General features: G+C 72.2%; 58 protein-coding genes (1 of these 58 cut by a window edge). 29 read left to right on the top strand and 29 right to left on the bottom strand.

The genetic code is table 11. From position 1 onward, the window contains the following. Positions 1-640, top strand: partial view of a radical SAM protein gene (locus tag AB0G74_RS21820; protein WP_361148708.1) — the 3' portion only. The gene continues 458 nt to the left of window position 1, outside the view; the window shows 640 of its 1,098 coding nt (coding positions 459-1,098); its start codon lies beyond the left edge, outside the window; the stop codon is at positions 638-640. Here the strand turns inward: AB0G74_RS21820 and AB0G74_RS21815 are convergent. From AB0G74_RS21815 to AB0G74_RS21805, 3 genes are read right to left on the bottom strand one after another with little or no spacing between them, the layout of a single operon-like run. Further along, positions 622-1,665, bottom strand: coding sequence for a galactokinase (locus AB0G74_RS21815; protein WP_361148706.1), 1,044 nt, complete (start codon positions 1,663-1,665; stop codon positions 622-624). The genes AB0G74_RS21820 and AB0G74_RS21815 overlap by 19 nt on opposite strands. Next, the gene (locus AB0G74_RS21810) at positions 1,662-2,201 is read right to left on the bottom strand and encodes an NUDIX domain-containing protein (protein ID WP_361148704.1); all 540 of its coding nucleotides are present in this window, start codon (positions 2,199-2,201) and stop codon (positions 1,662-1,664) included. Before AB0G74_RS21810 ends, AB0G74_RS21815 begins: the two co-directional genes overlap by 4 nt. Further along, positions 2,198-3,409 carry an NAD(P)-dependent oxidoreductase gene (locus AB0G74_RS21805; RefSeq protein ID WP_361148702.1) on the bottom strand — a complete coding sequence of 404 codons (1,212 nt, stop codon included), beginning with the start codon at positions 3,407-3,409 and terminating at the stop codon, positions 2,198-2,200. The genes AB0G74_RS21810 and AB0G74_RS21805 overlap by 4 nt, the downstream gene beginning before the upstream one ends. A gap of 320 nt (positions 3,410-3,729) precedes the next feature. Here AB0G74_RS21805 and AB0G74_RS21800 point away from each other — a divergent pair, with 320 nt between their 5' ends. Beyond that, positions 3,730-5,529, top strand: coding sequence for a hypothetical protein (locus AB0G74_RS21800; RefSeq protein WP_361148700.1), 1,800 nt, complete (start codon positions 3,730-3,732; stop codon positions 5,527-5,529). A gap of 311 nt (positions 5,530-5,840) precedes the next feature. On the opposite strand, the gene AB0G74_RS21795 is transcribed toward AB0G74_RS21800, so the two are convergent. Both AB0G74_RS21795 and AB0G74_RS21790 read right to left on the bottom strand, forming a co-directional pair. Next, a complete protein-coding gene (locus AB0G74_RS21795; RefSeq protein WP_361148698.1) occupies positions 5,841-6,755 on the bottom strand; it encodes an SCO1860 family LAETG-anchored protein in 915 nt (304 codons plus the stop codon). Between the two features lie 527 nt (positions 6,756-7,282). Further along, positions 7,283-8,371: an amidohydrolase family protein gene (locus AB0G74_RS21790; RefSeq protein ID WP_361148696.1), complete on the bottom strand. Its 1,089-nt coding sequence runs from the start codon at positions 8,369-8,371 to the stop codon at positions 7,283-7,285. A gap of 185 nt (positions 8,372-8,556) precedes the next feature. Here AB0G74_RS21790 and AB0G74_RS21785 point away from each other — a divergent pair, with 185 nt between their 5' ends. From AB0G74_RS21785 to thpD, 5 genes are all read left to right on the top strand, one after another. Then, the gene (locus AB0G74_RS21785; protein ID WP_361148694.1) at positions 8,557-9,666 is read left to right on the top strand and encodes an aminotransferase class V-fold PLP-dependent enzyme; all 1,110 of its coding nucleotides are present in this window, start codon (positions 8,557-8,559) and stop codon (positions 9,664-9,666) included. Positions 9,667-10,097: 431 nt separating this feature from the next. After that, positions 10,098-10,637: a diaminobutyrate acetyltransferase gene (gene ectA / locus AB0G74_RS21780; RefSeq protein WP_361148692.1), complete on the top strand. Its 540-nt coding sequence runs from the start codon at positions 10,098-10,100 to the stop codon at positions 10,635-10,637. 117 nt (positions 10,638-10,754) lie between these two features. After that, positions 10,755-12,029, top strand: coding sequence for a diaminobutyrate--2-oxoglutarate transaminase (gene ectB / locus AB0G74_RS21775; RefSeq protein ID WP_361148690.1), 1,275 nt, complete (start codon positions 10,755-10,757; stop codon positions 12,027-12,029). Positions 12,030-12,151: 122 nt separating this feature from the next. Then, complete coding sequence (locus AB0G74_RS21770; protein WP_361148688.1) at positions 12,152-12,550, top strand: ectoine synthase; 399 nt, start codon at positions 12,152-12,154, stop codon at positions 12,548-12,550. A gap of 3 nt (positions 12,551-12,553) precedes the next feature. Continuing rightward, positions 12,554-13,465, top strand: a complete 912-nt coding sequence (thpD, locus tag AB0G74_RS21765; RefSeq protein WP_361148685.1) for an ectoine hydroxylase — start codon at positions 12,554-12,556, stop codon at positions 13,463-13,465. A 194-nt stretch (positions 13,466-13,659) separates the two neighbouring features. Here the strand turns inward: thpD and AB0G74_RS21760 are convergent, their stop codons facing one another. Continuing rightward, positions 13,660-14,733: an alkene reductase gene (locus AB0G74_RS21760; protein ID WP_361148683.1), complete on the bottom strand. Its 1,074-nt coding sequence runs from the start codon at positions 14,731-14,733 to the stop codon at positions 13,660-13,662. Positions 14,734-15,179: 446 nt separating this feature from the next. On the opposite strand from AB0G74_RS21760, the gene AB0G74_RS21755 reads away from it, so the two are divergent. Next, entirely contained in the window at positions 15,180-15,629 is a 450-nt protein-coding gene (locus AB0G74_RS21755; protein WP_361148765.1) for a MarR family winged helix-turn-helix transcriptional regulator, read from the top strand. Positions 15,630-15,640: 11 nt separating this feature from the next. Here the strand turns inward: AB0G74_RS21755 and AB0G74_RS21750 are convergent, their stop codons facing one another. Together AB0G74_RS21750 and AB0G74_RS21745 are read right to left on the bottom strand one after the other, a co-directional pair. Then, positions 15,641-16,708 carry an aminotransferase class V-fold PLP-dependent enzyme gene (locus AB0G74_RS21750; protein ID WP_361148681.1) on the bottom strand — a complete coding sequence of 356 codons (1,068 nt, stop codon included), beginning with the start codon at positions 16,706-16,708 and terminating at the stop codon, positions 15,641-15,643. Between the two features lie 601 nt (positions 16,709-17,309). Continuing rightward, positions 17,310-17,963: a DsbA family oxidoreductase gene (locus AB0G74_RS21745; RefSeq protein ID WP_361148679.1), complete on the bottom strand. Its 654-nt coding sequence runs from the start codon at positions 17,961-17,963 to the stop codon at positions 17,310-17,312. Positions 17,964-18,204: 241 nt separating this feature from the next. On the opposite strand from AB0G74_RS21745, the gene AB0G74_RS21740 reads away from it, so the two are divergent. The 5 genes from AB0G74_RS21740 to AB0G74_RS21720 all read left to right on the top strand — a co-directional run bounded on the left by AB0G74_RS21740 (position 18,205) and on the right by AB0G74_RS21720 (position 24,552). Next, on the top strand, positions 18,205-19,473 hold the full coding sequence (locus AB0G74_RS21740; RefSeq protein WP_361148677.1) for a histidine kinase: 1,269 nt from the start codon (positions 18,205-18,207) through the stop codon (positions 19,471-19,473). A gap of 86 nt (positions 19,474-19,559) precedes the next feature. Beyond that, positions 19,560-20,219, top strand: coding sequence for a response regulator transcription factor (locus AB0G74_RS21735; protein ID WP_361148763.1), 660 nt, complete (start codon positions 19,560-19,562; stop codon positions 20,217-20,219). Positions 20,220-20,336: 117 nt separating this feature from the next. After that, entirely contained in the window at positions 20,337-21,782 is a 1,446-nt protein-coding gene (locus tag AB0G74_RS21730; RefSeq protein ID WP_361148675.1) for a penicillin-binding transpeptidase domain-containing protein, read from the top strand. Positions 21,783-21,973: 191 nt separating this feature from the next. Continuing rightward, positions 21,974-23,212, top strand: coding sequence for an MFS transporter (locus AB0G74_RS21725; protein ID WP_361148673.1), 1,239 nt, complete (start codon positions 21,974-21,976; stop codon positions 23,210-23,212). A 71-nt stretch (positions 23,213-23,283) separates the two neighbouring features. Next, positions 23,284-24,552 carry a TerD family protein gene (locus AB0G74_RS21720; protein ID WP_361148671.1) on the top strand — a complete coding sequence of 423 codons (1,269 nt, stop codon included), beginning with the start codon at positions 23,284-23,286 and terminating at the stop codon, positions 24,550-24,552. Between the two features lie 409 nt (positions 24,553-24,961). Here AB0G74_RS21720 and AB0G74_RS21715 read toward each other — a convergent pair whose 3' ends face one another. The 4 genes from AB0G74_RS21715 to AB0G74_RS21700 form a co-directional block, all read right to left on the bottom strand. Next, positions 24,962-25,201 carry a hypothetical protein gene (locus AB0G74_RS21715; protein ID WP_361148669.1) on the bottom strand — a complete coding sequence of 80 codons (240 nt, stop codon included), beginning with the start codon at positions 25,199-25,201 and terminating at the stop codon, positions 24,962-24,964. Further along, entirely contained in the window at positions 25,194-25,460 is a 267-nt protein-coding gene (locus AB0G74_RS21710; protein WP_361148667.1) for a hypothetical protein, read from the bottom strand. The genes AB0G74_RS21715 and AB0G74_RS21710 overlap by 8 nt, the downstream gene beginning before the upstream one ends. A gap of 232 nt (positions 25,461-25,692) precedes the next feature. Next, positions 25,693-26,421, bottom strand: a complete 729-nt coding sequence (locus AB0G74_RS21705; protein WP_361148665.1) for an NUDIX hydrolase — start codon at positions 26,419-26,421, stop codon at positions 25,693-25,695. Further along, positions 26,418-27,191 carry a TauD/TfdA family dioxygenase gene (locus AB0G74_RS21700; RefSeq protein WP_361148663.1) on the bottom strand — a complete coding sequence of 258 codons (774 nt, stop codon included), beginning with the start codon at positions 27,189-27,191 and terminating at the stop codon, positions 26,418-26,420. Before AB0G74_RS21700 ends, AB0G74_RS21705 begins: the two co-directional genes overlap by 4 nt. A gap of 163 nt (positions 27,192-27,354) precedes the next feature. Between AB0G74_RS21700 and AB0G74_RS21695 the strand changes: the two genes are divergently transcribed. From AB0G74_RS21695 to AB0G74_RS21685, 3 genes are read left to right on the top strand one after another with little or no spacing between them, the layout of a single operon-like run. Continuing rightward, a complete protein-coding gene (locus AB0G74_RS21695) occupies positions 27,355-27,783 on the top strand; it encodes an NUDIX hydrolase (protein ID WP_361148661.1) in 429 nt (142 codons plus the stop codon). A gap of 6 nt (positions 27,784-27,789) precedes the next feature. After that, positions 27,790-28,932, top strand: a complete 1,143-nt coding sequence (locus tag AB0G74_RS21690; RefSeq protein WP_361148659.1) for a helix-turn-helix domain-containing protein — start codon at positions 27,790-27,792, stop codon at positions 28,930-28,932. After that, on the top strand, positions 28,932-29,168 hold the full coding sequence (locus AB0G74_RS21685) for a hypothetical protein (RefSeq protein WP_361148657.1): 237 nt from the start codon (positions 28,932-28,934) through the stop codon (positions 29,166-29,168). Before AB0G74_RS21690 ends, AB0G74_RS21685 begins: the two co-directional genes overlap by 1 nt. A gap of 166 nt (positions 29,169-29,334) precedes the next feature. On the opposite strand, the gene AB0G74_RS21680 is transcribed toward AB0G74_RS21685, so the two are convergent. From AB0G74_RS21680 to AB0G74_RS21665, 4 genes are read right to left on the bottom strand one after another with little or no spacing between them, the layout of a single operon-like run. Then, entirely contained in the window at positions 29,335-29,523 is a 189-nt protein-coding gene (locus tag AB0G74_RS21680) for a hypothetical protein (protein WP_361148655.1), read from the bottom strand. A 2-nt stretch (positions 29,524-29,525) separates the two neighbouring features. Beyond that, on the bottom strand, positions 29,526-29,762 hold the full coding sequence (locus tag AB0G74_RS21675; protein ID WP_361148653.1) for a hypothetical protein: 237 nt from the start codon (positions 29,760-29,762) through the stop codon (positions 29,526-29,528). Continuing rightward, a complete protein-coding gene (locus tag AB0G74_RS21670; RefSeq protein WP_361148651.1) occupies positions 29,759-29,917 on the bottom strand; it encodes a hypothetical protein in 159 nt (52 codons plus the stop codon). Before AB0G74_RS21670 ends, AB0G74_RS21675 begins: the two co-directional genes overlap by 4 nt. Next, positions 29,914-30,660 carry an NUDIX hydrolase gene (locus AB0G74_RS21665; protein WP_361148649.1) on the bottom strand — a complete coding sequence of 249 codons (747 nt, stop codon included), beginning with the start codon at positions 30,658-30,660 and terminating at the stop codon, positions 29,914-29,916. Before AB0G74_RS21665 ends, AB0G74_RS21670 begins: the two co-directional genes overlap by 4 nt. A gap of 199 nt (positions 30,661-30,859) precedes the next feature. On the opposite strand from AB0G74_RS21665, the gene AB0G74_RS21660 reads away from it, so the two are divergent. From AB0G74_RS21660 to AB0G74_RS21625, 8 genes are all read left to right on the top strand, one after another. Further along, complete coding sequence (locus tag AB0G74_RS21660) at positions 30,860-32,125, top strand: XRE family transcriptional regulator (protein ID WP_361148647.1); 1,266 nt, start codon at positions 30,860-30,862, stop codon at positions 32,123-32,125. Next, positions 32,122-32,655 (top strand): GNAT family N-acetyltransferase, encoded by a 534-nt coding sequence (locus AB0G74_RS21655; RefSeq protein WP_361148645.1) that lies wholly within the window; start codon positions 32,122-32,124, stop codon positions 32,653-32,655. The genes AB0G74_RS21660 and AB0G74_RS21655 overlap by 4 nt, the downstream gene beginning before the upstream one ends. A gap of 15 nt (positions 32,656-32,670) precedes the next feature. After that, positions 32,671-33,156: a hypothetical protein gene (locus tag AB0G74_RS21650; RefSeq protein ID WP_361148643.1), complete on the top strand. Its 486-nt coding sequence runs from the start codon at positions 32,671-32,673 to the stop codon at positions 33,154-33,156. Between the two features lie 79 nt (positions 33,157-33,235). Beyond that, a complete protein-coding gene (locus AB0G74_RS21645; RefSeq protein ID WP_361148641.1) occupies positions 33,236-33,784 on the top strand; it encodes a GNAT family N-acetyltransferase in 549 nt (182 codons plus the stop codon). A 110-nt stretch (positions 33,785-33,894) separates the two neighbouring features. Next, complete coding sequence (locus AB0G74_RS21640) at positions 33,895-35,073, top strand: hypothetical protein (protein ID WP_361148639.1); 1,179 nt, start codon at positions 33,895-33,897, stop codon at positions 35,071-35,073. After that, positions 35,058-35,621 (top strand): GNAT family N-acetyltransferase, encoded by a 564-nt coding sequence (locus AB0G74_RS21635; protein ID WP_361148637.1) that lies wholly within the window; start codon positions 35,058-35,060, stop codon positions 35,619-35,621. The genes AB0G74_RS21640 and AB0G74_RS21635 overlap by 16 nt, the downstream gene beginning before the upstream one ends. Before the next feature lie 85 nt (positions 35,622-35,706). Next, the gene (locus tag AB0G74_RS21630) at positions 35,707-36,303 is read left to right on the top strand and encodes a GNAT family N-acetyltransferase (RefSeq protein WP_361148634.1); all 597 of its coding nucleotides are present in this window, start codon (positions 35,707-35,709) and stop codon (positions 36,301-36,303) included. Between the two features lie 29 nt (positions 36,304-36,332). Then, positions 36,333-37,208 (top strand): glycosyltransferase, encoded by an 876-nt coding sequence (locus AB0G74_RS21625; RefSeq protein WP_361148632.1) that lies wholly within the window; start codon positions 36,333-36,335, stop codon positions 37,206-37,208. Positions 37,209-37,229: 21 nt separating this feature from the next. On the opposite strand, the gene AB0G74_RS21620 is transcribed toward AB0G74_RS21625, so the two are convergent. Further along, complete coding sequence (locus AB0G74_RS21620) at positions 37,230-38,681, bottom strand: hypothetical protein (protein ID WP_361148630.1); 1,452 nt, start codon at positions 38,679-38,681, stop codon at positions 37,230-37,232. A gap of 484 nt (positions 38,682-39,165) precedes the next feature. On the opposite strand from AB0G74_RS21620, the gene AB0G74_RS21615 reads away from it, so the two are divergent. Further along, on the top strand, positions 39,166-41,040 hold the full coding sequence (locus AB0G74_RS21615; RefSeq protein WP_361148628.1) for an endonuclease/exonuclease/phosphatase family protein: 1,875 nt from the start codon (positions 39,166-39,168) through the stop codon (positions 41,038-41,040). 58 nt (positions 41,041-41,098) lie between these two features. On the opposite strand, the gene AB0G74_RS21610 is transcribed toward AB0G74_RS21615, so the two are convergent. Next, positions 41,099-41,899: an antibiotic biosynthesis monooxygenase gene (locus AB0G74_RS21610; RefSeq protein WP_361148626.1), complete on the bottom strand. Its 801-nt coding sequence runs from the start codon at positions 41,897-41,899 to the stop codon at positions 41,099-41,101. A gap of 174 nt (positions 41,900-42,073) precedes the next feature. On the opposite strand from AB0G74_RS21610, the gene dapA reads away from it, so the two are divergent. After that, complete coding sequence (gene dapA, locus AB0G74_RS21605) at positions 42,074-43,042, top strand: 4-hydroxy-tetrahydrodipicolinate synthase (protein ID WP_361148624.1); 969 nt, start codon at positions 42,074-42,076, stop codon at positions 43,040-43,042. A gap of 137 nt (positions 43,043-43,179) precedes the next feature. Here the strand turns inward: dapA and dapD are convergent, their stop codons facing one another. The 11 genes from dapD to AB0G74_RS21550 all read right to left on the bottom strand — a co-directional run bounded on the left by dapD (position 43,180) and on the right by AB0G74_RS21550 (position 51,846). Further along, positions 43,180-44,172: a 2,3,4,5-tetrahydropyridine-2,6-dicarboxylate N-succinyltransferase gene (dapD, locus tag AB0G74_RS21600; protein WP_361148622.1), complete on the bottom strand. Its 993-nt coding sequence runs from the start codon at positions 44,170-44,172 to the stop codon at positions 43,180-43,182. A gap of 9 nt (positions 44,173-44,181) precedes the next feature. Beyond that, complete coding sequence (locus AB0G74_RS21595) at positions 44,182-44,754, bottom strand: TetR family transcriptional regulator C-terminal domain-containing protein (RefSeq protein WP_361148620.1); 573 nt, start codon at positions 44,752-44,754, stop codon at positions 44,182-44,184. Continuing rightward, a complete protein-coding gene (locus tag AB0G74_RS21590; protein WP_361148618.1) occupies positions 44,754-45,074 on the bottom strand; it encodes a multidrug efflux SMR transporter in 321 nt (106 codons plus the stop codon). Before AB0G74_RS21590 ends, AB0G74_RS21595 begins: the two co-directional genes overlap by 1 nt. Positions 45,075-45,204: 130 nt before the next feature. Next, positions 45,205-45,543, bottom strand: coding sequence for a metal-sulfur cluster assembly factor (locus AB0G74_RS21585; RefSeq protein ID WP_361148616.1), 339 nt, complete (start codon positions 45,541-45,543; stop codon positions 45,205-45,207). Further along, the gene (sufU, locus tag AB0G74_RS21580; RefSeq protein ID WP_361148614.1) at positions 45,540-46,013 is read right to left on the bottom strand and encodes a Fe-S cluster assembly sulfur transfer protein SufU; all 474 of its coding nucleotides are present in this window, start codon (positions 46,011-46,013) and stop codon (positions 45,540-45,542) included. The genes AB0G74_RS21585 and sufU overlap by 4 nt, the downstream gene beginning before the upstream one ends. Positions 46,014-46,026: 13 nt before the next feature. Then, a complete protein-coding gene (locus AB0G74_RS21575) occupies positions 46,027-47,286 on the bottom strand; it encodes a cysteine desulfurase (protein ID WP_361148612.1) in 1,260 nt (419 codons plus the stop codon). Beyond that, complete coding sequence (gene sufC, locus AB0G74_RS21570) at positions 47,283-48,047, bottom strand: Fe-S cluster assembly ATPase SufC (protein ID WP_358828863.1); 765 nt, start codon at positions 48,045-48,047, stop codon at positions 47,283-47,285. Before sufC ends, AB0G74_RS21575 begins: the two co-directional genes overlap by 4 nt. A 7-nt stretch (positions 48,048-48,054) precedes the next feature. Next, the gene (locus tag AB0G74_RS21565) at positions 48,055-48,372 is read right to left on the bottom strand and encodes a non-heme iron oxygenase ferredoxin subunit (protein ID WP_361148610.1); all 318 of its coding nucleotides are present in this window, start codon (positions 48,370-48,372) and stop codon (positions 48,055-48,057) included. Beyond that, positions 48,369-49,550, bottom strand: a complete 1,182-nt coding sequence (gene sufD / locus AB0G74_RS21560; RefSeq protein WP_361148608.1) for a Fe-S cluster assembly protein SufD — start codon at positions 49,548-49,550, stop codon at positions 48,369-48,371. Before sufD ends, AB0G74_RS21565 begins: the two co-directional genes overlap by 4 nt. Positions 49,551-49,648: 98 nt before the next feature. Beyond that, a complete protein-coding gene (gene sufB / locus AB0G74_RS21555) occupies positions 49,649-51,070 on the bottom strand; it encodes a Fe-S cluster assembly protein SufB (RefSeq protein WP_361148606.1) in 1,422 nt (473 codons plus the stop codon). Further along, complete coding sequence (locus tag AB0G74_RS21550; protein WP_361148604.1) at positions 51,067-51,846, bottom strand: metalloregulator ArsR/SmtB family transcription factor; 780 nt, start codon at positions 51,844-51,846, stop codon at positions 51,067-51,069. Before AB0G74_RS21550 ends, sufB begins: the two co-directional genes overlap by 4 nt. 325 nt (positions 51,847-52,171) lie before the next feature. On the opposite strand from AB0G74_RS21550, the gene AB0G74_RS21545 reads away from it, so the two are divergent. From AB0G74_RS21545 to AB0G74_RS21535, 3 genes are all read left to right on the top strand, one after another. After that, a complete protein-coding gene (locus AB0G74_RS21545; protein ID WP_361148602.1) occupies positions 52,172-53,095 on the top strand; it encodes an ABC transporter ATP-binding protein in 924 nt (307 codons plus the stop codon). Then, a complete protein-coding gene (locus AB0G74_RS21540; RefSeq protein WP_361148600.1) occupies positions 53,095-53,871 on the top strand; it encodes an ABC transporter permease in 777 nt (258 codons plus the stop codon). The genes AB0G74_RS21545 and AB0G74_RS21540 overlap by 1 nt, the downstream gene beginning before the upstream one ends. A gap of 88 nt (positions 53,872-53,959) precedes the next feature. Beyond that, positions 53,960-54,922, top strand: a complete 963-nt coding sequence (locus AB0G74_RS21535; protein ID WP_361148598.1) for a COX15/CtaA family protein — start codon at positions 53,960-53,962, stop codon at positions 54,920-54,922. Positions 54,923-55,012 lie beyond the last annotated feature (90 nt).

The following is a 55,012-nucleotide window of genomic DNA, read 5'->3' as shown; positions in this document are numbered from 1 at the left end:
GGGGCGGAGCGTCTTCGACAAGGTGATCGCCAATATGCGGCTGCTGGCCGCGGAGAAGGAGGGTGCCCTCGGTTATTCGTTCCTCATCATGACCCGGCGGCAGCCGGACGGCACGATCGTCAGCAACCACCACGAGGTGCTCCAGGCGGCCGAGCTGGCGAAGGACATCGGCTGCGACTACTTCGAGTCCAAGGCCATGTTCGACGACGGCCACCATGTCATCCAGCTCCCCGAGGAGATACTCGCCTCGGTCGAGGAGCAGCTCCGGCGGGCTCAGCTGCTGGCCGACGACGGCTTCGAGATCATCGACTCCTCGACCCTGACATCGCTGCGGAACCGGGTCGGCGCGATCCAGCCCAAGGAGTACCACCGCTGCCCGGTGGCGGAGCTGCGGACGCTGATCACCCCGTCCGGGGTGTACGTCTGCTCCTACCACCGGGGCAATCCGCTGGCGAAGATCGGTGACGCGGTCACCGAACCGCTGCCGGACATCTGGGCCAACGCCGACCGGGGGATCGTCGACCCCAGCCGGGACTGCCGGTTCCACTGCGCCCGCCACCGCTCCAACCTCGAACTCCACAAGATCGGGGCCGGAGCGGCGACGGAGGAACCGGTCGAGGACTACGACCCGTTCATCTGATCCGCGGAACCGCGGGGGCGGGTCACGCCCGCCCCCGCGGCCGGTCCGTCCGACGCCCGGGTGGGAATCACCCGGGCGTCGGGGTGTGCGGTACGGATCGCCGCGCTCAGCTCCGCCGCGGTCCCGGCGGTGTCGGCCGTACGGCAGACGCCCACCAGGGCGCCGCCGCCGCCCGCGCCGCTGAGCTTGAACGGCAGCCCGGTGGCGGCCAGCGCCGTGGTCCGCAGCTCCTCCAGGACCGGGGTGGACATCCCCTGCTGGTCGCGCATGGTGATGTGGGCCCGGTCCATGGCGTCGGCGAGGGCGCCGAGGTCTTCGGCGCCGATCGCCGACCAGGCGGCGGCGGAAGCCGCGTCGGCCTCCTTCAGATAGCGGGCCAGGGCGGGGTCGCCGTCCCTGAGCTGGGCGCGGACCGTACGGATGTGGTCGCCGGTGTCCTTGCGCTGCGCCGAGTCGAGGACCAGGACGGTCCAGTCGGCGGGGAAGCGGGCCCGGTCCCGTACGGCGGGCAGACCGGTGGGGCGTCCTTCGAGCAGCAGGGCGCCGCCCTCGATGACGGCGAGATGGTCCATTCCGCCGCCGTTGAAGTGGGCGAACTCGAACTCGTAGGCCCATTGGGCGAGCACGGCGGTGGAGACCGCGTCCGGGGCGGGGGCGCAGGCGTCGGCATAGGCCCGGAAGAGGCCCACGATCAGGGCGGTCGACGAGGAGAGTCCGCTGGCCGCGGGCGCGTCGCTGCGTACGGCGACCGCGGGCGGCCCGGGGGGCAGCCCGGCGATCCGCTCCCGGAGGAACCGCCAGACCTGACCGGCCCAGTCGTCCGACGGCGGCGGGGGCGGCCCGGGGACGACGGCGACCTCGGTGGTCAGATCGAGGGCGAGGCTGACGCTCCGGCCGCCCAGCCAGTCGAGGTCCTCACCGGACAGGCAGGCCCGGCACGGTACGACGGCCCGTGCTCCGGGCCGTAAGACCCCGCCGGGGGCTTCGGCCGCGGTCGCGGCCGGGGGGTTCACGAATCCGGTCACCTGGCCTGGAACCTTCCGGTGTCGAGGAACGCCCGGTGCATCTCCAGCACGGCGGCGGTGGCCCGGTAGAGCGGCGCGGGCGGCTGGTCGGGGTGGTGCCAGGCGGTACGGCTCACCTCGTCGGGGCTCGGTGACAGTTCGCCGCTCCAGGTGGTGGCGGCGAAGAGCAGGGCGAAGCAGTGCATCACATCCCCGTGGGGGTAGGTGAGGGTGTGCAGCTCCGGGTCGGAGAGGGAGCCGAAGGGCACCAGGTCCTCCCGGCGGACCAGCAGCCCGGTCTCCTCCTTGAGTTCGCGGACCGCGGCGTCGGCGAAGTCGCCGCCCTCCTCGCAGGCCCCGGCCGGGATCTCCCAGAGCCCGTTGTCGGCGCGCTGCTGGAAGAGCACCCGGCCGTCCGGGTCGGTGAGCAGGACCTGGGCGCCGGGGACGAGCAGCAGCCGGCTGCCCACCGACTGTCTGAGCTGCCAGACGTATGAACCGATATAACCCACCTGGGTCGTTCCTTTCCTGGTGGCGGCGGTGGCCGCCGCGATCACACCTGCTCCGTCAGCCAGGCGGGCACCGCGTCCGGGGTGTCGTTCAGCCAGCGGACGTACCGGTCGACACCCTCGCGCACGGTGATGCCGGGGGTCCAGCGCAGCAGCCGCGCCAGCCGGTCGGTGTCGGCGTAGCCGCCGAGCGGATCGTCGGCGGGGCGGGGGGTGGTGACGAACCGGGAGCCCGGGTAGTGCGGGGCGATCAGTTCGGCGACCTCCCGGACGGAGGTGGGGATGCCGGAACCCACGTTGACGGTCTCGCCGACCACCCCGTCCTCGACCAGGGCGAGGGCGGTCGCGGCGGCGATGTCGTCGACATGGACCAGGTCGCGGACCTGGACGCCGCCGCCGTTGAGCCGCATCGGGAGCCCGGCCCTGGCGTGCATGGCGAGCCAGGCGACCATCCAGGAGTGGCTGCCGGGCTTGGGGGTCTGCGGGTCGCCGTAGACGGAGAAGTACCGCAGGACGGCGTAGTCCGTTCCGGTACCGGCCAGCAGCAGCCGGGTCTGGTGCTCGCCCCAGAGCTTGGAGTTGGCGTAGACCGACAGCGGGTGGGGCGTCTGGTCCTCGGAGAACCGCTGGAACCCGTCGAGGGGCGCGGTCCCGTTGCCGTAGACGGCGGCGGACGAGACGAAGACGAGCCGGCGCACCCCGGCGGCGACGGCCTCCTCCAGGACGTTCTCGGTCCCGGCGACATTGGCCGCGAAGGCGATGTCGGGGCGGCGGGTGCAGGCGGCGACGTCCGCGAAGGCCGCCGCGTGGACCAGCAGATCGGCCCCGGCCAGGACCCGGCGGACGGCGGCGCGGTCGCCGATGTCGCCGACGACCAGTTCGGCGCCCTGCCGCCGGGCGCCGAACATCTCGTGGACGGGGTCGGGGTAGGCGTCCATCCGGTCCAGGACGGTGACCTCGGCGTCGACGCTCCGCAGCAGCCGGGTGAGCCTGCTGCCGACCAGTCCGCCGCCGCCGGTGATCACGACCTTGGAGCCGCGGAGCTTCTCCAGCCGGGCGGTGACCGAATTCCCGGGCTCCGTCTGCTGTGCTTCCGGCGTTCCCGTCGTTTCCGGCGCGCCCGCCGCGGTGTTCTCCGTACCGTTCGCCGTTTCCGTCCGCACTGCTTCCTCCGGTGCCCCGTTGGCCGATCCGCCGTTCACCCGCGAAAGACCCGTCCCGTCGTTGCGTTCCGTCACATCGTTCGTGCCCGACATGCAGACTCCTCATGGCGATACGCCGGTGGTGAATCGTGTACAGACAGCATGACGATCTTCAACGGCCGGAACCAGGGCGCCTTTTTGGCACTCTTGCGGCCCGGGAAAGCGGCATCGTACTGTCCGGATTCGTATGCGACCCCCGATGATTCCTTCGACTTCATTCGGCCACTTCGGCGGGAAATCGTGGGAATCCGCGCCGGACCGGCGAGTAACCGGAAGGACGGGGGGTCGGCGGATCCGACCCGGAAAGGGCCGGAAAACGGAGTGCGGAGTGGGTACCGAGTGAGAGCGCGGACAGTGCGAGTACGGAGGTTCCGGTGACGCCCTATCGGCTCAGCGGTGTGGTGATGACCCATCCCAAGCGGCTCGCGGCGGCCGAGCGGCTGGCCGGTTCCGCGCCCCCGGGGAGGCTGCGGGTCGTGATGGACCCCGACCCCGGGGGCCGCCCGTCGGTCCTGCGGACGGCGCTCGCGGCCTGGTCGGCGATCGAGGACGGCGCCACCCACCACCTGGTGCTCCAGGACGACATGGTGCTGTCGGAGGCGTTCTTCGAACGGGTCTCGGCGGCGGTCACCGCGATGCCGGACGCGGCGCTGGCGCTCTTCGCCCTCTGGGATTCCCGCAATGGCGCGGCGGTACGTTTCGGGGCGCTGGCCGGGGCGCGCTGGACGCCGGTGGTCAACGAGTACTTCCCGTGTGTGGCGATCGTCCTGCCGAGGGCCGTGGCGGCCGGGTTCGTGGAATACGGCCGGGCCCGGCTGGACGCCTGGCCGGACGACATCCTGATGTACCGCTATCTGCGGGACGCCGGGGTTCCCGGCTTTGCGGCGGTGCCCAGTCTGGTGGAGCACGAGGACCTGGGAAGCCTCGCCGGCAACGCCTTCAGGGGACCCCGGCGTTCCGTTTGTTTTCTGCCCGGTGACCGGCCGGGTGACGAGAGTGTCCGGATGCCGGGACCGCGTGTCGCGCCGTTCTTCAAGAACGGGGTGGCGCGGTGTGCCGTACGGCTGGAAGCGCCCGGTCCCGAGCGATGGCTGCATCTTGAATGCGAGTCATTTCTGGAGGGCGCGGGAATTCCCGGAGAAAGACTGGATTCGGCCATGCTGGGATTGACCGAAGTCGCCGACCGGGAGGCGGTGAGGGGGACCTGGCTCACCGCGTTCACCCTCGGCTTCGTCCATCGGCGCGAGGGCCGGGGCGGCGATCCCGACCCGGGGCGCGATCCGGTGCTGGCGGAGGCGCTGGCGACGATCGGCCCCGGCGGGATCAGCCATCGCTGCTCGGACGAGCAGATCGCGACGGTACGGGAGGCGCTGGCCGAGGTCGCCGGGGCGGGGCTGGCGGCCGGGCTCGCGGCCGGGGAGCGCCTTCCGGCCCGCCGGTCGGCGCCGACCGGCCCGGCGGGCACCCCGGCGGTGGGGGCGAACGGCCCGGCGGGCACCCCGGCGGTGGGGCTGACGGGTGCGGCGAGCCCGCTGGGCGAGCACATCGCCCGGGGCCTCGCGGACAAGGGGTTCACGGTCACCCCGGCCGGGCCGGGCGACCGGGGCCCGTACCGGGGGCTGGACGCGCTGATCGATCTCCGCCCGCTGTACGGCGGCGAACGGGACCCGGCGCGGGTGGAACTCCGGCTGCTGGACCGGGCGACCGGCGCGGTACGCGGGGTCCGCACCCTGTACACGGGCGATCTGTACGGACCGGGCTGCCCGCGCGATTCGGTGATCGGCCGACTGGTCTGGGACGCGCTGCGCTATCAGCCGCTGGTGGTGCCGGAGTCGGCGGCGGACGGGCCGCGCCCGCTCCGGCCGCTGCATACGGCGGATCTGGCCGACGCGCTGGCGCACGCGGTCACCGCTCCCCCGGAGGAGCCCGCCGTCCTGCTGCCCGGCGGTGCGCCGATCGGCGTCCGTGAACTGGCCGGGCTGATCCGGGAGTCGGTCCGGCCGGTACCGCTGGAGACCGTGGCGGCCCTGTCGCGCCGGGGCGCCGGGCGGCCGGGGCCCGTACCGGACTGCCCCCGGCTCGCGGGGTGGAAGCCGGTCCGGGAAGTGCGCCGGGGGCTGCACGACTTCGCGCAGTGGCTGGCGTACGAGGGCATCCGGTACGCGCCCGTGTGACGGCCGGGCCGGTTCGGCGGGCCGGGGAGCCCGGACCGGTTTCCGCGGGGGCCCGGCGCCGGGGGGTCACCGGCACCGGGCCCGTCGGCCGCCCCCGCGCCGGGTGTGCGGCCCGGTACGGGGGCGGTCGCGGTCCGGCCCCCGGGGACGGGGGGCCGGAGCGCCCCGGGCCGGACACGGGACCGGCCGGGGCGGATCGGGTTGAACTGCGGCGGACGGACGGGGCCGGGAATCCCGGTACGGCCCGGACCGTGACGGACCATTACGGACCGGTACGGACCGGTACGGACCGGGGCCTACCGGCCCGGCGGTCAGGCCCGGTTGCGGGCCCGCATCCGGGTCACCGCCAGCGCGCCGCCGCCGAGTCCGAGCAGTACGGCAGCGCCGCCCGCCAGATAGAGGGTGGTGGCGCTGCCGCCGGTCTCGGCGAGGTTCTCGGTCGGCTCGTCGCCGGTCTGCGGCTTCACACCGGGCTTCTCGGCCTTGGGCTCCTCCTTCTTGGGCTCCTCCGGCTTCGCCGCCGCCTTCTTCGGTGTCTCGCAGGTCGCCTGGACGAGTGTGACGGTGCCGTCGACCTCGGCGACGTTCAGCTTCAGCGGATTGACGCTCACCTTCAGTTCGAGGGCGGTGGCGGCGGCGGTCCTGGACGTGGTCTCGGTCCGGGACAGGTCGAGGCCGACCTCGCCGACGCCGGGCACCGTGATCCGGGTCCGGCCCCCGGCGCTCAGCGTCACCTTCTGGCCGAGGATCCGTACCGTGCCGAGGAGGTTCGACTTGGCCACCGGCTTCGCGCCGACCGCGCACCGGGCCTCGGACGTGACCTGCTCGACCTCGACGAGGGAGAGCAGCGGCAGTCCGGGGACGTGCACCCGGGCCCGGGCCAGGTTGGCGTAGCCGACGGCCTCATCGGCCTCGGCGGTGGCGCGGGAGGTGGCGACGTCCGCCCGCAGCATGGAGAAGGGCTTGCCCTGGCCGACTCCGTCCAGCCGGACGGACAACGCGGTCTCCTCGGCGCTCGCCGGGGCCGTCACCTCGTTCAGCGACGCCCGCAGCGGTACGTGGACGGACTTGTCGAGCAGGGATACGTCGAGCCCGGCGCGGAGGACGACCGCACCCGCCCGGCCCTTCGCGTCGCCTCCCGTGGCGTGCGCGGGACCGGCCAGCGCGACGGGGGTCGCGGCGAGGGCGACGGCGGCCGTGAAGGCGGCGCAGCGGCGAGCGGGCATGCGAAAGGTAGTGCTGTTCACGATGGTGGAACCCCCACAGGAGTAACGACGTCGCAGACATCGGACCGCGGGGACACGCGGCCGACGGCGATCGGGACGCCCTCATCTTTACGCACTGAGAGTGAACTGACGGATACCAGGCGTCAGTTCACCCCAAAGAGGGGTTTCCGTCTCTACGTTCGATCCGTCCCGGTACAGGCGTTCCCAGGTGTCCCTCCTGTGGCGGGCGCGCGGCCGGTCCGGGGCGGTCCCGGGGGCGTACGGGGTCGGCGGAGCGCGGCCCGCCGAAAGGGGTTAAACGACCCGGGGCGGCCGGATGTCACGCCCGGTCAACCCGGCGCACCGCCCCGCCCGGGACACCGGTTCCGGGTTGGGGATCGAGGCTCGACGCTCGGAGCCCGGAGCCCGGAGTTACGGACCAGGGGTCACGGGTCCACGGCTCCGGGCCCGGCCTCCCGGCTCCGGCCCGGAGCCGTAGAACCGTCCGCCCGTCCGCCGATCCGGCCAACCGCCCGTCCGGCCCCGGTTCAGCCGACGATCCGGCCGTTGAGCACCACGCGCCGGGGCGCGGCCAGGGTCCGGACGTCGGCCCGGGGGTCCTCCCCGTAGACCACCAGATCGGCGGGGGCTCCCTCGGCGAGCGCCGGGCGGCCGAGCCAGGCACGGGCGCCCCAGGTCGTCGCGGAGAGCGCGGCGAGCGGCGGGATCCCGGCCTTGACCAGTTCGGCGACCTCGGCGGCGACCAGGCCGTGGGCGAGTGATCCGCCCGCGTCGGTGCCGACGAAGACCGGGACGCCCGCGTCGTAGGCGTTGCGCACGGTCTCGTACCGCCGGGCGTGCAGCCGTCGCATATGGCCGGACCAGACGGGGAACTTGGCCTCGCCGCCGTCGGCCAACGCCGGGAAGGTGGCGATGTTGACCAGGGTGGGGACGATGGCGACCCCGCGTTCGGCGAAGAGGGGGATGGTGTCGTCGGTGAGCCCGGTGGCGTGTTCGACGCAGTCGATGCCCGCCTCGACGAGATCGCGCAGGGAGTCCTCGGCGAAGCAGTGGGCGGTGACCCGGGCGCCCAGCCGGTGGGCCTCGGCGATGGCCGCCTCGACGGCGTCGCGCGGCCAGCAGGCGGTGAGGTCCCCGGCCGCGCGGTCGATCCAGTCGCCGACGAGCTTCACCCAGCCGTCGCCGCGCCGGGCCTCGCGGGCGACGTACTCGACCAGGTCGGCGGGTTCGATCTCATGGGCGTAGTTGCGGATGTAGCGGCGGGTGCGGGCGATGTGCCGCCCGGCCCGGATGATCTTCGGCAGATCCTCGCGGTCGTCGATCCAGCGGGTGTCGGCGGCCGAACCGGCGTCCCTGATCAGCAGGGTGCCCGCGTTCCGGTCGGTGAGCGCCTGCTTCTCACTGGTCGCCTCGTCCACGGCGCCGTGGGCGTCGAGGCCGACATGGCAGTGCGCGTCGACCAGTCCGGGCAGCGCCCAGCCGGTCACGGTCGCGGTGGGTTCGGCGGCGGGCCGGTCGTAGCTGACCCGGCCGCCGACGACCCACAGCTCGTCCCGGACGTCGTCCGGGCCGACGAGCACCCGCCCCTTCACATGCAGCACCGTGTGATCGCTCATAGCGGCACTGTACGAGGGCGACGGCGGCGCCACGAGGGGCCCGCGGGGGCCGGTCCGGAGGGGCCGGGCGGCCCGGGGCGGGCCCGGCTACCCTCGTCCGGGCGGCCGGAACACCCCGGCCTGAACCGAACTGTCCGAAGTACCGGTCCGAAGTCCGAGTCCGAAGTCCGAAGAAGGCATCCACCGTGACACATCCGTTTCTGGATCTCCCCCCGCTGACCGCCGCCCGGTTCGCGGCCATCGAGCGGCGGGTCGCCGCCCTCCTCGACACCGAGCAGGACGTGGTGATCACCCAGGGCGAGGCGCTGCTGCCGCTGGAGGGCTGCATCCGCTCCGGCGCCCGCCCCGGTTCGACGGCGCTGAACGTGGTCACGGGTCCGTACGGCCAGACCTTCGGGAACTGGCTGCGGGACTGCGGGGCCGAGGTCGTCGATCTGGCGGTGCCGTTCCATACGGCGGTCACCGCCGAGCAGGTGGAGCGGGCTCTGGCGGAGCGGCCGGAGATCGACTTCGTCTCGCTGGTGCACGCGGAGGCCGCGACCGGCAACACCAACCCCGTGGCGGAGATCGGCGAGGTCGTCCGGGCGCACGGCGCGCTGTTCATGCTGGACGCGGTGGCGTCGGTGGCGGCCGAGCCGCTGCTGCCGGACGCCTGGGGCGTCGATCTCTGCGTGATCGGCGCGCAGAAGGCGATGGGCGGCCCGGCCGGGGTCTCCGCGGTGTCGGTGAGCGACCGGGCCTGGGAGCGGTTCGCGGCCAACCCGGCCGCGCCCCGGCGGTCGTATCTGTCGCTGCTGGACTGGAAGGAGCGGTGGATCGACGGCGGCCGGCGGACCCTGCTGCACGCGCCCGCGCAGCTGGAGATGCTGGCGCTGGAGGCGTGTGTGGAGCGGATCGAGAAGGACGGCCTGGACACGGTCGTGAACCGGCACGCGCGGGCCGCGGCGGCGACCCGGGCGGGCGCGGCGGTGCTCGGCGGCGGGGTCGAGCCGTATGTGTACGAGGCGCGGGACGCGGCTCCGGTGGCGACGACGCTGCGGACGACGGGCGGTGTGGACGCGGCCGGTCTGGTGGCGGCGGCGCTGGCGGTCGATCCGTCGCTGCCGCTGGTCGCGGGCGGCGGGGCGCTGGCCGGGGAGATGATCCGGGTCAACCACTACGGGGCGGACGCCACGGCGGACGCGGTGCTGTCGTCGCTGTCGGCGGTCGGGGCGGCGCTGGCCGCCTCGGGTACGGCTCCGGCGCCGGTGGACCAGACGGCGGCCCGGCGGGCGGCGCTGGCGGCCTGGGGATAGCCTCCGGGCGCTTCCCGGGACCGGTCGCGGCCCGATCGCGATCCGGTCCCGGCAGATCGTGGTGCGATCGCGGTCCGGTCCCGGAAATCCCTTCCGGGCCACTCCCACCGGGATACCGGGAAAACAATTCCAGAGCACGGCAAAGCAAACGGGAAGCTGATTCCATCATATTTAATGATGGCAGCTTCCCGTTTTCTTCTGCCCGGCTTCCAGGGCCCTAAACGCTAAAGTTCCATCAGGGTGAATCCCTCCTCCAGACGTGTGACCGACTCCACAATCGAAGCATTTCGCGGCTTATATCCCGTGCAAACACGGGCATATCGCTGCATCGCCCGGAGTGACCTCGCGCCCGCGCGATAGCACATCACCGCCATTCACCCAACCCGTCCCGACCATGCATTCATGGAATGCGATGGGTAAGTTGAATCGACATGAACGCCGCGCAGGACAACCTGGTACGAGCCGATTCCCGCCGTGAATTCACCGTCATGGAAACCCCCACCGTCGAGGACGGGGCCGCGATCTGGCGTATCGCCCGCGACTCCGAGGTGCTGGACCTCAACTCCTCGTACAGCTATCTGCTGTGGTGTCGCGACTTCGCCGCCACATCGCTGGTCGCCAGGGGTCCGGGCGGGGAGCCGATCGCCTTCGTCACCGGTTACGCCCGCCCCGAGCGGCCCGAGGCGCTGGTGGTCTGGCAGATCGCCGTCGACCGGGAGCACCGGGGCCGGGGACTCGCGGGCGCCCTGCTGGACGCGCTGACCGCCCGGGTCTCCGCCGACCTCGGCATCCGGGAGATCGAGACCACCGTCACCCCCGGGAACACCGCGTCCGACCGGCTGTTCACCGCTTACGCGGCCCGCCACGGCGCCCGGCTGGAGCGGACCGTCCTCTTCGACGGCGGACTGTTCCCGGCCGGGGCGGACCACGAGCCGGAGGTGCTGTACCGGATCGGCCCCCTCACCGGCTGAACCGCCGCCCGCCCCCTTCGCACCCGCTCAGCGCCCCCTTCTTCCCCGGCACCTCCGCCTCCGTTCCGCCGCACGCCGTCCGGCCCAGGGCGGCGGCCCATAACTCGGGAGACCGCAGTGACCATCACCCCGCCCGCCCTCAGTGTCTTCGAGACCCTCGAATCGGAGGTGCGCAGCTACTGCCGCGGCTGGCCCGCCGTCTTCGACCGGGCCCAGGGCAGCCGTCTCACCGATGAGGACGGGCACTCCTACCTGGACTTCTTCGCCGGGGCCGGATCGCTCAACTACGGCCACAACAACCCCGTACTGAAACGAGCCCTGCTCGACTACCTGGAACGGGACGGCATCACCCACGGCCTCGACATGGCGACCACGGCCAAGCGGACGTTCCTGGAGACCTTCGAGAACCTGGTGCTGCGGCCGCGCGATATGCCGCACAAGGTGATGTTCCCCGGCCCGACCGGCACCAACGCGGTGGAGGCGGCGCTGAAACTGGCCCGCAAGGTCAAGGGCCGGGAGTCGGTGGTCTCGTTCACCAACGCCTTCCACGGGATGTCGCTGGGCTCGCTCGCGGTCACCGGCAACGCCTTCAAACGCGCCGGGGCGGGCATCCCCCTGGTCCACGGCACGCCGATGCCGTTCGACAACTACTTCGACGGCACCGTCCCGGACTTCCTCTGGTTCGAGCGGCTGCTGGAGGACCAGGGCTCCGGGCTCAACAAGCCCGCGGCGGTGATCGTCGAGACCGTCCAGGGCGAGGGCGGCATCAATGTCGCCAGGCCCGAGTGGCTGCGGGCGCTCAAGGAACTGTGCGAGCGGCGCGACATGCTGCTGATCGTCGACGACATCCAGATGGGGTGCGGCCGGACCGGGGGCTTCTTCTCCTTCGAGGAGGCGGGCATCGTCCCGGACATCATCACCCTCTCCAAGTCGATCAGCGGCTACGGACTCCCCATGTCGCTCTGCCTGTTCCTGCCGGAGCTGGACATCTGGGAGCCGGGCGAGCACAACGGCACCTTCCGCGGCAACAACCCGGCGTTCGTCACGGCCGCGGCGGCGCTCCAGACGTACTGGGCGGACGGCGAGCTGGAGAAGCAGACCGCCCGGCGCGGCGAGCAGATCGAACAGTCGCTGCTGGCGCTGGCGGGCGAGAGCGACGACCCCGGCTTCTCCTTCCGGGGCCGCGGCCTGGTCTGGGGCCTGGAGTTCGCGGACAAGGAGCGGGCGTCGGCGATCTGCGCCCGCGCCTTCGAGCTGGGGCTGCTGCTGGAGACCTCCGGGCCCGAGGGCGAGGTGGTGAAGCTGCTGCCGCCGCTCACCGTGTCGCCCGAGGAACTCGACGAGGGGCTGCGGGTACTGGCCCGGGCCGTCCGCGAGACCGCCGCCGCCTGAACCCGCGGGGCCCGGCGCGTGGAGCGCCGTACCGCCCGGGAAGCCGCGAACGGCCGGCGAACAGCCGGGCAGTCGACCCGACGAACGAATGAACCGAATGAACCGACAGAGGTGACAGCAGCGTGATCGTCCGATCGCTCGCCGAGATCGAGAACACCGAGCGCCATGTGAAGGCGGCCTCCGGTACCTGGGAGAGCAAGCGTCTGGTGCTCGCCCGGGAGAAGGTCGGCTTCTCCTTCCACGAGACCGTGCTGTACGCGGGCACGGAGACGACGATGTGGTACGCGAACCATGTCGAGGCCGTGCTCTGCGTCGAGGGCAGCGCCGAACTGACGGACCACGAGACCGGCAAGGTCCATCCGGTCGAGCCGGGCACGATGTATCTGCTCGACGGGCACGAGCGCCATACGCTCCGCGCCCTCACCGACTTCCGCTGTGTCTGTGTCTTCAACCCCCCGGTGACCGGCCGGGAGGACCACGACGAGAACGGCGTCTACCCCCTGATCACCGAGGAGGACTGAATCATGGCCATCGCCACCGGCACCGAGTTGCGCAACGACATCTATCCGTCCCGCGGCACGACCGAGGTGGTGACACCGCGCCGGGACCCCGTCGTCTGGTCCGCGCCGGGCGCGCCGGGACCCCTGCTCCCGGCGGAGCTGGCCTCGTACGAACGCGACGGCTTCATCCCGGTCGAGGACCAGATCACCGACGAGGAGGTCGCCCTCTACCGGACCGAGATGGAGCGGCTGATCGCCGATCCGGCGATCCGGGCCGATGAGCGGGCGATCGTCGAGCCGAAGTCCGAGAAGGTCCGTTCGATCTTCGAGGTGCACAAGCTGAGCGCCGTCTTCGACGCCCTGGTCCGGGACGAGCGGGTGGTGGGCCGGGCCCGCCAGATCCTCGGTTCGGACGTCTACGTCCACCAGTCGAGGATCAATGTGAAGCCGGGCTTCGGGGCCTCCGGTTTCTACTGGCACTCGGACTTCGAGACCTGGCACGCCGAGGACGGGCTGCCGAACATGCGGGCCGTCTCGGTCTCGATCGCCCTGACCGAGAACCGGGACACCAACGGCGGGCTGATGATCATGCCGGGTTCGCACCGCACCTTCCTGGGCTGTGCGGGCGAGACGCCGACCGACAACTACAAGCGGTCGTTGCGGATGCAGGTGGCCGGAACGCCCTCGGAGACGGCGCTGACCCGGTTCGCCGACGAGCACGGCATCCGGCTGTTCACCGGCCGGGCCGGTTCGGCGACCTGGTTCGACTGCAACTGCATGCACGGCTCCGGGGACAACATCACCCCGTACGCCCGCAGCAATGTCTTCATCGTCTTCAACAGTGTGGAGAACGCGGCCGAGGAGCCGTTCGCGGCGCCCGTCCGGCGGCCGGAGTTCATCGGGGCTCGGGACTTCACCCCGGTCCGGAACGGCTGAGGCGACCGGACGGAGGCGTACCCGCGCGGCGGTACGCGTCATGGGGCGGGCCCGGCGGTGGAAACCGCCGGGCCCGCCCCCCTTTTTTTCCGTACGGGGCCGGGTGTCCTCGCGGCGCTGTCCCCGGCCCCGCGAGCGGCCCCGTACGGCGGTCCGGTCCGCTCCCCCGCGACGGACCGGGTCACCCCGTCCGCTCAGACGGTCTGCAGTACGGGGTAGTCGGTGAAGCCGCGCTCGCCGCCGCCGAAGAAGGTGGCCGTGTCGGGGGCGTTGTACGGGCCGTCGGTCCGCAGCCGCTCCGGCAGATCGGGGTTGGCGAGGAAGAGGGCGCCGTACGCGACCAGGTCGGCGATGCCGTCCTCGACGAGCGCCAGCCGCTCGGCCGGACCCTGCTCGTGCGGAGTGTTCAGCACCAGGGCCCCGGAGAACTCCCGGCGCAGCTCCCGGGTGAGCGGGCGGAGTTCGGGGGTCGCCTCCAGCAGATGCAGATAGGCGATACCGATCGGGTCGATCGCCCGGACCAGCGCCCCGTAGACCCCGTCCGGCTCCGGCTCGGCCATGTCGTTGACCGGGTTGGCCGGGGAGATCCGCAGCCCGACCCGGTCGGCGCCGATGGCGTCCGCGACGGCGCGGGTGACGGTGACGGCGAACCGGATCCGGTTCTCCTCCGAGCCGCCCCACTCGTCGGTACGCAGATTGGTGTTGGGCGCCAGGAACTGGTGGATCAGATAGCCGTTGGCACCGTGCAGCTCGATCCCGTCGAAGCCCGCGGCCACGGCGTTCCGGGCGGCGGAGACGTACTCGTCGACGGTCGCGCGGATGGCGTCGGGGGTCAGCTCGCGCGGCTCGGTGAAGTCCTTCATGCCCTCCTTGGTGAAGAGCTGTCCGGCCGGGGTGACCGGGGACGGCCCGACCGGGCGCAGCTCGCCGGGGAGCAGATCGGGGTGGCCGATCCGGCCGGAGTGCATCAGCTGGGCGAAGATCGTGCCGCCCCGGGCGTGCACCGCGTCGGTGACCTTGCGCCAGCCGGCGATCTGCTCGTCGCTGTGGAGCCCGGGGGTGTCGGGGTAGCCCTGGCCGCCGATGGAGGGCTGGACGCCCTCCGTGACGATCAGCCCGGCGGAGGCCCGCTGGGCGTAGTACTCGGCCATCGTCTCGGTGGGCGAGAGCCCGGGGCCGTACGCCCGGGAGCGCGTCATGGGAGCCATGGCGATCCGGTTGGTGAGACGGCGTCCGGCGAGATCGAGCGATTCGAAGGCGAGGGACATCGGAGGCTCCGTTTTCATGGTCGACCAAGTAAAATCAATGTGTGGCCGACCAAAGAAATCGGCCCGGCGCCCACTGTAGCGCATTCCTTGGCCGACCAAGGTAAAATTCCGGTGAGGTAATCGGGAGACACTGGGAGCCGCGGACGCGAGACTGACGCGACAGGACGAGACCGAGGCGAGACACGGCACGTGCCGACACCTGTGAGGAGGGTCCGATGACGACCGAGGCCGAGCCCGGGTTCCGGGCGGGAACGGCGGGCGCTCCGGCGACGGGGGCCGGGGCGGAGGCGGAGGTGTCGTACGGCACGACGGCGTACGGCCCGGTGGGGTACGACCCGGCGACCTCCTCGGGCACCTGCCCCGGTGACGCGTCCGGGACGGCGTCGTGCGAGCCGGAGGCCCCGGTCGGCGACGGCTGTACCGGCGGGCCCGCGCCCGCGCCCGGTATGTGCGACGAGAAGGCGCCCGCGTCGTTCGCGGTGGCCAGGATCGCCCGGCTGCACCGGATGGCGAGCGGCAAGTCCCTGCGGGCGCTCGGCCTCTACCCCGGCCAGGAGTACGTGATGATCCAGCTGTGGATCAGCGGGGCGTCGCGCCAGGCCGATCTGATCAAGGCCGCCGATCTCGACCCGTCCACGGTCACCAAGATGCTCCAGCGCCTCGAACAGGCCGGACACGTCCGCCGCAGGCCCGACCCGGCCGACCGGCGCGCGGTCCTGGTGGAGGCCACCGAGGCGAGTACCGAGCTGCGGACCGCCGTCGAGGCCCATCTGACCGAGCTGGAGGAGCAGTTGCTCACCGGACTCGACCAGCACGAGCGGCACGAGCTGCTGCGGCTGCTGGCCAAGACCGAGCTGAACCTGTGCCGGACCGCCGGGGAGTGCGCGCCCGAATAGGGCCCCCTGGGCTATTCCGGGGCGGGGGCCGTGGGCGCGGTGCCGTCCAGGACCGCGAGCAGCCGGTCGACATGGGCGGGCGTGTTGTAGAGATGGAACGAGGCCCGCAGGTTCCCGGCCCGGGCGGAGGTCACGACCCCGGCGGCGGCCAGCTCCGGCACCCGGTCCGCGAGCCCGGGTACGGCGACGATCGCGGACTCCCCCGGCAGGGGCGCGTACCCCCGCTCGGCCAGCCCCTCCCGCAGCCGCCCGGCCAGCGCCGTCACCCGCCGGTACACCGCGTCCGCCCCGGCCTCCGCCAGGACCTCGAGCGACTCGGCGGCGGCGTGGAAGGTCAGATAGGCCGGTGACTCGTCGAACCGCCGCGCGGTGGTGGCGAGCCCGGCCGGAGGACCGTACAGCGCGCCGTCCGCCGAGGCGAAGACACCCGGGAACAGCGGCTCCAGAGTCCCCTGCGCCTCTTCCGTGACGGTCAGGAACGACAGTCCGCGCGGCGCGAGCAGGAACTTGTACGCCACGGTGACCGTGAAGTCCCACTCCCCCGCCCGCCACGGCAGCCAGCCCGCCGACTGGCTCGCGTCCAGCAGGGTCCGGGTACCGTGCGCTGCCGATGCCGCCCGTACCGCCGCGAGATCCGCGATCCGCCCGTCGGCGGACTGCGCGGCGGAGAACGCGACCAGGGCCGTACCGGGGCGGATCCCTTCCGCGAGACCGTCCAGCGGTACGAAACGCGTCTTGAGGTCGCCGCGCGCCGCGAAGGGCATGATCACCGAGGCGAACTCCCCCTCGGGGAAGAGGACCTCCGCGCCCGGCGGCAGCGACCTCGCGACCAGCCCGACGGCCGTCGCGAGGGACCCGCCGACGGCCACCCGGTCGGCGTCCGTCCCCGCCAGCCGGGCGAAGGCGGCGCGTACGGCGGTCACGGTCCCGTACTCCCCGGCGCCCCCGGGCCGCCCGGCCGCCAGCTCATCGGTCAGCGCCCGGACGGCGGCAACGGCACGGCGCGGCAGAACGCCGCAGGAGGACGTGTTGAGATACGTCGTACGCAGCCCGAACTCGCGCCGGACGAGATTCTCCATCCGCCCACCCTGCGACGCCGCTCCCCGCGGGTCAACCCGGCGAGCCCCGCGCGGCGCCGGGCGCCGCGGGCGGCAGGTGGCTTGCCGCGCAGTTCCGCCCCCTCATGCCTTCGGCAATGGGGGACCCCAGCGCCGCGGCCCTCCGGGCGACGCCGTCTGCCCTGCCGGGCCGGTGCATCCCGCGCGCCTGCGACCCGGTGGTGGGCTGGTCGCGCAGTTCCGCCCCCTATGCCTTCGGCAATGGGGGCCCCAGCGCCTTGGCCCTCCCGGGCATCGCCGAAAGACCCGGGTCCCGCCCGGCGGCCTGATGTTGTTCGCGGTCCGCACCACCGTCGTGGCTTGTCGCGCAGTTCCGCCCCCTATGCCTTCGGCAATGGGGGGACCCCCAGCGCCACCTGGGTTGCTCTCCTCGTCGCCCTCGTAAGGAGGCGGGCTCCTTTCCAGGGGCGGGGAGCGGGAGAGCATTTAGGGGCGCGGGGAACTGCGCGACAAGCCACCCACCGGGCCGCGGGCGCGAGGGATACCCCGGCCCGGCAGGGCAGACGGCGGCGCTACCCGGGAGAGCCAGGCCGCCGGGCGGAGCCGGGTTCTCAGGGGCGGGCTATGTCGACTGCGGCTCGCGCGCCGCCCACGCCCGCTCCAGCGCCTGCGCGAACGTCTCGACCGGTTGCGCGCCCGAGATCCCGTAGCGCCGGTCGAAGACGAAGAAGGGGACTCCCCGGGCGCCCAGCTCCGCCGCTTCCCGTTCGTCCGCGCGGACCTCGTCCGCGTAGGCGGAGCGGTCGGCGACCACCGCGCGTACCTCCGCCTCGTCCAGTCCGGCTTCGACGGCGACGGCGATCAGGACCTCGTCGTCGTAGACGGACCGCTCGTCGGCGAAGTTCGCCCGGTAGACCAGGTCGAGCAGCGCGCTCTGGCGGCCCCGGTCCTTCGCCAGATGGAGCACCCGGTGGATGTCGAAGCTGTTGCCGTGGTCGCGGTGCGCGGTGTCGTACGGCAGCCCGTCGGCGCGGGCGGTGGCGGCGACGTGCTCCTCCATGCCGCGCGCCTCGTCCTCCGTACGCCCGTACTTCTCGCGCAGGATCTCGACCACCGGAACGGTCTCGTGCTTGGGCCGGTCGGGGTCGAGCTCGAACGACCGGTGCACCACCTCGACCTCGTCGCGGCCGGCGAACTCCGCCAGCCCCCGCTCGAAGCGTGCCTTCCCGATGTAACACCAGGGGCAGGCGATATCGCTCCAGATCTCGACGCGCATCACGACCGTCTCCCCGCCTCTCTCTCGCCGTCCGAACTCTTCGGCACTCATGCCCTTCGGCACTTCCGCTCTTCGGCTGGGCTCAACGCCCCCCGGGCCCGGCGCATTCCCGTCCGGCCCCGCGACTCCGCCTCACCGCCTCACCGCCTCACTGCCGCGACTCCGCCGCGCCGCCGGGCCGCTCCTCGGGCCCGCCGCCCGGCGGTTCGTGCTGGTCGGGGACATGGCAGAGTCTGCCCTCATGGGACGACGGGGGATCTTCGGGCGCCGGGCCGGGGCGCGCTGGCTGCATCTGATACTGGGCGGCGCCCTGTTCATGCCGTTCTGGCTGCTTTCGTCGGTGCTCTGGTCGCCGGTCGTCCATTCCGGCGGGCTGTTCGGCTCCTCGATCTCCGCCCAGTTCACCGCGTATGCGCTGGGCCTGCCGCTGGCCGCGGTCGCGGGTCTGGCGGCCCCGGTCAGGCCCCTGTCGGTGGCCGCCGCGCGGGGCCTGTGCGGACTGCCGGACGATTCGTTCGCGGAGGGGCCCGCGCGCTCCCGGGCCGCCAGGACCCGGTCGGCGGGCTGGTTCTTCCTCCATACCGGGCTCGGCGCGCTGATCAGCGGGGCGACGCTCGCCCTGCCGCCGTTCGCGGTGGCCGTGATCCTGATGCCGTTCTTCCCGGGCCTGCGGTCCGCGATGCGGGTCCCGGACTATCCGGTGCCGGTGCTGGCCCTCTTCCCGGTGGCGGGCGCGGCCATGCTGGTCGCCCTGGCGGGCTGCGCGGCGGCGGCCGGATACGTACTGGCCAGGGCGGCCCCCGTACTGCTGGGCCCGACCCCGGCGGACCGGCTGGCGGTGGCCGAGCGGCGGGCGACGGAGCTGGCGGAACGCAACCGGCTCGCGCGGGAGCTGCACGATTCGGTGGGGCACGCGCTGAGCGCCGTGACGCTCCAGGCGGGTGCCGCGCGGCGGCTGCTGGACCGCGATCCGGAGTTCGTCCGGGAGGCGCTGGCGGATATCGAGGAGACCGCCCGCCGGACGGTGGGCGAGCTGGACGCCGTACTCGGGCTGCTGCGCGACGACGGCCCGTCCGGCGATCCGAACGGCCCCGGTGGCCCGACACTCGCCGATCTGGACGGGCTGCTGAGCCGTGGCGGCGTCCCGGTGACGGCGGAGCGCTCGGGCGACTCCGGCGCCGTACCGGTACCGGTGTCCCGGGAGGCGTACCGGATCGTCCAGGAGGGGTTGAGCAATGTCCTGCGGCACGCCGGGCCGGTCCCGGTGTCCCTGACCATCGCCGTACACGACGAGGAGCTGGAGATCACGATGGAGAATCCGCTGCCGGACCGGCGTCCGGTGGTCCGCCCCGGCGGGGGCCGCGGGCTGCGCGGCGTCACCGAGCGGGCCGTGCTGCTGGGCGGGGTGTCCGAGGCGGGCGCCCGGGAGCCGGAGGGGGTGTGGCGGCTGTACGCGTCGCTGCCCCTGGCCGCCGGGCGCGGCGAGCGGATCGGGGAGGGCGGCCGGTGAACGGCGATGTGACAGGCCCGGCGGCGGGCACCGCCGCGACGGACGCGAACCCGGGGACCGGTCCGGGCACCGGCGCTCCCGCGCCGATCCGGATCGTCGTCGCCGACGACGAGCGCATGGTCCGGACGGCCCTGCGGGCGATCCTCTCCGCCGAACCGGATCTCGCCGTGATCGGCGAGGCCGTGGACGGCGCCGAGGCGGTTTCGGTGGTCCGTGAGCTGGCCCCCGACGTGGTGCTTATGGACGTCCGGATGCCCGGGATCGACGGCATCAGGGCCACCGAGCGGATCCTCGCCGACGCGGCGGGGCGGGGGCCGGGCGCGCCGCGGATCCTGGTGGTGACGACATTCGAGAACGACGCCTATGTGTACGACGCGCTGCGCGCGGGCGCCGCGGGCTTTCTGCTGAAGCGCGCGGCGGCGGAGGACCTGGTGGCGGCGGTCCGGCTGGTGGCCCGGAGCGATTCGCTGCTCTTCCCGTCGGCGCTCCGGTCGCTGGCCGCCTCGTACGGAGGCCCGGCGGCCGGTTCGCCGCCGCCCTGGGCGGCCCGGCTGACCGAGCGGGAGGCGGATGTCCTGCGGCTGATGGCGACGGGGCTGACCAACGCGGAGATCGCCGGGCGGATGGCGATCGGCCCGGCGACGGTCAAGACGCATGTGGCGTCGGTGCTGGCGAAGACGGGCACCCGGGACCGGACGCAGGCGGTGATCGCGGCGTACGAGTCGGGCTTCGTCTCCCCCCGCTGACGGCGCGCGCCGTGTCCGGTGGGCGGGGCGCCCCGCCCACCGGCCCAGCACCGGCGCCCCGACCGGGACATGTCAGGGGGGAACCTTCGCGGGGGCGCCGGTCGTCTTCCGGACGGGATGAACAAGACGATCAGACACACCGCCGTCTTCAGCCTGCTGCTGGTGCTCGCCCTGCTCCTCCGGGCCACCTGGGTACAGGCGTACGACGCGGAGGCACTCGCGGACAACGACAAGAACCGGCGCCAGGTCATCGACCAGTACGCGCAGCCGCTGGGCGACATCGTGGTGGCCGGGACCCCGGTCACGGGCTCGAAGCGGAGCGAATCCGGGGACCTGGCCTATCAGCGGACCTACCCGGAGGGCGGTCTGTACGCGGCGGTGACGGGCTACAGCTCGCAGGCGTACGGCTCCACCCAGCTGGAGGGCATCCACAGCGGTGTCCTGGACGGCACGGACGACCGGCTGAAGGACCCGGTGGACGCGCTCACCAGAGCCCAGCAGGAGCCGGGCGACGTCCTCACGACCATCGATCCGGCGGTGCAGGAGGCCGCCTTCGAGGCGCTCGGCGACGTCAAGGGCGCGGCGGTGGCCGTGGAACCGGACACGGGCGAGATCCTCGGCCTGGTCAGCACCCCCTCGTACGATCCGTCGACGATCGCGGGGACCACGGACGGCGAGGCGTGGCAGAAGCTGCTGGACGACCCGGACAAGCCCATGGTCAACCGGGCCCTGCGGCAGCCGCTGGCACCGGGCTCCACGTTCAAGCTGGTGGTGGCCGCCGCCGCCCTGGAGAAGGGGCTGTACGGGTCGGTGGACGAGTCGACGGCCAGCCCGATGCCGTACACACTGCCGCTGACGACGAAGCCGCTGCCGAACGACATCGCGAACGCGCCCTGCGAGGACGCCTCGATCCGGACCGCCCTGCGCTGGTCGTGCAACAACGTCTTCGCGAAGATGGCGATCGACCTGGGCCAGGACGAGGTGCGGGCGATGGCCGAGAAGTTCGGCTTCAATTCGGAGCCGGACGTTCCGGTGCGGGCGTACGAGAGCGTCTACCCGAAGGGGCTCGACGCGCCGCAGACCGGGCTGACCGGGATCGGCCAGTTCGACGTCACCGCCACCCCGCTCCAGATGGCGCTGGTCTCGGCGGCGATCGCCAACGACGGCGTCCTCAAGGCCCCGCACATGGTCTCCCAGGTCGTGGACTCGGAGGGCACGGTCCTCGACTCCTACGACGGTGGCAAGGGCGAGCGGATCCTCTCCGAGAAGACCGCGGGGCAGCTGCGGGACGCGATGGTGACGGTGGTCGAGGACGGTACGGCGTCGAACGCCCGGGTCCCAGGTGTCGAGGTGGGCGGCAAGACGGGCACCGCGCAGCGGGGCGTCGACAACAGCGGCAAGCCGTACGCCTGGTTCACCTCCTACGGCACGGACCGCGACAGCGGGAAGCAGGTCGCGGTCGCCGTGGTGATCGAGGACGCGGGCGGCCCCCGGGCCGAGGTCAGCGGTAACGGACAGGCGGCGCCGGTGGCCCAGAAGATCATGGCGGCCGCGCTGAAGTGACCGGCCGCGCCACGGGCGGGGTAAGGCAGGGGGACCCCCCGCCTTACCCCGCTTTCCGTTCTCCCCGGGCGCCCGGATAGGGCGTATGCCCGATCCGCGAGGGGGTCCTCAGCGACCAGGCTGGTCCTATGGGCGGACCGGCACCCGGACCGGTGCTGGTCGGGTGGGAACGGATTGAGGGGGACGCGCGGATGGCGTGGGGTGCGGCGGCGGTACTGCGCGACCGGAACGCCCGGCTCTGCCTCGGCGGGGTCGTCGTCTCCGGCTTCGGCACGTCGGCGCTGTGGCTGGTCTCCGGGATCTGGGTGAAGGACCTGACCGGTTCCGACGCCCTCGCCGCGCTCACCGCCTTCGCGATGTGGGCGCCGATGCTGATCGCCCCGCTGCTGGGCGCGATCGCCGACCGGGTCCGCCGCCGACCGCTGCTGATCGCCCTCGACCTGGCATCGGCCGCCCTGCTGCTGCCGCTGCTCCTGGTCGACTCGGCCGACCGGATATGGCTGCTCTTCGCCGTCCTCGTGCTGTACGGCGTCTGCGGGGTGATCCACGACGCGGCCGAGACGGCACTGGTGCCCTCGGTGGTCGGCGACCGGCTGCTGGGCGACTTCAACGGGCTGCGGCTCACCGCGAACGAGGGCACGAAACTGCTGGCCCCGCTCGCGGCGGCCGGTCTGTTCGCCGCGTACGGCGGCACTCCCGTCGTCCTCGCCGACATCGCCACGTTCCTGGCCGCCGCCTGGCTCTTCCTCCTGCTGCGGATCCGTGAACCGGCCCCGTCCCCGGCCCGGGCACGCGGCGGCACCGCCGAGGGCCTGCGCGCGATCCGCTCCTCCCCCGCCGTCCGCCCCCTGATCCTCGCGGGCTCGGTGACGATGCTGCTCGCCGGGGTCAACGGCGCGCTGGTCTACGCCGTCGCCGACTCCGTACTCGACCGCTCCCCCGCCTTCGTCGGTGTCCTCTACGCGGCCCAGGGCGCGGGCTCGGTCCTGACCGGTCTGCTCACCGGCCCCCTGCTGCGCCGCATACCGGAGCACCTCTTCGCGGCGGCCGGTACGGCGCTCTTCGCGCTCGGCGCCGCGGCCCGCGCCCTGCCGTCCGACGCCGTGGCCCTGGCGGCGAGCACGGCCGTCGGCCTCGGCCTGCCGTGCGTCCTGGTCGCGGCGATGACGGCGGTCCAGCGCCACACCCCCGAACGGTCCCTGGGCCGTACGGCGGCGACCGCGAGCACCCTCCTCTACGCCCCAAACGCGGTGGCCCTCGCCCTCGGCGCCGGTCTGATCACGGTCCTGGACGTCCGGACGATCCTCCCGGCGGTGGGCGCGGCGGGCCTGATCACGGCGCTGCTACTGGCCCGGCCCCCGGCCCGGACCCCGGCCCGGGATACCGGTTCACCCCGTCCCGGCGCCTCCCGGTGTGCTCCCGGAGAGTGAAAGGAGGCAGCGGACGGAAGCGGACGTGAGGGTAAGGGAACGGCAAAGCGGTCCCGATCGTTACTTCTGGCATGACCGCTATGACCCCCGGCTCGAACATTCCGCTCTCCGCCCCCCGTGTGGCGGTGGACGTCGCCGCGCCCGTGCGGCTCGACGTTTCGGGCCTCCTTCTCACCGCCGACGGCAAGGTGCGCTCCGACGCCGACTTCATCTTCTACAACCAGCCCTCGGGCCCCGGGGTGACCTATCGCTCCGGCGGCGGGGCCGCGCCGGACGCGATCGTGGTGGACACGGCGGCCGTGCCGCCGGGGATCGAGAAGATCGTCGTCACGGCGAGCCCGGACGCGGCGGGGCAGACCTTCCAGGGCGTCGAGCCCACGGCGACCGTCCGCGACGGTGACAGCGGGGCGCCGCTGGCGACCTTCACACCGCCCCGGCTGGGCGCGGAGACGGCGCTGGTCGTCATGGAGATCTACCGGCGCAACGGCGTGTGGAAGGTCCGTGCCGTGGGCCAGGGGTACGCCAACGGGCTGGCGGGCATCGCCACCGACTTCGGAGTCTCCGTGGACGAGGAGCCCGCCGCCGCGCCCGCCCCCGCTCCGCAGGCCCCCGCCGCCCCGGTGACGCCGCCGCCCGCGCCGCCCGCCCCCCGGGCGTACGCCAACTCCGCCGCGCCGACCCAGCCCGGTTTCACCCCTCCGGCCGTCGACCCCCGCACCCCCGCGGCCCCACCCGCGCCGCCCGCTCCCCCGGCCGGCTCCGGCAAGATCAATCTGGACAAGGGCCGGGTCAGTCTCCAGAAGAACCAGACGGTGTCCCTGGTCAAGGGCGGCCGTCCGCTGCTCTCCCAGGTCAAGATGGGCCTCGGCTGGGAGCCCGCGTACCGGGGCAAGGACATCGACCTCGATGCCTCCGTGATCGCCTACGGCCCCCAGCGGAACCATCTGGACAGCTGCTACTTCGGCAAGCTGACCATCCTCAACGGCTCCATCAAGCACTCCGGCGACAACCTCACGGGCGAGGGCGCGGGCGACGACGAGGTGATCACGGTCGACCTGGGCAGGCTGCCCGCCGATGCCACCGGCCTGGTCTTCACGGTGAACTCGTTCTCCGGCCAGAAGTTCACCGAGGTCGCCAAGGCGTACTGCCGACTGCTGGACGCGGCGACGGGTGAGGAGCTGGTCCGCTTCGACCTGACGACCGCCGAGCCCCAGACGGGCGTGATGATGGCGAAGCTCATCCGCCAGTACTCGGGCGAATGGGAGATGACGGCCATGGGCGACTTCGTGAAGTCCCGCACGGTCCGCGGCATGGTGAAGCCCGCGGCCCAGGCGCTGTAGGAAACGCACAGGTCAGACGCATACAGGCCGCCCGGCGGCCCGCTGGCACCTCGCGCAAGGGGGTGCAGGCGGGCCGCCGCTTCGGTTTGCGGCACTCCACCCGCAGAGGAGGCGACCTAGAGGTTTTCTGTAGGTTTTTAGAGCTTTTTGGAGGCTGCCCCCGCGATCCTTTCCCACTCGTCTCCCGCCTCTGGCACGCAAGACCGGGGGCGGACCGCCACCTGGAGGGGTGTTGTCTACGCGGTCCGCCCCGGCCGTCTCTCCCGGGCCGCACCACGCGGATTGCCGCCCGCATCCGCACCACCCGACTCCGCGCCCGCCTCACACAGGAACGGCTCCCCGGCCCGCGACGGGGGCGCAGACCGGGGCTCGTCCCGGCCACGAGGCGCCCGAGCCCCGCGGCCGGGGTCTACTTCCCCGACGGCCGACACCGCGGCGACCGGGCCTGAACGGGCGGCGGGAGCAGGGGCTCCGGTGGCGTACGGAACCCGGCCTCGTCCATCCCCGGCGGTACGGGCGGACGGCACTCGGGGTGCGCGTAGAAGGAGGGGCGGCAGCCGGCCATCGACTCCACCAGCAAGCGGTTCTCGTCAGTGCCGTCGACGGACCGACCGCAGCGGTAGCAGAGCTGGAGTCCGGTGCTAACCACGGGGCATCGCCTCCACGGGAAGGATGTACTCGGCCGCGCGGATCGCCTGCTCCGCCTCGGCCCGGACACAGTCGGCGTGTGCCGGGCAGGCGTGCAGCTCAAGGTCCGGGCTGGACGGCTGCGGAAGCCCGGCCACCGGCAGAACACCGCGGCTGGTGCGGCACACCCGGCAGACCACCAGCGAGGGTACCTCGGCGACGGCCTTCAGCTTGGCCGTGATTCGGCCGATGGCCTCCTCCATGAAAGGGCTGACCGGCACGGTGACGATCGGCCCCTCCGGCACGGCACGGCGGGGCCGGTCCGGGCAGACAGCGCCACCGCACCGGCACGGCCGCCACGCCGACTCGGGGGCAGCAGACGGGGACGGATCCGGCCCGGCCGGGGCGGGCACTGCCCGCTGTCGGTACCCGCGGGTACGATCTCTCACATCGACTCCTCGATAGTCGTCCACCCCCGGGCCCGGCCGGGCCGCGGGGATCACTCACGCCCGGTCAGCGGGCGCTCGCCGTCGCGGCGTACGTCGCCAGGCTGCGGGCCGCCATCCCCAGCAGATGCAGACCCGCCGCCGGATCCTTCTCGCCCGAGTCGAGCAGCTGGCGGGCGTGCCCAGCGCTCTTCAGCACCAGATCCCGATACCGGGCCTCCACCAGCGAGCGGCCGTACCGCTCGACCGCGTCGACGTGGGTCCGGATGTGGTGCTGGAGACGGCGCCGCAGCGCGTCGGCGGTCTCGCCGGTCGGCCGGGTGGCGGCCAGCTCCTGCGCCAGGGCGGCGTCCGCGATCACATCGGCCAGATCCACCGGGGGCCGCTCGCGGGCGCGGAGGTGCTCCAACGCGGGGCCGTAGACGCCCTGCGGGATGTACTTCGTGAGGTCGTCGTGCGGGATCCAGCGGGCCGCGTCGACCTCGGCGGGGGCGGCTACACACGGCTGGCCGCCGAGAAAATCGCAGGCCACGTACACGATCCGCCGTCCGGTGTCCTGGTGGATGCGGCTGCCGAGGACCGGGGACCGGCGGCTGCCCGGGGCGACGGAGATCCCTGTCTCCTCGCCGGTCTCCCGTACGGCCGCCGCCTCGGCGGGCTCGCCGGGGAGGATGGCGCCGCCGGGGAACTGCCGACGGAGCGGGCCCTCCGGGACGCGGCGCCGTACAAGCAGCACATGACGGTCTCGGGAGACTACGGCCAGGGCGACGGCCGGTGGGTGCTCAGAAGCCGTCACGGGCAGATCTCCTTCGCCCTCGCAGCAGGCACCGTCGGCAGACCGGGGAAGCCAGCGGCCATGGCGAACCTCGGCTCGCCGAGGGCGCGCAGGAACCTCCGGTCGCCGGAGAACTCCGTACGGGCGTGGAGCCAGCGGTGGTTGTCGATGAGATACGCCTGCCCGACAGACAGCGCTATCCGGTGCTGAGCCGCCGTGATCGCGGCACGCAGGTCGCCCAGATACGGCTCCGCCAGTGGGCTCCAGCGCGCCAGGCGGTCGAGTCGCAGCCGGACGCTGACGCGGTTGCCGGGATGGCGGGTGAAAACCTGAGAGGCGTGGCCGCTGCTCGTACCGAAGTGCACCGACCTCGGCCTGAAGAACTGCTCCGCCGCCTCTGCCGACAGTGTGCCCAGTACCTCCTGGCCGTCCGCCAGCAGACACTCCCCACCGGCGCCCGCCGCCTTCTGGCAGGCCAGGAGCATCAGCCGTGGCGGCCTCGGCATCTGCGCTCGTTCGGAGTGGGGGGCGAGGGAGTCGGTTCCGAATCCGGCGTAGCCGGGGCGGCCGTGGTGGCGGGCGACATGCTGGATGGCCGTGAGGCCGTCCGGGTCGCTGTCGGGATGGACCCACGGGACGAGGAGCCGTTCGACAGCGGCGAGGACATCCGATCGCGTCCGCAATCCGTCCAGGAGGGCCATTCCGCATGTCCGCAGCTGGGTACGGATGGCGGGCATCGACGAGGGATGGTGCACGTCGTACGGATTGCACGCGAGGGTCGGCACGAACATGTCGGCTCCTGTCGGCGGCTGATGGGACAACTCTTCGGCCCGGCACCGGCCCCCGTCGAGCGACGGATTGTCGACTCGGGCAAAACGCACCAACCGGCCCGCCGATCAGGGCCGCGTGCTACGTTCCGAGCACCCGCTCACGCAGCGCAGACCGAGGACTCTCATGCCGTACACGCCCTCCCTGTGGCCCGTCTCCGTCAAGGCCGTAGCCCTCGACAGCAAGGGCCGTGTGCTGTTGCTGAAGAACGAGCGGGAGGAGTGGGAACTGCCCGGCGGGCGACTGGAACTCCCCGGTGCCGACAGCCCCGGCGACGACAGCCCGGAGCGGACCGTCGAACGCGAACTCCGGGAGGAGACCGGCTGGACGGTCAAGGCCGGCCCCCTCATCGAGGGCGGTGTCTGGATCTACGAGCCCATCCCCGGGCGCCGGGTGCTCATCGTGACCTACGGCTGTACCGTCCTGCCCCCCGACCAGGAGCCCGTGCTCAGCCACGAGCACAAGCAGATCGGGCTCTTCGCCCCGGACGAGGTTCCGCACCTGACCATGCCGCAGGGGTACAAGGAGGCCATTGCGGCGTGGGTCGGGCGGTGACCTCCGGTGAGCGCAGGAACCCATGCGACGTGGCACTGGGCGACACCCCAGGCCCAGAAGCTGCTGGCGACGGGTGACCTCGGCGCCATCCTCCGCTTCTACCGGTCGGTGCACGGCCTGACGCAGACACACCTCGGCCAGCAGCTCGGTTACGACAAGACGTACGTCTCGGCCTTGGAGATCGGCAAGAGGACCCTCGACGACGTGGGATCCCGCCGACGGCTGTGCCGGCAGCTACGGCTGCCGCCACACATCCTGGGGGTCACCGACACGTCGGACACCGACCACCGGGCGATGGTCCAGTTCGGGGAGTCCACCATCCGGCTTGCCGAGATCGCCCGCCAGTCCGGGCACGCCTCGGCGGCGGTGGAGGAACTGTGGCCCGTCGTCGCACGGCTGGAGGCCCGGGTCGACGACGGCCACACCGAACGCGAGGTCTTACGTCTGCTCGCTCAGGCCCGGGTCGGCCTCGGTGTCGCCCTCGGCAACGTCCTCCCCGAAGAACGCCTCAGCACCGCCGCCCACTGGACCGCGAAGAGCACGCACATCGCCGACTACTTCGACGATCCGGTCATGACCTCGTACGTCCTGCGGATGCACGGCAACGAACTCCGCAAGGCGGGCCTCACCGGGGCCGCCGTCGAGCGCCTCCGCCGCGCCACCGCCGTCGCGCCGACACCGGACGCCCGGGCCGCAGCCCTCCCTCTCCTGGCACGAGCAGCAGGCGCCCTCGGAGCCGCCGACCTCTTCGACCGGACCATCGACGAATGCCACAGGCTGCTGGACTCCGTCGGCCACACCAGCCTCTTCAACCCCTTCGCCCTCCACGAGATCCGGATGCGCGGCCTCATGTCGACCGGCCGAACACGGGAGGCGATACTGCTGGTCGACTGCGGCCCGACCCCCACGACGGCCGTAGCGCCTCAGTGGCGCGTGATCGAACTGACCACCGTCGCCCGCGTGCGGCTCCTCGGCGGCGACCAGCACGGGGCAGCCGACTGCCTCACCGCCGCGACGCACGAAGCCACAGTCCAGCGGCTGCCCCACCAGCTCCAGCGGATCGTGCGAGCTGCTGATGACCAGCTGCCCGAGTGCCGTGGCGCCGCCGAAGCCGCGCTTGAAGCGCTGAAGCAGGAGCTGGCCGCCTGATGTTCGGCGTCCGGCACCCTCGCGTAGGATCCGGCCGCGGCCGGATCGAACTCGCAGACGAACTCATCGCGCTCGAAACCGCGGCGTGGACAGAGATCCGCGACGGGCGGCTCACGGTCGACACCGCCGCCGCGGTACAGGTCGCGGTCACCGCCCACGCCCAGGCCACCGGGCAGCAGAGGTACGCCGTCGAATTGGTGCTCAAGGCCCGCGACCGGCGGCCCGCCGACGCGTAGCCCGCAGAGGGCCTACGCCCCGTCCATAGCGGTCTCGTACGCAGCCGTCCACCAGGGCCTCCCAGGGGGCGGCGGCGCGGTACGCGAAGGCATCGACTACGCCGCCCGCCCGGACATCGACGGTCCGCGGCATGAGTGAAGCCCGCGGCCCAGGCGCTGTAGCGCGTCAGCGGTCCCTCGGCGGCACGGAAGCCTCGGCCTCCGTGCCGCCGGGCCGTCCGGGCATGCACCGCGCGCACAGGTACATGGCGGGGCGGGCGCCGGAGGCTCCGTCGTCCCACCAGATGCGGTGCTCGTCCGTGCCGGGTACGGAGCCGCAGCAGCGCTGGCAGCGCTCGATACCGGTGTCGGCCATGCCTATCGGGTTCCCTTCCCGGCCCGCGCGGCGGCGGTGATCCGGTCGATGGCCGCCCGCATGAACGGGGTGACGGGCACGGTCACGATCGGCCCGGGCGGTGTGCGGCGCCCCGGCCGGTCGGGGCAGATGTCGTTCCCGCACCGGCACGGCGGCCAGGCGCGTTCGTCGGCGGCCGGTGGGGACGGTTCCGGCTCCGGGCCGTCCGCCCGTCGATGTTCGTCGTCGCGCTGTGTCATGTCGACTCCTCTTCGTACTCGGGTGCCTCGTCGGATGCGGTGAGTTCGGGTCGTTCGGTGTCGGCCTCGGCCCGGGCGACTACGGTGACGGCGGCCAGCCCCGCGAGAACGGCGGCCCACAGCACGACACCGGCCCCCACTCCGTCGCCGGTCACCCGGCTTCCTTGCGCCGGGCCGCGTAGAGCGCGAGGGTCTCCACCAGTCCGGCCAGCCGGACCAGCGCGACGCCCGGGTCCTCGACGACCCGCCGGACGTACCGCACGGTGTCGAGTACGACCCGCCGGTGCGACCCGCGAAGACTCCGCCCGTACGCCTCCCCGGGGACGGCCAACGCGGTGGCGTACTCCCGCAGCCGGTGCCGCAGCGCTTCGACGTCCGCCCCCGCCGAAGCGGCACGTGCGCGCCGCACATCCGCCGCGACCTCGCCGAGATCGATGCCGTCGCCCGCCGGCAACCCCGCGAGGTACTCCCCCACCGGCGGATACACCTCCCCCAGGTACCGGCGCAGATCGCCCCGGGCCACCCAGAGGACGGCACCGATCTCCCCCGGCGCTGCCACCTCGGGCCGGGTGCTCGCGCCCCGGGCGGGCACGCAGACGACATACGCGACGTCCCGCCGGGACACGGGATGCGCCCGCACCCCCAGTAACCGCCCGGCCGTCACGATGAGCCCGGTCTCCTCCCGCACCTCCCGCACAGCGGCGGCCTCCGGCGTCTCACCCGCCTCGATCCATCCCCCGGGAAAGGCCCATTCCGGCGGCCCATTCACACGACGGACGAGCAGGACGCACCCGTCCACACGGGGGACGACGCCCACCGCGACGGCGGGCCGGGGCGTGCTCGGCAGGTACGGAATGAGGTCCCCCGACGGGGGCTGTTCGTCAGTGCTGTGTGACATATCGACTCCAGCTCGTCGTGTACCGCCGGTTCGAAAAGTCCACCGGGGCGCGCCGTCATCAGCCGGGCTGTGACGGCCACTCCAGTCAACGACCGCGCCACCGCTAACCGGAGGAAATTCCCGGCCGACGTCCCTGGCTGCGACCGGAAAGAACCGCGGACCGGCGCTCTCGGACTGATCCCGTCGCTACGGTGAACGAATGGAGGAGAACGCCGTCCTCGCCGACGCGATGCGGAACCTGGGTTACAAGCAGACCGAGTTGGCCGACGCGGTGAACAACCATCTGCGGGCACGCGGCCATGAGGGCACAGTGGGAGACCGTACGGTCCGCAACTGGCTCGCCGGAAAGTCGAGATGGCCCCACCGTCGGCAGCGGGAGGCACTGGAGTCGCTGTTCGCCTGTACCGTTGAAGAGCTGGGTTTCAGCCCACCGGCGAGACGACGCACCTCCACTCCTCCGGAGGCCCCCGTGGACCGCAGGAACTTCCTCACCGCTGTTACCGGGACGACCGCCGCCACGACGGCTCCCTTCGTGGGCGCCCCTCCGCAGGTCGGCACCTCCGATGTGATCCGTCTCCGCTCCGGCCTGGAAGACCTGGTGAAGGTGGACCGCAGCCGGGGTGGCCACGAGAGCCTGGAGCGGGCCGCACTCGCCAGGGCCCAGGAGGCCCTGGCCAAGCAGAAGCTCGGGGCCACCCAGCGCATCCGTCTCCGCTTGTTCTCCGTCGCGGCCGACTACACCGCCACGGCGGCCTGGAGCGCTATCGACGCCAGGCATCTGGAGCGGGCCTCACACATCTTGGACCGCGCCCTGTATCTGGCCGGGATGGCCAAGGACCCGGTAGCCGAGATGCAGGTGTGGAACCTGTGGGCGATTCTCGCCCATCACCGCAACGAGTACGCCGAAGCCGTCGATGCCGCCTACGCGGCGCAGGGGACGGCCGCCGCCCGACGGGCCCCTCTGTTCGCCTCACTGGCCCATGCCAGGACCGCCGTCGGCTACGCCGATCTCGGTGACCGGCAAGCCGCCCTACGCTCGTTGGGGCATGCGCGGGAGGCGTTGGCCAAGGCGGACACGACCGAGCCCGTCCCGTCGTGGATCGCCTTCTACGGGCCGGGGGAGCTGATGGCTCTGACCTCCATCGTCCTCGACCGCGTCGGAGACCCCGCCGAGGCCGAGACCGCCTCGCACAGAGCCCTGGCCTCGATTCCCGCGGACTTCCGCAGAAACCGGGCCCTGGCCACCACCCGTCTCGCCCTCGCCCAGCTCCACCAGCGGGACGCCGACCAGGCTTGCGCCACGGTGTCGACGGTCTTCCCCCTGATGGCCGGGCACCCGATCCCGGGGCGGACGCGGTCTCTCCTCGGCGACTTCCACCGCGACCTGATCGCCCTCGCGCCCGACACCCCGATCGCCCGGGAGTGGGGCGACCGCTACCGATCCGAACGGAGCCGGACCCGATGACCACCCCCGTCTTGGATCTGCGCCACTACGGCCACGCCGACCTGCCGACGATCCGGCAGACGCTGATCGACGTCCAGCGCGACGTGTACGCCGACGTGATCGAGGACGACGAGTTCCGGCAGAAGTTCCCCTGGTTCGTGGACCACTGGGGCAGCAGCCCCGGCTTCTCCTGCGTGATCGCCTACGACGGTGAGGAGCCCGTCGGCTTCACCTACGGCGCCCCGGGCACGGAGGGCCGCGAGTGGTGGCGTGAGCACATGGACCCGGCGCCGGAAAAGGCGCGCACCTTCCACTTCTCCGAACTCCAGCTCCGCGCGCCCTGGCGCGGCAAGGGCGTTTCGGAGCGCCTGCACCGGGCCCTGATGGACGCCCGGGACGACGATCTCGCGGCACTGCTGGTGGACGTGACGCATCCGAAGGTCCAGTCGCTGTACGAGTCCTGGGGCTACCGGAAGGTCGGCGAGCAGCAGCCGTTCCCCGACTCCCCGCTGTACGCCGTGATGCTCGCCGACCTCCCGTTGTCGACCTGAGAAAGGGCTCCCCTCGTGGTGACCATCGCAGTTACCGGCCATATGGACCTGACCGCCGAGACGGTCCCCCTCGTCCGCGCGGCTCTCGGTGGCCTGCTCACCGGATACGGGGCCGGCCTCACCGGGGTGTCGTGTCTCGCCGCCGGGGCCGACAGCCTCTTCGCGGAGGCCGTGCTGGACACGGGCGGGCGGCTCGTGGTCGTCGTACCGTCCGCGGACTACCGGCAGGCCAAGGTCAAGCCCGAGCACGGCGACCTCTTCGACCGGCTCCACGCGGCGGCGACCGGCGTGGTGGTGATGCCGTACGAGACCGCGAACCGGCAGGCGTACGAGGCGGCCAATCGGGAACTCCTGGCCCGGGCCGACCGGCTGGTCGCCGTCTGGGACGGCACCCCGCCCTCCGGCCAGGGCGGCGGCACGGCCGATACCGTCCTCGAAGCGCGCGTGGCGGGCACCCCGGTGGACGTGGTCTGGCCCGAGGGCGCGGCCCGGCGGGGCTGACCCGGGCCGGGCCCAGCGGCGGAGCCGGAGACCGGGAGACCCCGTCAGCCGGACCGCGATCGGCGGTAGAGTCCCGGCCATGCCTCCCGTCCACCGAACCGGACCCCGGCTCGCCCTGCGCGAACTGGAACCCGCCGACGGCGACGGGGTGTTCGCGGTCTACGGCGATCCCGTCGCCACCCGGCACCTCAGCTTCGAGCCCCGTACCCGCGATCAGGCCGAGGGGATCGTGGCCCGCTCCATCGCCTCTGCCACCGAGGTTCCGCGCACGGAGTACGCGGTCGCCGTCGTCGAGCACCACGGCCCGCTGGTCGGCTTCGGACGGCTCGCCCTCGACCCCCACCAGCTGCGCGGCACGACCTTCGGCTTCGCGCTCCGCCCCGATGTCTGGGGCAGGGGGTACGGCGTCGAAACCGTACGGCTCCTCCTCGGCCTCGGGTTCGACGGGCTCGGCCTGCACCGGATCTGGGGCGCCCGGGCCCCGATGAACGTCGCGTCCGCCGCGACGATGACCGCCGCCGGGATGGTGGAAGAGAGACGGATCCGCGAGCACGTCCACAAGGCCGGAGCGTGGCGTGACTCCGTCGTGCACGCCATGCTCGACCGCGAATGGCAGCGAATCACCTGACACCAAAGCCCCACGGCAACGTGTCACCACTCGACTCCTTTGCGTGATCGTCGAGTAAGGGGCAGAGTGTAGGCACCGGTTGACAGGATGAACGCGCCCCCGGGGTAGCCATGCCACGACAGCCACGTACACCCGACTCCGCACTCACGCAGTTGATGCCGACCGGCGGTATCGGGAACGCGCCGCTCGCGCGCCGCGCCGACAGCGGCCCCGCCCGTAGAAGAGTGCTCAAGACAGGGCTGTACGCGGCCACGGTGACCGTGCCCGCCTTCACCGGATCGGCCTCGGCAGCCGAGCGCCCCGCCCCGGCTCGTGCCGGGCGCACCGTACGGATCGGCGCGGGCGACGTCGCGACCGTACGGACGATGACCGCCCGTATCGCCGACATCCTCGACCACGTGGGCGCCGGATACGCCCACCCCATGGCCGCCGCGTTCATTACCAACACCGTCGGCCCGTACCTCCGTGCCTCCGGCACCGAACTGACCCGGCAGCAAATGAGGTCGGCCGCCGCCGACCTCGTCTATCTCACCGGCTGGATGGCCATGTACGAAGGCGCGCAGGGGCTCGGGCAGCGGTACTACCTACGTGCCCTCGAACTCGCGGGCGCCGCCGACGACCACATCACCTACTGCCGGACCCTGCGCGGCATGAGCCTCCAGGCCACACATCTCGGGCACGGAGCCAAGGGTCTCGAACTCGCGGACGCCGCTGCCGAAGCGGCCCCCGCCTCAGGGCCGCGCCGCGTCGCCTTCTTCCGAGGGCAGCAGGCGGCTGCCGCCGCGATGACCGGCGACGGCCGCGCCGCCCGGGCCCGACTGCGTGAGACCGAGACCGCCCTTTCCCGGGCCGACGACCGACAGGACGCCGTCGGCGGCTACGACCAGGCCGCCTTCCACTTCCACGAGGGTCACGTCCGCTGGCACCTCGGCGACCGATCCGGGTCGATCGCGAGCCTCCGCCGGGCGAACGCCGGCCGCTCCCCGCTGGAACGGGAAGGACGACTCCACTGCCTCGGTGTGATCGCCGAACGTCAGATCCGGATGCGTCATGTCGAGGCCGCCTGCGAGACCTGGGGGATATTCCTGGACGAGTACAGGTCGATCTCCTCGGCCCGGGGCGATGAACACATGAAGACCTTGCGCCGGGCACTGCCCGCGTACCGGACCGTCCCCGGCGTCCGGGAGCTGGAGGACCGGGTCCGGCATGTGGCATCCCTCAAGACACCCGACACCCCGATTCCCCGAGAGTGGGGCGACCGCTACCGATCCGAATGGAGCCGACTGTGAGCACTGGGCTGGAGATCCGCCGCTTCGGGACCGAGGACCTGGCGGACATCCGCCAGACGATCATCGATCTGTACGAGGTCGCGGCAGGGACCGACCGGGACGACGACTTCACGAAGAAGTTCCCCTGGTTCGTCGACCACTGGGGCCACCAGCCCGCGTTCACCTGCGTCATCGCCTACGACGGCGACAGGGCCATGGGCTTCGCCTATGGGGCTCCGGCCCCCGAGGGCCGGGAGTGGTGGCGCGCGTACCTCGCCCAGGCCCCGGAGAAGTCCCTGACCTTCGCCTATTCCGAACTGGCCGTACACCCGGAAAGGCGCAAGCAGGGTGTGGCCTACACCCTCTCCCGGGCCCTGCTGGACGACCGGCCGGAGGATCTCGCCGTTCTCCTGGTCGACACCGAGCACCCCCGGGTCCAGGCGCTGTACGAGTCCTGGGGCTTCCGCAAGGTCGGGGAACGCCGGCCCTTCCCCGACTCCCCGCTGTACGCCGTGATGCTCGCCGACCTCCCGCTGTCGGGGAGCCCCGGACACATACCTCCGGCGTAGGAATTCATTCGGCTCGTCAAGGCCGCCGCTTCTCGCCCGAGGTCGGCCGCCTGCTCGTCGTCCTGACCGAACGAGGAGTTCCCGTATGCCCACCGGCACCACCCCCGATCTCGTCGTCGCCCGGCACGCTCCGGCCGAGGCATCCGCGATCGTGCCCGAGCTGACCGAGGTCTACGCCCGGGTGTACGGCGGGCCGCCGTATGCCGGAGACCCCTTCTTCTCCGTCCGGACGTTCACCGAACGGCTCACCGCCGCCTTCGGCATGCCGGGCTTCGAGGTGGTGACCGCACGCCTCACGGAGGGAACACTGGCCGGATACGTCCACGGTGTGACACTGGCTCCGGACCGCGTGTGGTGGGCGTCGCTGAACGACGTTCTGCCCGCCGATGCCCGAGCCGCCGCCGACGCGGGCGAGATGTTCTGGCTCCGGGAGTTGATGGTGCTGCCCGAGTACACGAACCGGGGTATCGGCCGACGGCTCCACGACGCGATGGTGAGCGGACGACGTGAGCCGTGGACGACGCTGACATGTATCCACGACAACCAGCCCGCCCGGGACGCCTATCCCCGCTGGGGGTACGAGGTCGTCGACCGGCGGATCAAGCACGCCCCCGAATCACCCCTCTACGACCCCATGCTGCTCCGCCCCCGCAGTAAGACGCCTGCCCAGGCCCGATCCTGAGTGCCACGAATCACCTCATTAAGGACACCATGAACCTCCCCACCCTCGGCGTCGTCGTCCTGACCATGGGCGATCGGCCCGGCGAACTCCGCGCCCTGCTCGACTCCGTGCTGGCGCAGGACGATCAGGCCGCCTCGGTCGTCGTCCTCGGGCAGGGCACGGCCCTGCCCCGGCTCCCCGAGGGGGTCGCGGGTGTCGAGTTGCCGGAGAACCTGGGGATTCCCGGCGGGCGGAACGCCGGGGTGGCGTGGGTCAGGGAGCACGGCGGCGCGGAGGTCGTGGTCGTTCTCGACGACGACGGGCTGCTCCCGGACACCACCACCCTGCGGCGGGTCCGGGAAGCCTTCGCCGACGATCCCCGGCTGGGGATCGTGAGCTTCCGGGTCGCCGACGAGCAGGGGGAGACCCAGCGGAGGCACATTCCCCGCCTCGGCGGCTCCGACCCGATGGTGTCCGGGCCGGTCACCACCTATCTCGGCGGCGGACACGCGATCCGGATGGCCACCGTCGACCAGGTCGGCGACTTCCCCGCCCCGTTCTTCTACGCGCACGAGGAGACCGATTTCGCCTGGGGCGCCCTCGACGCGGGGTGGGACGTCCACTATCGGGCCGACCTGGTACTGCGGCACCCCCGTACCGCGCCGTCCCGGCATGCCGTCTACTACCGCAACACCGGCCGCAACCGGGTCTGGCTGGCGAAACGCCGCCTGCCCGCCGTCCTGGTGCCCGTGTATCTGGCGACCTGGGCGGTGTACACGCTCACGCGGAGGCCGCCGAAGGAAGGGCTCAAGGCGTGGTGGTCCGGCTTCTTCGAGGGCGTACGGACCCCGTGCCCGCCGAGGCGGCCGATGCGGTGGCGGACCGTGTGGCGGATGACCCGTTTGGGACGTCCGCCCGTGATCTGAACCGCGCCCCGGGACCCCGCGTCAGCCGCCCTGGCGCGAGCGGGCGCGGAACGCGGCCTTGCGGGCTTCCTTGGCGAACCGCTTGTCGGGGTGCAGGCGGCCCATCGCCTCCAGGACGTCGGCCGTCGCCGGGTGGTCCACCCGCCAGGCCGCGTCGAGGAAGCCGGTGTGGGTGCCCGTGAGTCCCTGGACCAGGCCCTGGAGTTCCTCCAGTTCACCACCGGCGTCGAGCTGGGCGGCGATGGTGTCGACGGAGAGCCAGAAGATCATCTCTTCGGAGGGCGCGGGGACGTCGGACGCGCCGCGTTCGGTGAGCCAGACCCGGGCCAGGCCGCCCAGTTCGGGGTCGTCGAGGACCGCGCGGACCTCCGGCTCGCCCTCCGGGCCGATCAGGGTCAGCGCCTGCTGGCAGCTGAGCCGGCGCAGCGGGGCGCCCTCGTCCCGGCCGCGGGCGGCGGCGAGGAGTTCGCGGGTGGCGGTGGCGGGCTCGTGGCGGGCGAGCCACTGTTCGGTCTCGGACCTGGCGGCGGACTCGGGGTAGTGGGCGAGTCCGTCGAGCAGGACGTCGGCGCCCTTTCCGGCGAGGTCGCCGACGGCCGGGGCGTCGACCCCGGCCTCCAGCATCCGGGCGCGGACGCCGTAGAGGCCGAGGGGCGTGAGGCGGACCAGTCCGTACCGGGAGACGTCCTCGTCGTCGAGTTCGCCGGGGGAGCCGGCGGTGTCGTCGCCCGCCTCCGCCATCAGCTCCTCGTCGACGGGCCGGTAGTCGACCAGTCCGACGCCCTCCAGCAGCCGGAACTGGTCGTCGAGCCGGACCATCGCGGTGGAGACCTGCTCCAGTACGTCGTCCGTGGGCTCGCCCATGTCGTCGGGGACGATCATCGAGGCGGCGAGCGCGGGCAGCGGGACCGGCTCGTCGGAGCCGTCGGCGAGGGTGAGCAGATAGAGGTTGCCGAGCACGCCGTCGAGGAACTCGGCCTCCGCCTCCGGGTCCCAGTCGAGCGCGTCGTAGTCGAGGTCGCCGTTCTCGCCGACGAGGTCCGCGAGATCGTCCAGTACGGGCGCGATGGCGTCGGCGTGTGCCGCCTCCAGCGTCTCCAGCCAGACCCCGAGGACGTCCTGGGGCGAGCCCGAGGTGATCAGCGCCAGCTGGTCGCCCGCCGTCGCGGTGCCGTACTCGGCCCCGTCGCCCTCCGGGTCCTCGACGGCGACGAGCCCCGCGTCGACGGCGGCCCGCCATGCCTCACTCGCGTACGCCTGGCCGTCGTCGTCGGGGGTCAGCCCGATCTCGGCCGCCGCGGCCGGGAGCAGCTCGTCGGCCAGCTCGCCCCCGGCGCCGACCCGGGTCCCGGGGCCCGCCCAGCGGGCCAGCCGGACGGCACGGGAGAGCAGGGGCGAGGCGAGCGCGTCCCGGGCCAGCTCCGCGTCGGGACGCAGCATCACGGGCGGCAGGGTGGGACGGTCCTGGGGCATCGGGTGCTTCTCCTCGGAGGCGTACGGGGTCCGGGCATGGCCCCGGCGGCGGTTCCCCAGCGTAGACGTATTCGCCCCGCGTACGTCGCGCCGGGCGTCGTGCCCGGCTTCCGCTTCGCCCCTCCCGGCCGGGTCGGCCGGACCCGCTCCCCCGGCGGCCGGAAAGCCCGGTCCCCGGCGGACGGCACGGACCCGCGTCACCGGCCGTCGCGGCGCGAAACCGGTGCTCGGGAGCCCCGCCCACCCGTCCGGTGCGCGGCGGCGCGCCTCCGCGTACCCCCGCACACCTCACGGTACTTCTCCGTACTTCTTCTTCGTCCGCCCGCCGTCTCCCGGACACCCGGACACTCTTGACAAGTGATGCGCGCAGCACGGAGATTGACGCGCGTAGAGCCGAGGTCGCGCCCGGCTCCCGCCGACCCCGCACCTCGCCCCCTCGTCCTCTGCCCTTCATCGCGTCCCGACCGACCCGGGGAGTTCTCCGATGTCTTCTTCCGCCACACCGAGATCCGCCGCGCTCGCCGCGGTCGTCACCGCCGCCGTCGCGGCCGGGCTGCTGGCCGTCTCACCCGCCGCGACGGCCGCGGACACGGCCGCGGACTCCGCGAACCGGGCCGCCGCGGCCGGGGTCCGGATCCACGACATCCAGGGCGACACCCGTATCTCCCCGCTGGTGGGCACGGCCGTCGCCGATGTCCCCGGTGTCGTCACCGGCGTCCGGGGGTACGGCTCCTCGCGCGGTTTCTGGTTCCAGGACCCGGACGGCGACGGCGACGCGCGGACCAGTGAGGGGATCTTCGTCTTCACGGGTTCGGGCTCGACGCCGACGGTCCGGCCCGGGGACTCCGTCCTGGTCTCGGGCACCGTGAGCGAGTTCGTGCCCGGCGGGACGAACTCCGGCAACCAGTCCCTGACCCAGCTCACCCGTCCCTCGGTGACGGTGCTCTCCTCGGGGAACCCGCTGCCCGCGGCGATCACCGTCGCCGCCTGGACCGTTCCGGCGGCGTACGCGCCCGCCGGCGACCCGGCGGCGGGCGGCAGTGTCAACGGGCTCCGGCTCGATCCGCGCCGCTTCGCCCTCGACTACTACGAGTCGCTGGAGGGCTCGAACATCCGGATCGGCTCCTCCCGGGTGGTCGGCGCGAGCGCCTACTCGGAGCTGTGGGTGACGGTGAAGCCGGAGGAGAACCGCACCCCGCGCGGCGGGACGCGGTACGGCTCGTACGAGTCGCAGAACGGCGGGCGGCTGAAGGTGCAGTCGCTCATTCCGCTGGCGGAGCAGCCGTTCCCGAAGGCGAATACGGGCGATGTGCTGACGGGTACGACGGAGGGCCCGCTGGACTTCAACCAGTACGGCGGCTACACCCTCACCGCCCGTACGCCGCTGACCGTCGCCGACCGGGGCGTCCAGCGGGAGAGCGCCCGGCCGCAGGGCCGTCACGAGCTGTCGGTGGCGACGTACAACGTGGAGAACCTGGACCCGTCCGACCCCCAGGAGAAGTTCGACGCCCTGGGCCGGGCCGTGGTCGGCAATCTGGCCTCGCCCGACATCCTGGCCCTGGAGGAGATCCAGGACAACAGCGGGGCGCGGAACGACGGCACGGTCGCCGCCGACCAGACGGTGGAACGATTCATCGCCGCGATCCGGGCGGCGGGCGGCCCGGCGTACGCGTGGCGCGGTATCGACCCGGAGAACAACAAGGACGGCGGCGAGCCCGGCGGCAACATCCGCCAGGTCTTCCTCTTCAACCCGGAGCGGGTCTCCTTCGCCGACCGGGCGGGCGGCGACGCCACCACGCCCACCGGGGTCGTCCGGGAGCGGGGGCGGGCCGCCCTCACCCTCTCGCCCGGCCGGGTGGCCCCGGCGGACGCGGCGTGGGAGTCCAGCCGGAAGCCGCTGGCGGGCGAGTTCACCTTCCGCGGCAAGAAGGTCTTCGTGATCGCCAATCACTTCGGCTCGAAGGGCGGCGACGAGGCCCTCACCTCGCACCGTCAGCCGCCGAATCGTTCCTCCGAGGTCAGGCGGCACCAGCAGGCCCGGGCCGTGAACGGCTTCGTCAAGGAGATCCTGGCGGCCGACCGCAAGGCGGACGTGCTGGTCGTCGGGGACATCAACGACTTCGAGTTCTCGGCGACGACGACGGCGCTCACCGACGGCGGGGTGCTCTACCCGGCCGTGAAGTCGCTGCCGCGCGGCGACCGGTACTCGTATGTCTACCAGGGCAACAGCCAGGTGCTCGACCAGATCCTGACCAGCCCCGGGATCGGGGACTTCGACTACGACAGCGTCCACATCAACGCCGAGTTCGCGGACCAGGACAGCGACCACGACCCGCAGCTGCTGCGGTTCCGGCCGTAACACCCACGCCCGGCCGGGCGGGCCGGGGAGACCGGCCGCCCGGCCGCCGCACGGCCCGTCAGGCGCCGGGGCGCAGGCTCAGTCCGGGCGTGTACCGGCGGACCCGGCTCTCCCGGATCCCGGGGTAGTCGTGGACCCGCCGCCACTCCTCGGTATCGGATCCGACGCCCCCGCCCGGCCCTTCGAGGGCGGCGGCGTGGGCCTCGGCGGTCTCCCACTCGGCGTAGTTGAGGACCCGGGTGCCGTCGGTGCCGAGATGGAACCAGCCGCCGATTCCGGCGTCCTGCGGGCGGCGGCCCCTTTCGGGCTCCGTACCGTCGCCGTCGAACAGGGGGTCGGCCGCCATCGCGGCGAAGACGCCGTCCACCCAGGCGCGCTGCCGATCCGGGTCGGGCCCGTCGAACTCGATCTCGACGATCACCACGGAGCCGGGGACCCTGGGGTCGCCGGCGTCGCCGCGGCCCTCCCGGTACAGCTCGTAGACATGGAGCCCGAGCCGTTCGATCCCGGGGACCGCGGTATCGATCTCGGCGTTCCGCCCGCTCCGGACCTCGGCGAAGAACCGTTCGTAGGAGCCTTCGTCGGCCCACTGCGAGTAGTGCAGCAGGGTCCGGCCGTCGTCGCCGACGTGGACCGTGTACGAGAGCAGCCCGGCCTCCGGCCAGCCGTGCCGGGTCCAGGCCGTCTCGATGGCGGCGAGTACGGCCCGCTGGCGTTCCGGTGTCCCCACGTCCCAGGTGGACACCTTGACGACGCCCACCCCCTCCCGGCCGAGATCGGGCCGGGCGTGCGGGACGACGACGGTGGGCCGCGCACCGGAGCCGGAGCCGTACGCGGACTTCACGGACTCGGCGGACATGGTGTTCTCCCTCCCGGCGGACCCCGTCGGCCCGCCGCGATCACCATCCTGAAATGTCAAGTCCGCTTGAGGTCAACCGGCGCCTCCCGACATCCGACCCTTCAGTATCACTTACCCGTTACCCCAAGAAATTCTAAGTAGACCTGATGCGTGCGGGCGGCGCAGACTGCGGATATGGCCCCTTCCCCCTCCACAGCCGCCTCCCCCGCCAGCCCCTTCGGCCGGGTGCTCTGCGCCATGGTCACCCCGTTCGGCCCGGACGGCGCGCTCGACCCCGGCGCCGCGGCCCGGCTGGCGGTCCGGCTGGTCGAGGAGGGCTGCGACGGGCTGGTGCTGAACGGCACCACGGGCGAGTCGCCGACGACCACGGACGCCGAGAAGACGGCGCTGGTACGGACGGTCCGCGCGGCGGTCGGCGACGGCGTCCCGCTGGTCGCGGGTGTGGGGAGCGCCGACACCCGGCACACGGTGGAGCTGGCCCGCGCGGCGGAGTCGGCCGGGGCCGACGGACTCCTGGTGGTCACCCCGTACTACAGCAGGCCGCCCCGGGCCGCGGTCGCCGCACATTTCCGGGCCGTCGCCGACGGCTGCGGGGCACCGCTGCTGATCTACGACATCCCGGGCCGTACCGGCACCCGGGTCACGCCCGAGACGCTGCTGGAGCTGGCGGACCATCCGCGGATCGTGGGCGTCAAGGACTGCTCGTACGACCTGCCCGGGGCCTCGGACGTGATGGCGGCGACGGATCTGGCGTACTACTCGGGCTGCGACGAACTCCATCTGCCGCTGTACGCACTCGGCGCCGCGGGCTGTATCAGCACCGTCGCCAATGTCGCCCCGGGCGCGGTCCGCGCCGTCCGCGACGCCTTCGACCGGGGAGACGGCGGCGAGGCCCTGCGGGCCCACCGGCGGCTCGGCCCGCTGACCCGGATGATGATGCGGGGTGAGCTGCCGGGATCGGTGACCGCCAAGGCACTCCTCGGCGCCGGGCCCGTCCGGGCGCCGCTCCAGTCCGCGAGCCGGGCGGAGGAGGCGGCGCTGCGAGCCGCCCTCGACGCCCTGGCCGCGGAGACCGACCCCGGCCCCGGTTCCGCCGTCGCCCCGGCCCCGCGCCCCTACGCGGACGCCGCCGCCACGGCCTGAACCGGGGCCGGAATCACCGCGGCCTCGGCGGCCGTCACCCATCGGACGGCCGCCGGGGCCCGGCGCGTACCCGGCGTACGGAACGCGTGACCGGCCCGGGACCGGCCGGCCGGAGCCGAACCGGTCCGGGAACCGGGTCAGTTGTGCGCGTGCAGGACCTCGTTCAGTCCGCCCCAGACCGCGTTGTTCGGCCGGGCCTCGACCGCGCCCGTGACCGAGTTGCGGCGGAAGAGGATGTTGTCGGCGCCGGAGAGGTCCCGGGCCTTGACGATCTCGCCGTCGGGCAGGGTGACCCGGGTCCCGGCGGTGACGTAGAGCCCGGCCTCGACCACGCACTCGTCGCCGAGCGCGATCCCGACACCCGCCTCGGCGCCGATCAGACACCGCTCGCCGATGGCGATGATCACATTGCCGCCGCCGGAGAGGGTGCCCATGGTGGACGCGCCGCCGCCGATGTCGGAGCCGTCGCCGACGACGACCCCGGCGGAGATCCGGCCCTCGACCATCGAGGTGCCGAGGGTGCCCGCGTTGAAGTTGACGAAGCCCTCGTGCATCACGGTGGTGCCCTCGGCCAGATGCGCGCCGAGCCGGACCCGGTCCGCGTCGGCGATCCGGACGCCCTTGGGCAGGACGTAGTCCGTCATCCGGGGGAACTTGTCGACCCCGGTGACCTGGAGGTGCAGCCCCTGGGCGCGGGCGTTCAGCCGGACCTTCTCGATGTCGTCGACGGCGACCGGGCCCAGCGACGTCCAGGCCACATTGGCCAGCAGTCCGAACAGCCCGTCGAGGCTCTGGCCGTGCGGCTTGACGAGGCGGTGGGAGAGCAGGTGGAGCCGGAGGTAGGCGTCGTGGGCGTCGATCGGCTTCTCGTCCAGCGATGAGATCACCGTCCGTACGGCGACGACCTCGACGTTCCTGCGGGCGTCGAGCCCCACCGCCTCGGCGGCCCCCGCGCCCAGCAGCTGGACGGTACGGTCCGCGTCCAGGCGTTCGGTGCCGGAGGGGCCGGGCTCGGCGGCGAGTTCGGGGGCGGGGAACCAGGTGTCGAGAACGGTTCCGTCGGCGGCGATGGTGGCGAGCCCGGCCGCGACGGCGCCGGTGGTGGTACGGGAGACGGTGGTATCGGTCATAAGGAGAACCTAACCGGCGGCGGCGCCCCCGGGCGAACTCGTCTCACCGCCGATGATCCGGCGCAGCGCCTCGCGGACCCGCTCCTCGTCGTACGTCTCACCGGTGACCAGGACCTGGACACAGACCCCGTCGATCAGCGCCGCCACCGCCCGCGCGGTCTCCCGGTCCACCCGGTGGGCCAGCGCCACGGCGACCCGTTCGATCCACTCCCCCGCGACCGGGCGCAGGGCGGGGCGGCGCAGGGCCGCCAGATACAGCTCGTAGCAGAGTTCGGCGTCGGCCCGGTCGTCCGCGAGCCAACCGCCGACGGTCCGGGCGAGTTCGGCCGCCAGATCGCAGTCGGGGTCCGTGAGCGCGGCGGAGCCCCTCACGGTCGCGGCGAAGCCGTCGTCGGCCCGGCGGAGCGCGGCGACCAGGAGTTCGTCGAGGGAGGCGAAGTGGTACGTCGTGGAGCCCAGTGGCACATCGGCCTCGGCGGCCACGGTGCGATGACTGACCCCGGCGATCCCGTCCCGGGCGACGACCCGGATCGCGGCCTCGACGATCCGGCCTCGGCGGTCGGGATCGTAACGGCGGGCCATCAGTGGGCTCCGCCCGTGTTGAGCACCACGACCCCGGCGATCACCAGTCCGATCCCGGCGAACTTCGCGGCGCTCGCCGACTCACCGAGGAAGACCATGCCGATGGCGGCGACCGCGGCCGTGCCGACACCCGCCCAGATGGCGTAGGCGGTACCGACCGAGAGGGTCTTGAGCGTCTGGGCGAGCAGGGTGAAGGCGATCAGATATCCGGCGACCGTCATCAGCGACGGCCAGAGCCTGGTGAAGCCTTCGCTGTACTTCATCGCCGTCGTGGCGGCGACCTCGAAGGCTATGGCCCCGGCGAGCAGTCCGTATCCCATGCGTACGACCGTACACAACGTAGTGTACGGCCGTACGCAAGAGGGCCGGAGAACGGCCGTGCCCACCGGGAGCCCCGGTGGGCACGGCCGTGACGCGAAGGCACCGGAGCGCCTCCGTACGACGACGGGATCAGACGTTGAACCCCAGGGCGCGCAGCTGCTCGCGCCCATCGTCCGTGATCTTGTCCGGACCCCACGGCGGCATCCAGACCCAGTTGATCTTCAGCTCGTTGACGATGCCCTCGGTGGCCGACTTGGCCTGGTCCTCGATCACATCGGTCAGCGGACACGCCGCCGACGTCAGCGTCATGTCCAGGGTGGCGACATTGGAGTCGTCGATATGGATGCCGTAGATCAGCCCCAGATTGACCACGTCGATCCCCAGCTCGGGGTCGACGACGTCGTACAGCGCCTCACGGACTTCTTCTTCGGAGGCCGGCTTGAGCGCGGCCCCGGCGTTCTCGGTCATGCCGTCTTCCTCTCGGTGGCGCCGGATCCCTCACCCAGCGCCTGCGCGGTCGCGTCCTTCCAGGCCATCCAGCCCAGCAGAGCACACTTGACCCGCGCGGGGTACTTGGAGACACCGGCGAACGCGACCGCGTCCTCCAGCACCTCCTCCATGGCGTCGTCCGGTTCGATCCGGCCCCTGGACTGCATCAGCTCCAGAAAGGTCTCCTGGATCTTCTGCGCCTCGGCGAGTTCCTTGCCGACCAGCAGCTCGTTCAGTACCGAGACGCTCGCCTGGCTGATGGAACACCCCTGGCCCTCGTACGAGACATCCGCGACCCGGGTGCCCTCGTACCGCACCCGCAGGGTGATCTCGTCGCCACAGGTGGGATTGACATGGTGTACCTCGGCGTCACCCTCGCGCAGTCCCCGCCCGTGCGGGTTCTTGTAGTGATCGAGGATGACGTCCTGATACATCGAATCGAGCTTCACAACACGGCTCCCGCTATCCGAAGAACTGACGGACGTGTTCCAGCCCGTCGATCAACGCGTCCACTTCGGCGGGCGTGGAGTACAGATAGAACGACGCCCTGGTGGTCGCGGGAATTCCGTACCGCAGGCAGACCGGCCGCGCGCAGTGGTGGCCGACCCGGACCGCGATGCCCTGCTCGTCCAGGACCTGGCCCACGTCATGGGGGTGGATGTCACCGAGTGTGAAGGAGATCGCGGCGCCCCGGTCCTCGGCCGAGACGGGGCCGATGATCCGGAGGTCGGGGACGTCCAGCAGCCGGGAGAGCGCGTACTCGGTGATCGCGTGCTCATGAGCGGCGATCTTCTCCATGCCGATGGCGTTGAGGTAGTCCACCGCCGCGCCGAGGCCGACGGCCTGGGCGATCGGGGGCGTACCGGCCTCGAACTTGTGCGGCGCGGGGGCGTAGGTCGAGGAGTGCATCGAGACGGTCTCGATCATCTCGCCGCCGCCGAGGAACGGCGGCAGGTCCTCCAGCAGCTCCTGCCGTCCCCACAGCACGCCGATCCCGGTCGGGCCGCACATCTTGTGGCCGGTGAAGGCCACGAAGTCGGCGCCGAGGGCCTGGACGTCCAGCGGGGAGTGCGGAACGGCCTGGGAGGCGTCGATCAGTACCAGCGCGCCGACCTCGTGGGCCCGCCGGACGATCGCCTCGACCGGGTTGATCGTGCCCAGGATGTTGGAGACCAGGACGAAGGAGACGATCTTCGTCTGCTCGGTGATCACCGACTCGATGTCACTGAGATCGAGCCGGCCGTCGTCGGTGAGGCCGAACCACTTCAGCTTCGCGCCGGTGCGCTGCGCCAGCAGCTGCCACGGCACGATGTTGGAGTGGTGCTCCATCTCCGTGATGACGATCTCGGTCTCGCGGTCGACCCGGTAGGGCTCATCGGCCCAGCCGAGCATGTTGGCGACCAGGTTCAGCGACTCCGAGGCGTTCTTGGTGAAGATCACCTCGTCCCGGCTGGGCGCGTTGATGAACTCCGCGACCTTGGTCCGGGCGTCCTCGTAGAGCGCCGTGGCCTCCTCGGCCAGCACATGCACACCGCGGTGCACATTGGCGTGGTGGCGCTCGTAGTACGCGCTCATCGCCTCGATGACCTGGCGCGGCTTCTGAGAGCTGGCCGCGCTGTCGAGATAGACGAGCTTCTTGCCGTCGTGGATCACCCGGTCCAGGATCGGGAAGTCCTTACGGATGGCCTCGGTGTCGAGCAGCCCCGGCAGCTCAGTCGTCATGTGGTCGCGCCCCCCTTGACGTACTCCTCGTAGCCCTCGGCCTCCAGCTTGTCCGCCAGCTCGGGGCCGCCGGACTCGGCGATCCGGCCGGCCGCGAAGACATGCACGTGGTCGGGCTTGATGTACCGCAGGATGCGGGTGTAGTGCGTGATCAGCAGGGTGCCGACCTCACCGGACTCGCGGACCCGGTTGACGCCCTCGGAGACCACGCGCAGGGCGTCGACGTCGAGGCCGGAGTCGGTCTCGTCGAGGATCGCGATCTTCGGCTTCAGCAGCTCCAGCTGAAGGATCTCGTGGCGCTTCTTCTCACCGCCGGAGAAGCCCTCGTTCACGTTCCGCTCGGCGAAGGCGGGGTCCATGTGGAGCCGCTCCATCGCCTCCTTGACCTCCTTCACCCAGGTACGGAGCTTGGGGGCCTCGCCGCGGATCGCGGTGGCGGAGGTGCGCAGGAAGTTGGAGACGGAGACGCCGGGGACCTCGACCGGGTACTGCATGGCGAGGAAGAGACCGGCGCGGGCGCGCTCGTCGACGGACATCTCCAGGACGTCCTCGCCGTCGAGGGTGACCTGACCGCCGGTGATCGTGTACTTGGGGTGACCGGCCAGCGAGTAGGCGAGGGTGGACTTGCCGGAGCCGTTGGGGCCCATGATGGCGTGGGTCTCGCCCTGCTTCACGGTCAGGTCGACGCCCTTGAGGATCTCCCGGGAGCCGTTCTCGGCTTCGACGGAGACGTGCAGGTCGCGGATTTCAAGCGTTGCCATGGGTAGCTCAGGACTCCTGGGTGAGGGAGACGAGCACATCGTCCCCTTCGATCTTTACGGGGTAAACGGGGACGGGGCGCGTCGCGGGCAGTCCGGACGGCTTGCCGGTACGCAGGTCGAAGCTGGAACCGTGCAGCCAGCACTCGATCTGGCAGTCCTCCACCTCGCCCTCGGAGAGCGAGACATTGGCGTGCGAGCAGATGTCGTGGATCGCGAAGACTTCGCCCTCGGTACGGACGACCGAGACCGGCAGGCCGTCGAGCTCGACCCGCTTGGGGGTGTCGTCCTCCAGCTCACTGAGCGCGCAGGCTCGGACGAACGTCATGCGACCGACGCCTCCAGCTCTTCCTCGATCTTGGCGATCAGCCGCTCCTCGACGTCGGGCAGGCCGATCTGCTGGACCAGCTCGGCGAAGAAGCCGCGGACCACCAGTCGGCGGGCCTCCTGCTCCGGGATGCCGCGGGCCATCAGGTAGAACAGCTGCTCGTCGTCGAAGCGGCCGGTGGCGGAGGCGTGTCCGGCGCCGACGATCTCACCGGTCTCGATCTCCAGGTTGGGCACCGAGTCGACCCGGGCGCCGTCCGTGAGGACCAGGTTCCGGTTCATCTCGTAGGTGTCGGTGCCCTCGGCCGCGACCCGGATCAGTACGTCGCCGATCCAGACGGCGTGGGCGTCGTCACCCTGCAGGGCGCCCTTGTAGACCACGTTCGACTTGTTGTGCGGGGCGTTGTGGTCGACCAGCAGCCGGTGCTCCTGGTGCTGGCCGCGGTCGGTGAAGTAGAGCCCGAACAGCTCGGCCTCGCCGCCGGTGGCCGCATAGCTGACCCGGGGGTGCAGCCGGACCAGGTCGCCGCCGAAGGTGACGACGACGGACTTGAAGGAGGCGTCCCGGCCGACCAGGGCGTCCTGCTGGGAGACGTGTACGGCCTTGTCGTCCCAGTCCTGGACGGAGACCACGGTCAGCTTGGCGCCGTCGCCGAGTACGTACTCGACATTGCCGGCCAGTACCGCGTCGCCGGTGTGGTCGACCACGACCACGGCCTCGGCGAAGGCACCCAGCTCGACCACGAGGTGGGTGTAGCCGACGCCGCCCTCGCCGTGGACGGCGATCCGGACCGGCTCGGTGAGCACGGCCTCCTTGGGCACGGTGACGACGGACGCCTGCTCGAAGGAGGAGTACGCCTGCGCCGCGACCCGGTCCACGGGCTTGCCCGCCCGGCCGAGCCGGGCGTCGTCCCGGCCCACGGTCTCGACGGTGACGCCCTCGGGGGCGTCCACCGCCACCTTCACGCCGCCGGAGGCGACGGCCGTGCCGTCGTGGAGTCCGGCGAGCCGCCCCAGGGGGGTGAACCGCCACTCCTCCTCGCGGCCGTGCGGGACGGGGAAGTCGGCCACGTCGAACGACGGGGGCGCGCTCATCCGGGTGGCGACGGTCGATTCGGCGGCCACCGCGATCGCGCCGGCGGTGGTGGAACCCGCCGGGATGTTCTGAGCCTCAGCCATGGCTGTCGTCGTGCTCTCTCTCTGCCTGTCGTGAAGGAAATCTGTCGGGGCCGGGGCGGGCAGGGTGCTGCCCGCCCCGGAGGGGTACGGCGGGCGGGTCAGCCGACCGAGCCCTCCATCTGGAGCTCGATCAGCCGGTTGAGCTCCAGCGCGTACTCCATCGGCAGTTCCTTGGCGATCGGCTCGACGAAGCCGCGCACGATCATCGCCATCGCCTCGAACTCGGTCATGCCCCGGCTCATCAGATAGAAGAGCTGGTCCTCGGAGACCTTGGAGACGGTCGCCTCGTGGCCCATGGACACGTCGTCCTCGCGGACGTCGACATACGGGTAGGTGTCCGAGCGGGAGATCGTGTCCACCAGCAGCGCGTCGCAGAGCACGTTCGACTTGGCGCCGGGGGCGCCCTCGCCGATCTCGATCAGACCGCGGTAGGAGGTCCGGCCGCCGCCTCGCGCCACCGACTTGGAGACGATGTTGGAGGAGGTGTTGGGCGCCATGTGGACCATCTTGGCCCCGGCGTCCTGGTGCTGGCCCTCACCCGCGAAGGCGATGGAGAGCGTCTCGCCCTTGGCGTGCTCGCCCATCAGGTAGACGGCGGGGTACTTCATGGTGACCTTGGAGCCGATGTTGCCGTCGACCCACTCCATGGTCGCGCCCTCGTAGGCCACGGCACGCTTGGTGACCAGGTTGTAGACGTTGTTCGACCAGTTCTGGATCGTCGTGTAGCGGCAGCGGCCGCCCTTCTTGACGATGATCTCCACCACGGCGCTGTGCAGCGAGTCGGAGGAGTAGATCGGCGCCGTACAGCCCTCGACGTAGTGGACGTAGGCGTCCTCGTCGACGATGATCAGCGTCCGCTCGAACTGGCCCATGTTCTCGGTGTTGATCCGGAAGTACGCCTGGAGCGGGATGTCGACATGGACACCCTTGGGGACGTAGATGAACGAGCCGCCGGACCAGACGGCGGTGTTCAGCGACGCGAACTTGTTGTCGCCGACCGGGATGACGGTGCCGAAGTACTCCTTGAAGAGGTCCTCGTGCTCCTTCAGCGCCGTGTCGGTGTCGACGAAGATCACGCCCTGCGCCTCCAGGTCCTCACGGATCTGGTGGTAGACGACCTCCGACTCGTACTGCGCGGCGACACCGGCGACCAGGCGCTGCTTCTCCGCCTCCGGGATGCCGAGCCGGTCGTAGGTGTTCTTGATGTCCTCGGGCAGGTCCTCCCAGGACTCGGCCTGGCGCTCGGTGGACCGGACGAAGTACTTGATGTTGTCGAAGTCGATACCGGAGAGGTCGGAGCCCCAGTTCGGCATGGGCTTCTTGTCGAACAGCCGCAGGCCCTTGAGCCGCAGCTTCAGCATCCACTCCGGCTCGTTCTTCTTGTCCGAGATGTCGCGGACGACCGCCTCGGAGAGGCCGCGCTTGGCGACGGCGCCGGCTTCGTCGGAGTCGGCCCAGCCGAATTCGTAGGTGCCCAGACCCTCCAGTTCGGGGTGAGCAGTCTCCGTGGGGAGAGTCATGCGGGGTTCCTCCCGGCCGTGCGTGTGGATGCTGATGATGTGGTCTGTGGGTGCGGTGCCGTCCGCGGGCCGTCCGGAGCTCCGCGCGGACCCTGCGGAATGAACGTCGTACAGACCCCGTCGCCGTGGGCGATCGTGGCCAGACGCTGCACATGGGTCCCGAGGAGCTCGGAGAAGATCTCGGTCTCCGCCTCGCACAGCTGCGGGAACTGCTCGGCGACGTGTGCGACCGGGCAGTGGTGCTGGCAGAGCTGTTCGCCCTGCTGCGCGCCCGGCGCGCTGCGCGCCACAGCAGCGTACCCGTCGGCGCTGAGCGCTTTCGCCAGCGCCGCCGTGCGCCCGTCGGGCGGGGCGGCGGCCACGGCCGCGCGGTAGCTCTCCGCCTGGTGGCCGATCCGGTCGCGGGCGAAGGCGGCGACGGCCGCCTCCCCGCCCGCGTGCCGTTCGATCCAGCGCAGGGCGTCCACCGCGAGCGAGTCGTAGGACTGGTCGAAGGCGTCCCGGCCGCAGTCGGTGAGGGCGAAGACCTTCGCGGGCCTGCCGCGGCTCCGGGCGCCGTACACCCGCTTCTCCCGGGCGGCGACGACCTTCTCCGCGACCAGCGCGTCGAGGTGCCGGCGGACCGCGGCCTGGGTGAGACCGAGCCGTCCGGCCAGGTCGGCCACCGTGGACGGGCCGTGGTCCAGCAGGGAGCGCGCGACCCGGTCACGTGTCGATCGGTCCGACCGCGACCCGGTCACGAGTTCCTCACGGGGAGCCTCGCCGACGTTTTTCACAACGCCATTGTTGCGTAATTCCCGGAGGCGTGACAACCGCCATACGGACCCTCCGGCGGTGCCGTTCATCACTTAGGGTAACCTAAGCCGGTTTGCCGGAGGGTGGCCTTCAAACCCGGTCCGACCAGGCACGGAGCAGCTGAGCGGCATCCATTATCCGTGACCGCTCGACTCACTTCCGGCACCTCTCCCGACTCCGAAAACACATTCGCCCCACCTGCCCCCTGGCCACCCTGGCTCATTCCCGCCCCTCCCGGCGGCGCCCGCCGGCCGGACTCGGGGGTACGGCCCCGGGCGCCGCGGAGCGCCACCTAGACTTCCCGGCATGCAGAGCGAGCCCGCCGTCCGGATCCAGGGCCTGGTCAAGCGGTACGGATCCAAGGCGGCCGTGAACGGCCTCGACCTGACGGTCCCCCGGGGGACCGTCACCGCCGTCCTCGGCCCCAACGGAGCCGGAAAGACCACCACCATCGAGACCTGCGAGGGCTATCGGCGCCCCGACGCGGGCACGGTACGCGTCCTCGGCCTCGACCCGGTCGCCGACGCCGCCCGGCTGCGCCCCCGGGTCGGGGTGATGCTCCAGTCCGGCGGGGTCTACTCGGGCGCCCGTGCCGAGGAGATGCTGCGGCATGTGGCCAAGCTGCACGCCGACCCGCTGGACGTGGACTTCCTGATCGAGCGGCTGGGGCTGGCCGACTGCGGCCGGACCTCCTACCGGCGGCTCTCCGGCGGCCAGCAGCAGCGGCTCTCCCTCGCGATGGCCGTCGTCGGCCGCCCCGAGCTGGTCTTCCTGGACGAACCGACCGCCGGACTCGACCCCCAGGCCCGCCGGGCCACCTGGGCCCTGGTCCGGGAGCTGCGCGCCGACGGGGTCACCACCGTACTGACCACCCACTTCATGGACGAGGCCGAGGAACTGGCCGACGACGTCGCCATCGTCGACGGCGGCCGGGTGATCGCCCAGGGCAGCCCCGAGCAGCTCTGCCGCGGCGGCGCCGAGAACACCCTGCGCTTCACCGGCCGCCCCGGCCTGGACGTCGGAGCCCTCCTCAAGGCCCTGCCCGACGGCACCGAGGCGGCCGAGCCGATCCCGGGGACGTACCGGATAACGGGCGAGGTCGGCCCGCAACTGCTGGCCACGGTCACCTCCTGGTGCGCCCAGCACGGTGTGATGCCGGACGGCATCTCGGTGGAGCGCCACACCCTGGAGGACGTCTTCCTGGAGCTGACCGGCAAGGAGCTGCGGTAATGAGTACGGGTACCTACGCCCCCCGGCCCGGCGCGGCCCCGCTCGGGCGGATGATCGCCGCCCAGACGGCCCTGGAGACCCGGATGCTGCTGCGCAACGGCGAACAGCTGCTGCTCACCATCGTCATCCCCTCCCTGGTGCTGGTCCTCTTCTCCACCGTCGACATCGTCGACACCGGCAGCGAGCGGGCCGTGGACTTCCTCGCGCCCGGCGTCCTCGCCCTCGCCGTGCTGTCGACCGCCTTCACCGGCCAGGCCATCGCCACCGGATTCGAACGCCGCTACGGGGTGCTCAAGCGACTCGGCGCGTCCCCGCTGCCCCGCTGGGCGCTGATGTGCGCCAAGACGCTCTCCGTCCTGCTGACCCAGCTCCTCCAGATCACCCTGCTGACGGCCATCGCCCTCGGCCTCGGCTGGTCTCCGAAGGGCGGCGTCACCGGCTTCGCCGCCGTCCTCCTGCTGCTGGCCCTCGGCACGGCCTCGTTCTGCGGTCTCGGGCTGCTGATGGCCGGGACGCTCCGGGCCGAGGCCACCCTGGCCGCCGCCAATCTGGTCTTTCTGCTGCTCCTGGTCGGCGGCGGGGTGATCGTCCCGCTGGACCGCTTCCCCGACGCCGCCGCCGATGTGCTGGCCCTGCTGCCGATCTCCGCGCTCTCCGGCGGACTGCGCGACATCCTCACCGACGGCGCCGGGATCCCCTGGGCCGACCTGGGGATCCTCACCGTCTGGGCGGTCCTGGGACTGGGCGCGGCGGCCCGCTTCTTCCGCTGGGAGTGAGCCGGGAGTGACCGGCCGGTACGGCTCCGGCCGACCCGCCGGGCACCCCTCGTGAATCCATGCACAAGGGCCGTCCTACGATGGGCCCGTGCAAACTCCCCTCGACCGCATCGCGCAGCGCTGGACGCCCGCACCGGGCATCGTCCGGCGGGCCGCGCTCTCCGCCGTCGTGATGACCGTGGTCATCATCGTCACCGGGGGCGCGGTCCGGCTCACCGGATCGGGCCTGGGCTGCGACACCTGGCCCAAGTGCACCGACGACAGCCTCTTCGCCACGCCCGAGCAGGGCCTGCACGGGGCGATCGAGTTCGGCAACCGGATGCTGACGTACGTCCTCTCGGCGGCCGTCGGCTGGACGATCGTCGCGGCCCGCGCCGCCAAGCCGATGCGCCGCTCGCTGACCCGGCTCGGCTGGCTCCAGTTCTGGATCGTGCTCGCCAACGCGGTCCTCGGCGGCATCACGGTCTGGACGGCGCTGAACCCGTGGACCGTCGCCACGCACTTCGTGCTCGCCAACGCGCTGCTCACGGTCGCGGTGCTGACCTGGCACCGGGCGGGTGAGGGCGACACCGCCCCGCGTCCCCGGGTGCCGCGTCCGGTCCGCAGGCTCTCCTGGGCGGTCGTGATCGCGGCGGGGCTGGCGATCGTGCTCGGTACGGCCGTCACCGGCTCGGGCAAGCACGCGGGTGACAGCAGCGACGTACCCCGGATGCCGTGGGACTGGGTGAACGCGGCCCAGCTGCATGCCGCGTCCGCCTGGCTGGTCTGCGCGCTCGCGGTGGCGATGTGGCTGGTGCTCCGGGTGGTGGACGCCCCCGCCGACACCCGGGCCAGGGCCCGCGATCTGCTGGTGGTCCTGCTCCTCCAGGGCGGCATCGGCTATCTCCAGTACTTCACCGGGGTGCCGGAGGTCCTGGTCGGGGCCCATATGCTCGGCTCGTCGCTGATGTGGGTCGCGGTGCTCCGGCTGGCGCTGAGCCTGCGCGAACGCCCCGCCGACGGGGAGCCTTCCGCCCCCGCCGAGCCGGACACGGTCCTCAGCCGGGCCTGAGCGGCGCGGCAGCCCGTCCCCTTCGTACGACGACGGCGGGGGCGGGCACCCCTAGCGCGGGTTGGGGGCCCCCCCGGGGGGGCCCCCCCT

Source organism: Streptomyces sp. NPDC020875 (genome assembly GCF_040641415.1).
Classification (GTDB): Bacteria; Actinomycetota; Actinomycetes; order Streptomycetales; family Streptomycetaceae; genus Streptomyces.
The sequence above is the reverse complement of the archived record's forward strand: the minus strand, read 5'-3'. Positions and strand labels throughout refer to the sequence as shown.

Excerpts from the sequence above, each read along its gene's own strand:
- AB0G74_RS21805 (WP_361148702.1), bottom strand. The coding sequence starts at position 3,409 with ATGTCGGGCACGAACGATGTGACGGAACGCAACGACGGGACGGGTCTT.
- AB0G74_RS21795 (WP_361148698.1), bottom strand. The coding sequence starts at position 6,755 with ATGCCCGCTCGCCGCTGCGCCGCCTTCACGGCCGCCGTCGCCCTCGCC.
- AB0G74_RS21790 (WP_361148696.1), bottom strand. The coding sequence starts at position 8,371 with ATGAGCGATCACACGGTGCTGCATGTGAAGGGGCGGGTGCTCGTCGGC.
- ectA (WP_361148692.1), top strand. The coding sequence starts at position 10,098 with ATGAACGCCGCGCAGGACAACCTGGTACGAGCCGATTCCCGCCGTGAA.
- thpD (WP_361148685.1), top strand. The coding sequence starts at position 12,554 with ATGGCCATCGCCACCGGCACCGAGTTGCGCAACGACATCTATCCGTCC.
- AB0G74_RS21760 (WP_361148683.1), bottom strand. The coding sequence starts at position 14,733 with ATGTCCCTCGCCTTCGAATCGCTCGATCTCGCCGGACGCCGTCTCACC.
- AB0G74_RS21755 (WP_361148765.1), top strand. The coding sequence starts at position 15,180 with ATGTGCGACGAGAAGGCGCCCGCGTCGTTCGCGGTGGCCAGGATCGCC.
- AB0G74_RS21750 (WP_361148681.1), bottom strand. The coding sequence starts at position 16,708 with ATGGAGAATCTCGTCCGGCGCGAGTTCGGGCTGCGTACGACGTATCTC.
- AB0G74_RS21745 (WP_361148679.1), bottom strand. The coding sequence starts at position 17,963 with ATGCGCGTCGAGATCTGGAGCGATATCGCCTGCCCCTGGTGTTACATC.
- AB0G74_RS21740 (WP_361148677.1), top strand. The coding sequence starts at position 18,205 with ATGGGACGACGGGGGATCTTCGGGCGCCGGGCCGGGGCGCGCTGGCTG.
- AB0G74_RS21730 (WP_361148675.1), top strand. The coding sequence starts at position 20,337 with ATGAACAAGACGATCAGACACACCGCCGTCTTCAGCCTGCTGCTGGTG.
- AB0G74_RS21725 (WP_361148673.1), top strand. The coding sequence starts at position 21,974 with ATGGCGTGGGGTGCGGCGGCGGTACTGCGCGACCGGAACGCCCGGCTC.
- AB0G74_RS21720 (WP_361148671.1), top strand. The coding sequence starts at position 23,284 with ATGACCGCTATGACCCCCGGCTCGAACATTCCGCTCTCCGCCCCCCGT.
- AB0G74_RS21700 (WP_361148663.1), bottom strand. The coding sequence starts at position 27,191 with ATGTTCGTGCCGACCCTCGCGTGCAATCCGTACGACGTGCACCATCCC.
- AB0G74_RS21695 (WP_361148661.1), top strand. The coding sequence starts at position 27,355 with ATGCCGTACACGCCCTCCCTGTGGCCCGTCTCCGTCAAGGCCGTAGCC.
- AB0G74_RS21685 (WP_361148657.1), top strand. The coding sequence starts at position 28,932 with ATGTTCGGCGTCCGGCACCCTCGCGTAGGATCCGGCCGCGGCCGGATC.
- AB0G74_RS21680 (WP_361148655.1), bottom strand. The coding sequence starts at position 29,523 with ATGGCCGACACCGGTATCGAGCGCTGCCAGCGCTGCTGCGGCTCCGTA.
- AB0G74_RS21675 (WP_361148653.1), bottom strand. The coding sequence starts at position 29,762 with ATGACACAGCGCGACGACGAACATCGACGGGCGGACGGCCCGGAGCCG.
- AB0G74_RS21665 (WP_361148649.1), bottom strand. The coding sequence starts at position 30,660 with ATGTCACACAGCACTGACGAACAGCCCCCGTCGGGGGACCTCATTCCG.
- AB0G74_RS21660 (WP_361148647.1), top strand. The coding sequence starts at position 30,860 with ATGGAGGAGAACGCCGTCCTCGCCGACGCGATGCGGAACCTGGGTTAC.
- AB0G74_RS21655 (WP_361148645.1), top strand. The coding sequence starts at position 32,122 with ATGACCACCCCCGTCTTGGATCTGCGCCACTACGGCCACGCCGACCTG.
- AB0G74_RS21645 (WP_361148641.1), top strand. The coding sequence starts at position 33,236 with ATGCCTCCCGTCCACCGAACCGGACCCCGGCTCGCCCTGCGCGAACTG.
- AB0G74_RS21640 (WP_361148639.1), top strand. The coding sequence starts at position 33,895 with ATGCCACGACAGCCACGTACACCCGACTCCGCACTCACGCAGTTGATG.
- AB0G74_RS21635 (WP_361148637.1), top strand. The coding sequence starts at position 35,058 with ATGGAGCCGACTGTGAGCACTGGGCTGGAGATCCGCCGCTTCGGGACC.
- AB0G74_RS21630 (WP_361148634.1), top strand. The coding sequence starts at position 35,707 with ATGCCCACCGGCACCACCCCCGATCTCGTCGTCGCCCGGCACGCTCCG.
- AB0G74_RS21625 (WP_361148632.1), top strand. The coding sequence starts at position 36,333 with ATGAACCTCCCCACCCTCGGCGTCGTCGTCCTGACCATGGGCGATCGG.
- AB0G74_RS21620 (WP_361148630.1), bottom strand. The coding sequence starts at position 38,681 with ATGCCCCAGGACCGTCCCACCCTGCCGCCCGTGATGCTGCGTCCCGAC.
- AB0G74_RS21615 (WP_361148628.1), top strand. The coding sequence starts at position 39,166 with ATGTCTTCTTCCGCCACACCGAGATCCGCCGCGCTCGCCGCGGTCGTC.
- AB0G74_RS21610 (WP_361148626.1), bottom strand. The coding sequence starts at position 41,899 with ATGTCCGCCGAGTCCGTGAAGTCCGCGTACGGCTCCGGCTCCGGTGCG.
- dapA (WP_361148624.1), top strand. The coding sequence starts at position 42,074 with ATGGCCCCTTCCCCCTCCACAGCCGCCTCCCCCGCCAGCCCCTTCGGC.
- dapD (WP_361148622.1), bottom strand. The coding sequence starts at position 44,172 with ATGACCGATACCACCGTCTCCCGTACCACCACCGGCGCCGTCGCGGCC.
- AB0G74_RS21595 (WP_361148620.1), bottom strand. The coding sequence starts at position 44,754 with ATGGCCCGCCGTTACGATCCCGACCGCCGAGGCCGGATCGTCGAGGCC.
- AB0G74_RS21590 (WP_361148618.1), bottom strand. The coding sequence starts at position 45,074 with ATGGGATACGGACTGCTCGCCGGGGCCATAGCCTTCGAGGTCGCCGCC.
- AB0G74_RS21585 (WP_361148616.1), bottom strand. The coding sequence starts at position 45,543 with ATGACCGAGAACGCCGGGGCCGCGCTCAAGCCGGCCTCCGAAGAAGAA.
- AB0G74_RS21575 (WP_361148612.1), bottom strand. The coding sequence starts at position 47,286 with ATGACGACTGAGCTGCCGGGGCTGCTCGACACCGAGGCCATCCGTAAG.
- sufC (WP_358828863.1), bottom strand. The coding sequence starts at position 48,047 with ATGGCAACGCTTGAAATCCGCGACCTGCACGTCTCCGTCGAAGCCGAG.
- AB0G74_RS21565 (WP_361148610.1), bottom strand. The coding sequence starts at position 48,372 with ATGACGTTCGTCCGAGCCTGCGCGCTCAGTGAGCTGGAGGACGACACC.
- sufD (WP_361148608.1), bottom strand. The coding sequence starts at position 49,550 with ATGGCTGAGGCTCAGAACATCCCGGCGGGTTCCACCACCGCCGGCGCG.
- sufB (WP_361148606.1), bottom strand. The coding sequence starts at position 51,070 with ATGACTCTCCCCACGGAGACTGCTCACCCCGAACTGGAGGGTCTGGGC.
- AB0G74_RS21545 (WP_361148602.1), top strand. The coding sequence starts at position 52,172 with ATGCAGAGCGAGCCCGCCGTCCGGATCCAGGGCCTGGTCAAGCGGTAC.
- AB0G74_RS21540 (WP_361148600.1), top strand. The coding sequence starts at position 53,095 with ATGAGTACGGGTACCTACGCCCCCCGGCCCGGCGCGGCCCCGCTCGGG.